Below are 56,657 nucleotides of genomic sequence, written 5' to 3' on the forward strand. Positions count from 1 at the left end.
CGGAGAGGTCACACCTGTTCCCATGCCGAACACAGCAGTTAAGCTCTCCAGCGCCGATGGTAGTCGGGTTTATCCCCGTGAGAGTAGGACGCCGCTAGGCAATCGAAAAACCCGGAAGTTTCCCAAAGCTTTCGGGTTTTTTGGTTGTCTAGGAAATTATAAAATTTTCTTTTTGTGGATAACTTTACGTGGTGGGCTCCATCCAGCTCCAGCGCCTACCCCCTCGAGGTCTTAAGTCAACCCTCTCTGTGACAAGGAACGTCACGCCGAGGCTTGTCTTAAGCTTGTCGGGGGTGAGCAAGGCGCTTGCGCTTTTGTTCTTTCTTTTTTAAAAAACAGGTATAGAGTGCTATACTGTTCATACTTATATATAATCAGCATATATGCAAGGTTGGAGGTGAGGGTGATGGAAGCTATCCCTTTTTTAGATGACGACTTTAATACTTATTTATTACGACTGCTTATCGCTCTTCTTTTATCAGGCTTGATAGGCTTTGAACGTGAATTAAAAAACCATTCTGCGGGTTTTCGAACCCATATACTAGTCGGGGTCGGAGCTTGTCTGATGATGCTTTTATCGTTGTATGGATTCGAAACATTTATGGAGTCATCAAATAATATCAGATTTGATCCGGCAAGGATCCCTTCATATGTAATCAGCGGGATTGGTTTCCTGGGAGCAGGCACGATTATTGTCAATGGTATGACTATCAAAGGGCTGACCACTGCTGCATCGATCTGGACGGTGGCAGCAATCGGTTTGGTGATCGGTGCCGGGATGTATGACGCTGCTATTCTAACTACTATTTTAGTACTGTTAAGCCTGGTAGTCTTGAATCAAATTGAAGAAAAAGTAATGGCAGGAAGAGGAAGGAATTTTGTTCGTTTGTTAGTAGAAAAAGAAGTCAACATGGGAGAAGTGGTGGAGACTTTTGATCAATTCGGTCTAAATGTAAAAAGATTATCGATTGAAAATGAACGAACAGGAGAACGGACGCTTTTTATTGAAATAGAGAGAGGACAAAAGTTTGACCAAACGGTTTTATTTGATTGTCTTTCTAAAATTGAACATGTCAAATTGGTATACGAACGAAAAGCATGAAACCACACCTAAGCTGTACTGCATCTATGTAGTACGGCTTTTTTCTACATAATCTCTTATAAATCATGGTTTTAAAAACATGCAAATTAGGGGAACATGAATGGTATGAAAAAATTATAAACTTTTTAGTTGCATCCAGAAAAAATTTAAGTATAATAAAATTAAAGTCAAAGATAGTCAAAGTCAAAAGAGGAGGGGGGAAGATGCGGAATATATCCGACATCATTGAAGCTTATTTAAAACAAATACTCGATTCTAACCGTCAAGATGCAATCGAAATAAAGCGAAGCGAAATAGCAGAGCGATTTCAATGTGTTCCCTCTCAAATTAATTATGTGATTAAGACCAGGTTCACTGTGGAAAAAGGCTATATAGTAGAAAGTAAACGGGGTGGCGGAGGTTATATCCGCATTATACGTGTCAAACACCAGGATGATACGAAACTATTAGATGAAATCTTAGAAAACATCCGGGATAAAGTGACACAGACAGCCGCCATTGATATTATTGAAAGACTATTAGAAGAAGAAATCATTACAGAGCGGGAAGCCAAATTGATGGTTAGTGTAATGACCCGCCAAGTACTGACCTTTCAATTACCATTACGAGATGAAGTTAGAGCAAGGATTTTAACAGCAATGTTAACGACCCTTAGATATAAGATGTCATAAGGAGAAAGGGGAGAAGTTGAGATGGAGTGCCAAGAATGTCATCAACGTCCGGCAACTGTGCATTTGACCAAGGTTATCAATGGGGACAAAACAGAAATTCATGTGTGTGAACAATGTGCCAAAGAAAAAGGTTACGGAGAAACTTCCTTTTCATTGAATGACTTGCTATCTGGCTTATTCAACTTTGATCATGCCACCTCGATTAGCAGCGGCACAGCACCAACTTCCACGCAGCCTGCTAAGCAGGTGCAATGCCCTAAATGTGGTCTTACGTATCAGGAATTTGCCAGAATTGGTAAATTCGGATGCGCAGAATGTTACAAGACGTTTGATGAGAAGCTCAATCCGATTTTTCGACGCGTGCATAGCGGGAATACCCAGCATAATGGGAAAATTCCAAAACGTGCAGGCGACAACCTTCACCTTAGAAAAGAAATAGAACAGAAAAAACATGAGTTACATCAATTGATTGATAGAGAAGAATTTGAAGAAGCAGCTAAAGTACGCGATCAAATTCGAAAGCTGGAGAAACAGCTGGATGATGAGCAAGGAGGAGATGTCTGATGTCTCTTCAGAATTTCATGAATGAAGCGATTAGTCCATGGATGAAAGAGGAAGGGCCTGACAGCGATATTGTGCTCAGCAGCCGTATTCGGCTGGCCAGGAACTTCGCGCAGGTAACTTTTCCTATCATTGCAAAAGAAGAAGAGCTCAAACCGATTCTTGATTTTTTTAATCAAGAATATGCTCATCAGTCATTTAAAGACTATAGAAATCTGGAATTAGTAGAAATGAGCAGGCTGAAATCGATAGAAAAAAGAGTGCTGGTTGAAAAGCATTTGATCAGCCCTCATCTTGCTGAACATTCAGATCATTCGGCCGCATTGATTTCTGAGAATGAGCAAATATCGGTTATGATCAATGAAGAGGATCACCTTCGTATCCAGTTATATTATCCTGGCTTTCAGTTAGAAAAGGCTTTACAACGTGCCTCGGAGCTGGATGATTGGCTGGAGGAGAAGATAAATTATGCCTTTGATGAAAAGCGAGGGTATTTAACAGCTTGTCCGACAAACGTCGGTACAGGGATGCGGGCTTCTGTCATGATGCATTTGCCGGCCCTTGCCATGACGCAGCAAGTGAACCGGATGATTCCAGCTATCAACCAGTTAGGGCTGGTAGTAAGGGGGATCTATGGAGAAGGAAGCGAAGCGTTAGGCAATATCTTTCAAATCTCCAACCAGATCACGCTTGGAAAGTCAGAAGAAGATATTGTAGAAGATTTGCAAAGCGTGGTCAGGCAGCTGGTTGACCAGGAAAGGAAAGCGCGTGAAACACTGATGCAGCGTTCCGGCATCCAATTAGAAGATCGGGTGTTCCGTTCTTACGGAGTGCTGAAAAATAGTCGGATCATCGAGTCTAAAGAAGCTGCCAAATGTTTATCGGATGTTCGACTGGGAATTGATTTAGGATTTATTAAAAATGTATCACAAAATATTTTGAACGAGCTGATGATTTTGACGCAGCCAGGATTTTTACAACAATACGCTCAGGAAACATTGACACCAGATCAGCGGGATGTAAGAAGAGCCTCGCTGATACGTGAGCGGCTACAATTAGAAAAAAAGTAACACTACTTTAAGGAGGTTATGTCCATGATGTTTGGGCGATTTACAGAAAGAGCACAAAAAGTGTTGGCACTGGCACAAGAAGAGGCAGTACGACTAGGGCATAATAATATTGGAACAGAGCATATTCTGCTTGGTTTAGTACGGGAAGGTGAAGGAATTGCAGCTAAAGCCCTCACCGCTTTAGGCCTGGAAGCGGAAAAGATCCAGGGAGAAGTGGAGCAGCTGATTGGAAGAGGAGAGAAAGTTTCTCAAACCATTCATTATACACCGCGAGCTAAAAAAGTGATTGAACTATCCATGGATGAAGCTCGAAAGCTTGGCCATTCTTACGTAGGCACAGAACACATCCTGCTAGGCTTGATCCGTGAAGGTGAGGGAGTCGCAGCACGTGTGTTGAACAACTTAGGAGTGAGCCTGAACAAAGCTCGTCAGCAAGTTTTACAGCTCTTGGGGAATAACGAATCATCAAACGGTCAGAATCGTCGTGGAGGTTCCAGCCAGGCAGCCAATGCCAACACCCCGACGTTAGATTCCCTGGCACGTGATCTGACTGCAATTGCCAAGGAAGGAAATATTGATCCGGTCATTGGCCGTGGTAAAGAGATCGAGCGGGTTATTCAAGTACTCAGTCGACGCACCAAAAATAACCCTGTTTTGATTGGTGAGCCTGGTGTAGGTAAAACGGCTATCGCAGAAGGTCTGGCACAGCAGATCATTAGTAATGAAGTGCCAGAAATTCTTCGGGATAAACGTGTTATGACCCTTGATATGGGTACGGTCGTCGCGGGGACGAAATACCGGGGTGAATTTGAAGATCGTTTGAAAAAAGTAATGGAAGAAATCCGTCAGGCTAATAATATTATCTTATTCATCGATGAATTGCATACCCTGATTGGAGCGGGTGGTGCTGAAGGTGCGATTGATGCCTCAAATATCCTGAAGCCATCACTAGCCCGTGGTGAACTGCAATGTATCGGTGCTACTACAATCGATGAATACCGTAAATATATAGAGAAGGATGCAGCGCTAGAACGCCGTTTCCAGCCGATCCAAGTCGATGAGCCGACAACAGATGAATCGGTTCAAATATTACAAGGACTGCGTGATCGTTACGAAGCTCACCACCGTGTAACCATTACGGACGAAGCGATTGAATCTGCAGTAAAACTATCTGACCGTTATATTACGGACCGGTTCCTGCCGGATAAAGCAATTGACTTGATTGATGAAGCAGCATCCAAAGTCCGCCTGCAGTCTTATACTGCTCCGCCAAACTTGAAAGAATTGGAACAGAAGCTGGAGGAAGTACGCAAGGAAAAAGATGCTGCTGTACAAGGCCAGGAATTCGAAAAAGCAGCTTCTCTACGCGATAGTGAACAACGTCTTCGTGATGAGCTGGAGCAGACTAAAAATGAGTGGAAGGAAAAGCAAGGGCAGGAAAGCTCCGAAGTATCTACCGAAGATATCGCAGCAGTCGTTTCTACATGGACGGGAGTCCCGGTATCTAAACTTGCTAAAGATGAAAGCGAACGTCTGCTGAATATGGAGGACACCCTTCATAAGCGTGTCATTGGCCAGGATGAAGCGGTCAAGTCCATTTCTAAAGCGATTCGTCGTGCTCGTGCCGGACTTAAAGATCCAAAACGTCCGATTGGTTCCTTTATCTTCTTAGGACCGACTGGTGTAGGTAAGACAGAGCTTGCCCGCGCGCTTGCTGAAACGATGTTTGGTGATGAGGATGCCATGATTCGCATCGATATGTCCGAATATATGGAAAAACACAGCACTTCTCGTCTGGTAGGTTCACCTCCAGGATATGTCGGCCACGAAGAAGGCGGTCAGCTTACTGAGAAAGTCCGTCGTAAGCCATATTCCGTTGTCCTGCTGGATGAGATTGAAAAAGCTCACCCGGAAGTATTCAACATCTTGCTACAGGTGCTGGAGGATGGACGGTTGACTGATTCAAAGGGGCGCGTCGTCGACTTTCGTAATACCGTTCTGATCATGACATCCAACGTAGGGGCTCAAGAATTGAAACGGAATAAATTCGTAGGTTTCAGCCTGGGTGATGACAATCAGGATCATTCCGATATGAGGTCAAAAGTATTGGGTGAATTGAAAAAAGCATTCCGTCCAGAGTTCCTGAACCGGATTGATGAAACAATCGTATTCCATTCTCTAGAAAGAAAACACATGACAGACATTGTCACGCTTATGGCTGAGGAACTGCGTAAGCGCCTGAAAGAACAGGAGATCGACTTCACCTTATCTCAGAAAGCCATTGAAAAAATCGCAAGCGAAGGTTTCGATCCAGAGTATGGGGCAAGACCGTTGCGTCGCTCTATCCAGAAAAACGTAGAGGATCTGCTTTCTGAAGAGCTCTTGAAAGAGAACATTGAAAAAGGGCAGAAAGTAGATATTGATATCAATGACCAACAGGAATTTGTTGTTTACGCCAAATAATGGAATATTAGAAATCGGAAGGTTTTTGCCTTCCGATTTTTTTCTGTTTTCGCTATGCTTTCAGTAGGGAGTCTTTCTGGTTTCCAAGTTTTAATATAGGAGAAAAATAAATAAATTTTGCAACTTTTTCATTACTCTTTTCGTATATAAAATTAACAGAAGTAAGGGGAGATCAGCTTGGCAAAAAAGAAAAGTAAATTTGTTTGCCAGGAATGCGGCTATGAATCGGCAAAGTGGATGGGCAAATGCCCGGCCTGCCATCAATGGAATACATTAGTAGAGGAAGTGATTTCTAAGGACCCTGCCCGCCATGTTTTCCAGGCAGACAGCAGTACTTCTAAGAAGCCCGAGAAAATAACTGCAATTCAGTCGGGAAAGGAGCCGCGTATAACGACGAAAATGCCGGAGCTTAATCGGGTACTCGGCGGAGGGATTGTGCCGGGTTCTTTGGTTTTAATCGGGGGGGATCCGGGAATTGGTAAGTCAACTTTGTTATTGCAAGTATCTTCACAGCTGGCAGACAAAGGGATGCCGGTTTTATATATATCCGGAGAGGAATCAGCCAGACAGACAAAATTACGGGCTGAGCGGCTATCGATAAACTCGGAGGAACTTTATGTCCTTCCGGAGACCAACTTAGCGGAAGTAGTCAACCAGATTGAATCCATTGACCCGAAATTTGTGGTCATCGACTCGATTCAGACCATTTACCGGGAAGAAGTGACCTCCGCGCCTGGCAGTGTTTCGCAAGTACGGGAATGTACGAGTGAACTGATGCGTGTCGCGAAAAGTAAAGGGATCCCGATTTTCATTGTCGGGCATGTGACCAAAGAAGGCTCAATTGCAGGTCCTCGGCTGTTGGAACACATGGTAGACGCCGTCTTGTATTTTGAAGGGGAACAACATCATACTTTCCGCATTCTGCGAGGGGTAAAGAACCGTTTTGGCAGCACCAATGAGATGGGGATTTTTGAAATGAAAGAAAAGGGACTGGAAGAAGTGGATAACCCTTCTGAAATCTTTTTAGAAGAACGTTCCCAGGGAGCAGCTGGCTCTACGATCGTAGCCTCCATGGAAGGGACACGCCCGGTACTGGTGGAGATCCAGGCGCTCATATCTCCCACTACATTCGGAAACCCTAGACGCATGGCAACCGGACTGGACCACAACCGTGTGCCATTATTAATGGCCGTACTGGAAAAACGTGTCGGTCTTCTTTTGCAGAATCAGGATGCTTATTTGAAAGTGGCCGGTGGAGTAAAATTGGACGAACCGGCTATCGATCTGGCTGTTGCCATCAGCATTGCTTCAAGTTTCAGGAACCAGGCATCCAAGGCAGATGATGTTGTGGTAGGAGAAGTAGGACTGACTGGTGAAATAAGACGTGTTGCCCGGATAGAACAACGTGTCCAGGAAGCAGCCAAGCTGGGTTTTAAGCGAGTCATCATCCCGCAGAAGAACCTTGACGGCTGGACACCCCCTGACAATATTAAGGTGGTCGGAGTCAATACAGTACAGGAAGCATTAAGCATAACGTTAGGAGAGAGATAAATGGAATGGCATGAAATGAAAGAGTCCGTCATCGGCGATATTTTACAATTTGTCGCTCCTGGGACTCCAGTCCGTGAAGGCATCGACAACGTGCTGCGTGCTAAAACCGGCGGACTGATTGTGGTAGGGTATGATGAAAAGATGCATCATATCGTAGATGGAGGCTTTCATATCCAGTCTGTTTTCACCCCTGCCCATTTGTATGAATTAGCCAAAATGGACGGAGCTATCATTTTAGATGATCAAGGTGAATATATTTTATACTCTAACGCCCAACTCATCCCGGATTCGACTATCACGTCGACAGAGACCGGGATGCGCCACCGGACGGCAGAGCGTGTAGCTAAACAAACCGGGCATTTAGTAATTGCCATTTCTCAGCGGCGGAATGTTATCACCCTTTATAAGGGAAGTCTCCGCTATTCGCTGAAAGATATTGGAGTCATTTTGACGAAAGCGAATCAGGCGATCCAAACGCTGGAAAAGTATAAAAAGGTGTTGGATCAAGGGATTACGAACCTTGGAGCGCTAGAATTTGAAGAAATGGTCACCTTTTCAGAAGTGATCCAGGTGATCCACAGGATTGAAATGGTCCTTCGCATCAAAACGGAAATTTTGAATTACGCAAACGAACTCGGCACCGAAGGCAGGCTGGTCCAAATGCAGTTGACCGAGCTGGTGTCGAATATTGAAGAAGAAGCTACCCTTCTACTGAAAGACTACAGTAAGAACGCTGACTATGAACCTTCTTACTTGTTGAAGAAGATGCAGGAAGCTACCGATTCTGAATTGATGTCTGGGGAGAAGGTTCTTAAATTACTTGGTTATTCCCCTAACCAAAAAATGCAGGATTCTATTGAACCGAGAGGGTATCGCATCCTGAGAAAAATTCCACGCCTTCCGCCTTTGATTATCGAACATCTGATTAAACGTTTTGGTACCCTTAATCATATTGTGATGGCTTCTTCGAAAGAGCTGGTTAAAGTCGATGGTATTGGCGATGTACGTGCAAATAAAATCAGAGATGGGCTGGATAGGGTCCAGGAACAGTTATTTGTAGATAGGCATATTTAAAAATTGACAACTTTATTTCAATATGGTAAAATTTTATGTTAAAAAATTGACTATATTTGTAAATTGTGCTACCTTAGAAAATATATAACTTACTGCTTTTATGGTTATAGCAACGCTATTTTGGTCATACTGTTGGCTAGGAGGTGAACATAGTGCTTAAAAGAATTGTGCAATTATTTATAATTATTGCGGGTGCTACATTAGGGTATTTGTATATTCCTGATTTGATGAAGCTTTTCACTGACCAGGGGTGGTTACAATCTTCTTATGTCGGCGCTATTTTGGGAGCACTTATCTTATTTTTATTAACATTTTGGCTGGTCGATTCGATTGTAAATTTACTGAGGTGGTTTGAGGATACGCTTGTAAAAGCCCCGTTAGCTGATTTACTGCTAGGAAGCTTCGGTCTGATTATCGGACTAGTGATTGCATTCTTAATTAATATGATCATCCAGGATATTCAGATTCAAGTCGTCAGCCAGGTTGTCCCTATTTTTCTGACCTTTTTCTTAGGATATTTCGGATTCCAGGTGGGTTTTAAACGTAAAGATGAAATATTAGCGTTATTTGGTAATAGTACGAAAAAAGATAAAAAACAACCGGAAGAAGAAAATACTGCTCAGGATACAGCAGAACTTCCTAAGCCGAAGATTTTGGATACGAGTGTCATCATCGATGGCCGGATAGCCGACATCTGTCAGACTAATTTTCTTGAGGGGACCATTGTAATACCGCAATTTGTGCTGGAAGAACTGCAGCATATTGCCGATTCCTCTGATGGGTTAAAGCGTAATCGCGGTCGACGCGGGCTGGATATACTGAATAGACTTCAGAAAGATCTTCCGGTCAACGTGGAAATCTATGAGGGGGATTTTGAAGAGATCCAGGAAGTGGACAGTAAATTGGTCAAGCTCGCTAAAGTAATGGATGGTGTAGTGGTCACGAATGATTTCAATTTGAATAAAGTTTGTGAGTTTCAGAATGTAGCTGTACTGAATATCAATGATCTTGCTAATGCTGTCAAGCCGGTTGTGCTGCCGGGTGAAGAAATGAAAATCCAGGTGATAAAAGATGGTAAAGAGCAGAACCAGGGGGTTGCCTACCTGGATGATGGTACCATGATTGTTGTGGAAGAAGGCAAGAATTACATTGGTGAAACCATCGATGTCATTGTCACGAGTGTGTTGCAGACATCCGCCGGCCGGATGATTTTCGCTAAACCGAAACCACTTGAAAAAGCCTTATAAAAAGGGTATAAACAAATAAGGAAAAGCAAAAGTGATAACAGATGATGTTATCGCTTTTGTTGTTTACAAACGGTTAGGATGGATGCATGATGATTGATTATACAGCAATAGTGCTCGCAGCTGGTCAGGGAAAGCGAATGAAAGCGGGGAAAAACAAACAGTTTCTGCTGCTTGATGATAAACCTTTAATTATACATACCTTATCCGTTTTTGAGAAAGACGAGTGGTGTCGGGAGATTGTGTTAGTTATTAATGAAAGAGAGAAAGAGAGTATGCAGTCTCTGCTTGATGCTCACTCCTTTAAAACGGTTATCCGGTTGACGGCTGGAGGGAAAGAGCGTCAGGATAGTGTGTATCAAGGGTTGAAGTCGGTCTCCAATAAAACGATTCCAGTGTTCATTCATGATGGAGCAAGGCCGTTTGTGGAACAGTCCCACTTGCATGAGTTGGCAAAAGAAACGATGGAACATGAGGCGGCATTGCTGGCAGTACCGGTTACAGATACAATCAAACAGCGGCATGGAAATAAGCTGACGACCCTGGACCGGACGACCTTATGGGCGGCCCAGACGCCACAAAGCTTTTCCTATCCATTGATTTTAGAAGCACATGAACAGGCGGAACAAGCCGGATATACGGGGACTGATGATGCTTCGCTTGTGGAACGGATGGGAAGAGATGTCAAGGTTGTACAAGGAAGCTATGATAATATGAAATTAACAACTCCAGAGGATAAGGCGAAAGCACTATCGCACCTTTCCCATAAAAACAACAAGGCGGGAGATGAAGGCATGTTTCGGATAGGACAAGGGTTTGATGTACATCAGCTTGCCGAAGGGAGGAAGTGCATCATCGGCGGTGTGGAGATCCCTTATGAAAAAGGATTGCTCGGCCACTCCGATGCAGATGTATTGCTTCATACAGTGGCAGATGCTTGTTTAGGCGCAATTGGGGAAGGAGATATTGGCAAACACTTCCCAGATACAGATGAAGCATATAAGGACGCAGATTCTTCCAAACTGCTCGAAGATGTCTGGCAGCTGGTTCAGGAAAAAGGGTACAGCCTGGGTAACCTGGATTGTACAGTGATTGCGCAAGCACCGAAAATGGCGCCTTATATTGAGGAAATTCGGAAAAATATTGCTGCGTTATTACAAGCGGATATTAGCCGGGTCAATGTCAAAGCGACAACCACGGAAAAGTTAGGTTTTCCTGGAAGAGGCGAAGGAATTGCCTCACAAGCTGTTGTCCTTTTGCAGAATGATAACTAAAAGACGGAAAAAATGATAAAATAGGACAAAGTGAAGAACGTCCTTCCATGGAGCGGAAACTAGAAAGGGGTAAACATACTATGAACAACGAAGTGAGGGTGCGCTATGCACCAAGTCCAACGGGCCACCTGCATATCGGGAATGCCCGCACGGCTTTATTCAATTATTTATATGCGCGTCATTTAAATGGAAAATTCATCATTCGGGTGGAAGATACCGATGAAAAGCGAAACGTCGAAGGTGGCGAGAAAAGCCAGCTGGATTACTTGAAATGGCTTGGCATCGAGTGGGATGAAGGTGCGGATATCGGAGGAGAGTACGGACCTTACCGCCAAATGGAGCGGCTTGATATTTACCAAAAGTATGTGGACGACTTATTAGAACGTGACTTGGCTTACAAGTGCTATATGACTGCAGAAGAGCTGGAACAGGAACGGGAAGAACAGCGGGCGAAGGGGCAAGTACCTAAGTATTCTGGTGCTCATGCCAACTTGACGCAGGAACAATGCGAGCAATTCGAAGCGGAAGGCCGTGAGCCGAGTATCCGATTGCGTGTACCGAAAGACCACACTTATACGTTCAATGATATTGTCCGTGGGGACATCAGTTTTGATTCCAGTGACTTTGGTGATTGGGTAATCGTAAAGAAGAACGGTACCCCGACATACAATTTCGCCGTTGCCATTGATGACCATCTGATGGGTATATCCCATGTATTACGAGGAGAAGAACATATCTCCAATACACCGAAGCAAATGATGGTATATGAGGCATTCGGATGGGAATCGCCTAAATTTGGCCACATGACATTGATTTTAAATGAAAACCGTAAAAAGCTGAGTAAGCGTGATGAACACATCCTGCAGTTCATCGAGCAATACAAAAACCTTGGTTACTTGCCGGAAGCTTTGTTCAACTTCATTACACTGCTCGGCTGGTCCCCGGTAGGTGAAGAAGAAATCTTTACTAAAGGTCAATTTATCGAGATGTTCGATCCTGACCGTCTGTCCACTTCACCAGCTGTATTCGACCCGGCTAAACTGAAATGGATGAACAACCAGTACATCAAGGCGGCTGATTTCGACCAAGTGGTCGATTTAACGTTGCCGCATTTAATCCAAGCTGGACGTCTTCCTGAAGATTTGGACGGGGAAGAACGAAAATGGGCACTTGAATTAATCAGCCTTTATCATGAACAATTAAGCTATGGTTCTGAAATTGTGGAATTGACAGAGTTATTCTTCAAACAGGAAATCGAGTATGACAGTGAGGCAATGGAAGTATTGGAAGGAGAGCAGGTTCCTGAAGTATTAAGCACCTTCAAGCAGAAGCTTGCCGAACTGGAAGAAGTGACACCGCAGAATATTAAAGCTCAAATCAAAGCGGTCCAGAAAGAAACGGGGCATAAAGGGAAGAAGCTGTTTATGCCGATCCGTGTAGCTACCACCGGTCAGACACATGGTCCCGAACTTCCTGATGCTATTCATCTGCTAGGTATCGATACGGTGACTGTCCGTTTGAATGATGTGCTGAATAAACTGGAAGCCTAAATAATTCACAAAGGGTCATGATTGTAATATAGTAATAATACATTTAAGAAACGTATCATTAGGAACGTCGATGAGGAAAAGTAGAAAGCATCCCCCTTACACAGAGAGAACCACCCTGGCTGAAAGTGGTTTTAAGGCCTGCTTTTGAATTGCCCCTCTGAGTCTTGCGTCGAACGAAGTAGGCGGAAGCGGGTTCTCCCGTTATAGAGAATTGAGTTGGAGAAAGGTACTTTCTCAAACAGAGTGGAACCGCGCGTGGAGCGTCTCTGTGCTGATCAGCAGCATAGAGGCGCTTTTTTATTTTTTAAGAAAGTTTTAGATTTACGAATGCTTTCGTCATAAGCCAAAGGCGATAAGTAGGTTTTCTAATATATTTAAGGAGGTCAAGTATGGGGCTATTCAAAATGTTCAAGGAAGATGTAGATGTCGTGTTTGACCAGGATCCGGCAGCTCGCACGTATTTTGAAGTTATTCTTACCTATTCCGGGCTGCATGCCATATGGGCGCACAGGGTGGCCCATGCTTGTTATAAACGGAAGTTTTTCTTTATCGCCCGTGTGATCTCACAAATCAGCCGCTTTTTCACAGGTATTGAGATTCATCCCGGTGCCACAATCGGACGTCGTTTTTTTATCGACCATGGTATGGGCGTGGTAATTGGGGAAACCTGTGAAATAGGAGATAATGTGACTATTTTCCAAGGAGTCACGCTAGGGGGCACAGGGAAGGAAAAAGGAAAAAGACACCCGACTTTGCTGGATAACTCCCTTGTCGCTACAGGGGCGAAAGTGCTTGGTTCGATAACCATCGGGGAAAATTCCAAAGTGGGAGCAGGGTCTGTGGTATTGAAAGATGTTCCTGATAATTCTACCGTAGTAGGGATTCCGGGAAGGGTAGTCATCCAGGACGGGAAGAAATTAAGGAAGAAGGACCTGGATCACCACAAGCTTCCTGATCCGGTTTATGATCGATTGAAAACGATGGAAGAAGAAATCATGCGGTTGAGACAACAGATTGACGATAGCGAAGGAGCGATTTACGATGGCCATAAAAATTTATAACACGCTTAAACGGACGAAAGAGGTATTCACACCTCTCGAAGAAGGTAAAGTGAAAATGTATGTATGCGGACCGACCGTATATAACTATATCCATATCGGAAATGCCCGTCCGGCTATCGTATTTGATACTGTTCGCCGGTATTTCGAATATAAGGGTTATAACGTCGATTATGTACTCAACTTTACAGATGTTGATGACAAGCTGATTAAAGCAGCTAATGAAATGGGGGAAGAAGTGCCCACGATTGCCGACAGGTTCATAGGCGCCTACAAAGAAGACGTCAAAGCACTTGGTGTAAAGGAAGCTGCCCATCATCCCCGTGTTACCGAAAATATGCCTGAAATCATTGAATTCATCAAGGGTTTGATTGAGAAAGGGCATGCCTACGAATCCGACGGAGATGTTTATTTTAAGACACGGTCTTTTGATGAGTACGGCAAACTGTCCCATCAGTCCATTGATGAACTTCGCACTGGGGCACGGATTCAAGTTGGTGAGAAGAAGGAAGATCCGCTTGACTTTACTTTATGGAAGCAGGCGAAACCGGGAGAGATTTCCTGGGAGAGCCCATGGGGCAAAGGGCGCCCGGGCTGGCATATCGAATGCTCGACAATGGCCAAAAAGTATTTAGGTGAAACCATCGATATTCATGCGGGAGGACAGGATTTAACATTCCCGCACCATGAAAATGAGATTGCCCAATCGGAAGCACATAACTGCCAGACGTTCGCAAATTATTGGATGCACAATGGTTATATCAATGTGGAAAATGAAAAAATGTCCAAGTCGCTTGGCAACTTTGTCCTTGCCCATGACTTAATCCAAAAGCATGATCCAAATATCATCCGCTTCTTTATGCTAAGTGTCCATTATCGTCACCCAATCAACTTCAGTGATGCACTTCTGGAAGGGGCGAAAAACAGCTTTGACCGTATCCGCAATGCCTATGAAAATCTTCAGCATCGTAAACAAGCGAGCATGGATCAAGACGGCCAGAAGGAGTGGCTGGAAAAAGTGGCACAGCATAAACAGCAGTTTGAAGAAGAGATGGACGATGATTTTAATACCGCCAATGCGATATCGGTATTATTTGATTTGACGAAAGATGCCAACCTGTATCTTCAATCCCCGCAAACTTCTACAAAAGTGATTGAAGCGTTCGAGGAAGCTCTGGTTTCGCTTACGGGAATTCTCGGAGTAGAATTGAAGCAGGAAGAGCTGATTGATGAAGAAATTGAAGCCTTAATCCAAAAACGGATTGAAGCAAGAAAGAACAGGAACTTTGAACTTGCCGACCAAATCCGTGATGATTTGAAAGCAAGGGATATCATTTTAGAAGATACACCACAAGGGACACGCTGGAAGCGGGGATGAACCATGGAGAAGATGGAAGTGAAACAAATGAAGAGCCTGGCCCTTGCTTATATGGGTGATGCTGTATATGAGATGCATGTGCGGCATCACTTATTAAACCAAGGTGCTGTAATGCCGAATCAACTGCACCGTTCTGCGGTCCGCTTTGTTGCAGCTACCTCCCAGGCGGCTGTCGTACAAGCCTGGATAGCCGATGACTTTTTGACTGAGGAAGAGCAAGGGGTCGTAAGAAGGGGAAGGAACGCTAAGTCTGGTTCCATTCCAAAAAATACCGATGTGCAAACGTATCGTTACAGTACAGGATTTGAAGCACTGCTTGGGTACCATTATCTCTCAGGGTCTTTGGGTCGTCTCGAGGAACTTGTAACAGACGCTATCCGACAAGTAGAAGAGAAAGGAGTTGATAGGAATGAGTGAAGAATGGATCATCGGGAAAAATCCTGTATTTGAAGCGTTGAAGTCAGGTCGTACCATCAACAAAGTATTTGTTTCTGATCAGTTGCAGCATCAGGCATTTCAGAAGATCCAAAACCTGGCGAAAGAAAATGGGGCGCTGGTTCAAAAGGTGCCTAGGAAAAAAATCGATCAACTGGTCGACGGTAACCACCAAGGGGTAGCGGCATCGGTCGCTGCCTATGATTACAGTTCGTTAGATGACTTATTCGCAAAAGCAGAGACCTTGGGTGAGGCTCCTTTTTTCATCATGCTGGATGAAATCTCAGATCCCCATAATCTTGGTTCTGTTCTGCGAACAGCAGACGCGGTCGGGGCTCATGGAGTAATTATTCCTAAGCGTCGTTCAGTCGGGTTGACTGCTACAGTAGCCAAAACATCAGCCGGTGCCATTGAATATATGCCGGTCGCCCGGGTGACGAACCTCTCTCGTACGATAGATGAATTGAAGGAGCGGCATGTGTGGGTGGCAGGAACCGACGCGGAAGGTACAGAAGATTATCGCCAATTGGATGGTGAGATGCCAATTGCCCTGGTGATCGGGAGTGAAGGGAAGGGAATCAGCCGGATTATCAAGGAAAAATGTGATTGGACAATCTCACTTCCGATGAAGGGTAAGGTAACATCTTTAAATGCTTCCGTCGCTGCGTCCCTCTTAATGTATGAAGTCTATCGTAAACGAAATCCAATAGGACAATAACGATGATTGTACTATTAGTAGATGGTTATAACATGATCGGCGCCTGGCCTGAGTTGAAGATTTTAAAAGATAAAGACCTCAGCCAGGCGCGTGACCTGTTGATCGACATGATGGCTGAGTATCAGTCGTATACCGGTGACCGTGTCATCATCGTGTTTGATGCTTATCATGTGAGGGGACTGGCAAACAAAGAAAAAAACCATCGCGTGGAAGTAATATTCACCAGGGAAAATGAAACAGCGGATGAGCGGATTGAGAAATTAGCGGGAGAGTTGAATGATGTACGGACCCAGGTGTATGTAGCTACCTCGGATTACGCGGAGCAGCGGACAATCTTTGGGCAAGGTGCTTTTCGAAAGTCTGCGAGGGAGCTGTACATCGAAGTGAAAAATATTGAAAGAACCATCGAGAAGGATGTAGAAGCTCATAAACAACTAAAATATCAGCCTAAAATACCGATAAAAAAAGAGGTGCTGGACGTTTTTGAGAAATGGCGCCGGGGTGATAAATGAGCCAAGAGCCTTGTTGACGTTTTGGAAGGGCTTACTGTATAATATTTCTATATTCAGGGCACTATGGGTCGGGGGGAATCCTGAGTGAGCATCGTTCAAAAAGAAGTGGACATCAATGATTACGAAAAGCTGGAAGATGAAGAAATCATCGAACGGATTAATGAGGGTCATAGCCAGGCGCTCGATTATCTGATCAATAAGTACAAAAATTTTGTCCGTGCCAAAGCCCGGACGTATTTTCTGATTGGTGCAGATCGTGAGGATATTGTGCAGGAGGGTATGATCGGTCTTTATAAAGCCATTCGGGACTATAAAGAAGATAAGCTCTCATCCTTTAAAGCCTTCGCTGAATTATGTGTCACCCGCCAGATTATTACCGCCATCAAAACCGCCACTCGTCAAAAACATATTCCGCTTAATTCTTATGTATCCTTGGACAAGCCGATTTATGATGAAGAATCCGACCGTACCCTGCTGGACGTGATAGCTGGATCAAAAGCCATTGATCCGCAAGAATTAATTGTTAATAAAGAAAAATTCGACGACATGGAAGATAAAATTTCAGAATTATTAAGCGACTTGGAGCGAAAAGTACTCACTCTCTACCTGGATGGAAGATCCTATCAGGAAATTTCTGCTGAGTTGGACAGGCATGTAAAGTCGATTGATAATGCCTTGCAGCGAGTGAAGCGGAAACTGGAAAAATACCTGGAAGTAGCTGAAATCATATTATAATCCTGCATTGACATGCCTTGACATGCGTGCTACATTTATGAGAGTGAAAATTCCTCTTATTTGAGGGGTGTATGATGAGGAAAAAAGTAGTCTTAGCCTGTACTGTTTGTATGAATAGAAATTACAGTTCTTATAAAAACCCGTCGAACCAAGCGGAACGGCTTGAGGTTCGTAAATTTTGTAAAAAATGCGGCAAACACACATTGCATCGAGAAACAAAATAGAGAAAGAAGCCGACAGGCGCAAGGTTGGGGGAGGTTTAGCATGTTTAAGTTCTTGAAGAACGTGTCTCGTGAAATGCAGAAGGTCAGCTGGCCTAAAGGTCAGGAACTTGTGCGCTACACGATAACTGTTTTAACTACAGTGGCATTTGTTTCTGTGTTCTTCGCAGTCATCGATTTAGGCATTTCTTGGGGTCTTGAATTATTCTTCCCTGAATAATGCTGTCGGATTTATGCTATAATGGTGAATAAGATTGACGTTTAAAAACCCGTTCCGCGGGTTTTTTCAATGCTCAAATTTTGAAAGATAAGGGAGGGAAGGGCAAGGAGCTTGTCCTGTATACATGGAAAAAAGATGGTATGTGGTTCACACCTATTCCGGTTACGAAAATAAAGTAAAAACGAATTTAGAAAAGCGTGTCGAGTCGATGGGAATGGAAGATAAAATCTTCCGTGTACTAGTGCCCGAAGACGAAGAAACAGAAATAAAAAATGGGAAACGGAAAGTAGCGAAGAAAAAAGTATTCCCTGGATATGTACTGGCTGAAATGGTGATGACCGATGATTCCTGGTATGTTGTCCGCAACACACCTGGTGTGACCGGGTTTGTCGGATCGACAGGCTCCGGTTCAAAGCCGACCCCTCTCCTGCCTGAAGAAGTAGAGACGGTGCTTAAGCGTATGGGAATGAAAGAGCCGGTCACCGACATCGATTTTGAATTGAAAGAAAGTGTCTCAGTGACCGATGGTCCTTTCGCCAATTTCACGGGTACAATCGAACATATCGACCTGGATAAACAAAAGGTGAAAGTCCACGTAAATATGTTCGGGAGAGAGACTCCGGTAGAACTGGACTTCTCTCAAATTGAAAAATTATAACTCTCCTCTTGCAAACAGGTCATAAAGATGCTAAAATTTTTATGTTCTTTATGTGCCTCGGACAAAGAGGAAGTCAACATATTGTAATCTGAGTGGGAGGGCATCGCCCCATTACCACATCACGGACTTAAGGAGGTGTGTCTCGTGGCTAAAAAAGTAATCAAAGTAGTAAAGCTTCAAATCCCTGCAGGTAAAGCTAACCCAGCACCGCCAGTAGGACCAGCGCTAGGTCAAGCGGGTATCAACATCATGGGTTTCTGTAAGGAGTTCAACGCTCGCACACAAGAACAAGCGGGAATGATCATTCCAGTTGAAATCACGGTATTTGAAGACCGTTCATTTACATTTATTACGAAGACTCCGCCAGCTGCAGTGCTTCTTAAAAAAGCAGCCGGTATTGATACTGCATCAGGCGAACCGAACCGTAACAAGGTTGCAACGCTTAAGCGTGACCAGGTAAAAGAGATTGCGGAAACAAAAATGCCTGACTTGAATGCTGCTGACGTTGAAGCTGCTATGCGTATGGTTGAAGGTACTGCGCGTAGTATGGGTATCGTTATCGAAGACTAATCCCACAGCGTCGCTCTTATTGGAGTTAAAGGTTGCGAGAATGGAGGTTGCTTTCATTCCGCAACCTTTATTCGTGGGAGGTATAACCGTTAAAACCACAACGAGGAGGAAATAATAATGGCTAAACAAAGCAAAAGGTATCAAGAAGCTCAAAAGCTTGTTGATCGTGAAAAAGCATATGAAGTAAAAGAAGCAGTCGAATTAGTGAAAGAAACTGCTAAAGCTAAGTTTGATGAGACAGTAGAAGCTGCTTTCCGTTTGGGCGTAGACCCTAAGAAAGCTGACCAGCAAATCCGTGGGGCAATGGTTTTGCCGCATGGTACAGGTAAAACACAACGTGTTCTTGTATTCGCTAAAGGTGAGAAAGCGAAAGAAGCAGAAGCTGCTGGCGCTGACTACGTAGGCGACCAGGACATGATCAACAAAATCAACCAAGGCTGGTTCGAATTTGACGTAGTTGTAGCTACTCCGGACATGATGGCTGAAGTAGGTAAGCTGGGTCGTGTGCTTGGACCTAAAGGTCTAATGCCTAACCCTAAGACTGGCACTGTCACTTTCGAAGTGGAAAAAGCTGTCCAGGAAATCAAAGCTGGTAAAGTGGAGTACCGTGTAGACAAGTCTGCTAACATCCACGTGCCAATCGGTAAGGTTTCTTTCGATACAGATAAGCTGGTTGAAAACTTTGAAGCCATCACAGAAACTCTTGTAAAAGCAAAGCCACAGGCTGCTAAAGGAACTTACATGAAGAATTCCGCTATTGCTTCTACAATGGGTCCTGGAATTAAAGTAGATATCTCCAGCTATATCCGTAAATAATTCGCTGTTGACTTTTAATTGCATTAAGCATATAATGAATGATGTTGTTTAAATAAATACGTTATACCGTAGACAGCAGGTGCGTTTTCGCGCTTAATTTCCTGCCGAGGTGTGTGAATAAACGAAACGGTTGCCCGTTTATAATCGTTTCTCACCATAAAGCCTCCATGTCTACATGGGGGCTTTTTTCATCTTGAACACTTGCCGTTTGAAAATGAAACAGGCACCTGACGGTATGATGAAAAGTCAATAGGAGGTGGAATGATGAGCAAAATTATCGAGCACAAAAAACAGATTGTATCTGAAATTGCAGACAAGCTTCGCAACAGTAAGTCTACTATCCTTGTAGATTACCGCGGACTTGATGTTGCTGAAGTGACTGAGCTTCGTAAACAGTTGCGTGAAGCCGGCGTTGATTTCAAAGTGTATAAAAACACAATGACTCGCCGTGCGACAGAAGAAGCTGAGCTTACTGAGCTTAACGAGACCTTGGTTGGTCCGACTGCGATTGCTTTCAGTGATGAAGATGTCGTAGCACCTGCCAAAATCCTTAACAACTTCGCTAAGGATCATGATGCCCTTGAAATCAAAGGAGGCGTCATCGAAGGCAATGTAGCCAGCCTTGAACAAATCAAGGAACTTGCAGATCTTCCAAACTACGAAGGTCTTGTATCTATGCTACTCAGCGTGCTTCAAGCACCTGTCCGCAACTTCGCTTACGTTACAAAAGCAGTTGCAGAGCAAAAAGAAGAACAAGGCGCGTAATAGCGTTTTATGCTTACGGTTAAATTATAAAACTAACATTTTTTAAGGAGGAACTTAATCATGAGTCATGAACAAATTATTGAAGCGATTAAAGAAATGTCTGTTCTTGAGCTTAACGATCTAGTTAAAGCTATTGAAGAAGAATTCGGAGTAACTGCTGCAGCACCAGTTGCAGTTGGAGGCGGCGGTGCAGCTGAAGCTGCTGAAGAGCAAACAGAATTCGACGTAGTACTTGAGAGCGCTGGAAGCTCCAAGATCAAAGTCGTTAAAGCTGTCCGCGAAATCACTGGTCTTGGACTGAAAGACGCTAAGGACCTAGTTGATAACGCTCCTGGCGCTATCAAAGAAGGCGTATCTAAAGAAGACGCTGAAGAAATCAAAGGCAAGCTAGAAGAAGCAGGCGCTTCTGTAGAAGTTAAGTAATTTCATGCTTGAGAGGTAAAGCTCGCTGTTCATCGGCGAGCTTTCTTTTTCTTATACTTTAAGTAACGGCCAAAGACAAAGGATTTCTTCATTAGAACTTGTCGATAATCCGAGTTATGTTCGAAAGTGATGATCGATCCCAAGGAAAAGCAGGTGCATGATATTGACCGAGCACTATTACTCCAATAAAACGGAAACTCAAAGCGAAGAACGGACATGGCAGTTCACCCTTAAAGGTGAAACATTTCGTTTCACCACAGATAATGCAGTTTTCTCGAAGAAGGAAGTAGATTTTGGCTCCCGTGTATTGATTGATGCTTTTCAGCCTCCGGAAGTAGAGGGGAATTTGCTGGATTTAGGTTGTGGCTATGGACCGATTGGGTTGTCTATTGCTAAAGCAAATCCGGAGAGGATAGTTTATATGGTTGATATAAACGAACGTGCGGTAGAGTTGTCACGAAAAAACGCCGCACAAAATGGCATACCAAATGTAGAGGTGAGAGCCAGTGATCGCTTAAGCGAGGTAAAAGATACCTGTTTTGCTGCCGTGTTGACCAATCCTCCTATTCGTGCCGGGAAGAAAGTGGTCCATTCTATGTTTGAAGAAGCTCACCGATCCCTGATTGCCAAAGGTGAACTTTGGGTAGTCATTCAAAAGAAACAAGGGGCACCGTCTGCCCGCAAGAAACTCGAAGAATTGTTCGGTGAGGTAGAGGTAGTAGATAAGCAGAAAAGATATTATATCTTTCGAGCTAAAAAGGTTTGACTGCCATATACGTTTGTGCTATTATTGGAAAATGCCTATATATGCACTCCTGTGTCAAGGTTTTTTTCGTGTTTTATGTATAAATTTAGTGAACGTGGTTCACAATGGTAAAATCGAAGAAATAACAGGGTGGCATACGGTTTGTTTCTATAATAGAAGAACGTTTCTTTTTTGTCTAACGTTAGAGAGAAATGAAGTTTCTTTTTTAGATCCCATCCGCATTTGCGGATGACAATATATATCAGCTTGTGGTCGACATTATCTTCCATAAGCTTGTTCGGCATGTTTGCCGGACCCTTTTTACGTAAGATTGAAAGTGGGAAGTGGAATACTCGCTATCAGCTTGATATGCTTCCGCTTTTATTATTAAAATGCTTGATTTGAGGGGTGAAGCAGTTGACAGGTCAACTAGTTCAGTATGGACGACACCGCCAACGCAGAAGTTATGCGCGCATCAGTGAAGTACTAGATTTACCTAACTTGATTGAAATTCAGACAGCTTCCTATGAGTGGTTTTTAGAGGAAGGTCTGAAAGAAATGTTCCAGGATATTTCTCCAATTGAGGATTTCACCGGTAATCTATCGCTTGAGTTTGTAGATTATAGTTTAGGTGAACCTAAATATCCTGTGGACGAATCGAAAGATAGAGACGTTACCTATAATGCTCCTTTACGTGTGAAGGTCCGCTTGTTGAATAACGAAACAGGTGAAGTGAAAGAGCAGGAAGTATTTATGGGTGACTTCCCGTTGATGACAGATACAGGTACTTTCGTCATCAATGGTGCCGAGCGTGTCATCGTATCACAGCTTGTCCGCTCACCAAGCGTGTATTTCAATAATAAAATTGATAAAAACGGTAAGAAAGGCTATACAGCCACCGTCATTCCAAACCGTGGTGCATGGTTAGAGTTTGAAACGGACGCAAAGGATGTCGTCCACGTTCGTATCGATCGTACTCGAAAGCTGCCAATTACGGTTCTTTTGCGTGCGCTGGGCTTTGGTACCGATCAAGAAATCATTGACCTTATCGGGGACAATGAATATTTGAAAAACACATTAGAAAAAGACAACACCGAGAACAGTGAAAAAGCGCTTCTTGAAATCTATGAACGTCTACGTCCGGGAGAACCACCGACTGTGGAAAATGCCAAGAGTTTACTGGTTTCCCGCTTTTTCGATCCGAAGCGTTATGACTTGGCTCGTGTTGGCCGTTATAAAATGAACAAAAAACTTCATATTAAAAACCGTTTGTTCAATCAAACGTTAGCTGAAACACTAGTAGACGAAGAAACTGGGGAAGTTTTAGCAGATAAAGGTGATAAAATTGACCGTCGTTTGTTGAACAAACTGCTTCCATACTTGGAAGGGCAGGATGAAAACACTGGCGAGGAACTCCTTGAACCGCATGATGGAGTGCTGGAAGACCAAATCAAAATCCAGTCCATCAAGATTGTTGATCCTACTGATCCAGAAGGCGAAAGAACAATCAACGTAATCGGCAACTCTAATATTGAAAAAACAGTCAAAAATATCACACCTGCTGATATCCTTGCATCAATCAGCTATTTCTTCAACTTGCTTCACCAAGTTGGGGACACCGATGATATTGACCATTTAGGTAACCGTCGTTTGCGTTCTGTCGGTGAATTGCTGCAAAACCAATTCCGTATCGGGTTGTCCCGTATGGAACGTGTGGTGCGTGAGCGTATGTCTATCCAGGACACCTCTTCCATTACACCGCAGCAATTGATCAACATCCGTCCAGTAATTGCATCAATTAAAGAGTTCTTCGGAAGCTCTCAATTGTCGCAGTTCATGGATCAGACGAACCCGCTTGCAGAATTGACACACAAGCGCCGTCTGTCTGCCTTGGGACCTGGTGGTTTGACTCGTGAACGCGCCGGATTTGAAGTTCGTGACGTACACTATTCCCACTATGGGCGTATGTGTCCGATTGAAACGCCGGAAGGACCGAATATCGGTCTGATCAACTCGCTTTCCTCTTATGCAAAAGTGAATGAGTTCGGTTTCATCGAAACTCCATACCGTCGCGTGGATCCGGATACCAACAAAGTTACGGATCAAATCGACTACTTGACTGCCGACGAAGAAGATAACTACGTGGTAGCTCAGGCGAACGCGAAACTCGAAGAGGACGGTTCATTTACAGATCCAGAAGTAATCGCCCGTTTCCGTGGTGAAAACACGGTTGTCAGCCGTGATCGTCTTGATTACATGGACGTATCACCAAAGCAGGTAGTATCTGCTGCGACGGCATGTATCCCATTCTTAGAGAATGATGACTCCAACCGTTCCCTGATGGGTGCGAACATGCAACGTCAGGCGGTACCATTGTTAAACCCGGATTCGCCTATTGTTGGTACTGGCATGGAATATGTCAACGGTAAGGACTCCGGTGCGGCTGTCATTAATCGTCATGAAGGGATTGTCGAGCGCGTGGAAGCGAAAGAAATTCACGTACGTCGCATCTCTGAAGTTGACGGCAAAGAAGTAGAAGGCGATTTGGATCGTTATCGTCTGCAAAAATTCATTCGTTCCAACCAGGGAACTTGCTATAACCAGCGTCCGATTGTTTCCAAAGGAGACCGTGTTGCCAAAGGTGAAATCCTTGCTGACGGTCCGTCGATGGATAAAGGTGAGCTGGCGCTTGGACAGAACCCTCTAGTAGCATTCATGACATGGGATGGTTACAACTATGAGGATGCCGTCATCATGAGTGAACGTCTGGTGAAAGATGATGTATACACATCTGTTCATATTGAAGAGTATGAATCAGAAGCCCGTGATACAAAGCTTGGACCAGAGGAAATCACACGCGATATCCCGAACGTCGGGGAAGAAGCGTTAAAAGACTTAGATTCCCGCGGTATCATCCGTGTCGGTGCTGAAGTCAGCGACGGCGACCTGCTGGTAGGTAAAGTTACACCTAAGGGTGTGACAGAGCTATCTGCAGAAGAACGCCTATTGCATGCAATCTTCGGTGAAAAAGCTCGAGAAGTACGTGATACTTCCTTGCGTGTACCTCACGGAGCAGGTGGAATTGTGCTGGACGTGAAGATTTTCAACCGTGAAGATGGCGATGAGCTCCCTCCTGGTGTTAACCAGCTGGTACGCGTCTATATTGTTCAGAAGCGTAAGATTTCTGAAGGGGACAAGATGGCTGGTCGACATGGTAACAAAGGTGTTATCTCTAAAATCTTGCCGGAAGAGGATATGCCATTCCTTCCAGATGGTACACCGGTAGATGTCATGTTGAACCCGCTTGGTGTACCGTCCCGTATGAACATCGGGCAGGTACTGGAATTACACTTAGGTATGGCAGCGCGTCAGCTGGGCATCAAAGTAGCTACACCGGTGTTTGACGGTGCACGAGAAGAAGATGTCTGGGAAACATTAGAAGAGGCGGGAATGCCGCGTGATGCGAAGACCATCCTTTATGATGGGCGTACCGGTGAACCGTTTGACAACCGTATCTCTGTCGGCGTGATGTATATGATCAAGCTGGCACACATGGTTGATGATAAACTCCATGCACGTTCAACTGGCCCTTACTCCCTCGTTACACAACAACCGTTGGGTGGTAAAGCGCAGTTCGGTGGACAACGTTTCGGTGAAATGGAGGTATGGGCACTGGAAGCATATGGTGCAGCATATACCCTTCAGGAAATTCTAACTGTCAAATCCGATGACGTTGTTGGCCGTGTGAAAACGTATGAAGCGATCGTCAAAGGGGAAAACGTACCTGAACCTGGTGTACCAGAATCATTTAAGGTCTTGATCAAAGAGCTGCAAAGCTTGGGTATGGATGTGAAGATTTTGGCAGGAGACGAATCAGAAATTGAAATGAGAGATATCGAAGAAGAAGAAACGAAAGCTTCTGAGAACCTGAATCTCGACCCGGAAGAATAAAAACTCTTAGCAATAGTCCTGATGTTCTAAGCTTAGGGAAACCTGGATACTAAAAGGGAGGTAGGCCCCTTGCTAGATGTAAATAATTTTGAGTATATGAAAATAGGTTTGGCATCACCGGATAAGATTCGTTCTTGGTCATTTGGTGAGGTCAAGAAACCTGAAACAATCAACTACCGTACGTTGAAGCCGGAAAAAGACGGACTGTTCTGCGAGCGCATTTTCGGACCTACAAAGGACTGGGAATGTCATTGCGGAAAGTATAAACGTGTACGCTACAAAGGTGTCGTTTGTGACCGTTGTGGTGTGGAAGTTACGAAAGCCAAAGTCCGCCGTGAGCGTATGGGGCATCTTGAACTAGCTGCCCCTGTCTCTCACATCTGGTATTTCAAAGGTATTCCAAGCCGTATGGGGCTTGTACTGGATATGTCACCGCGTGCATTAGAGGAAGTCATTTACTTTGCTGCATACATTGTGACAGACCCAGGTGAAACAGCTTTAGAGAAGAAACAGCTGTTATCTGAAAAAGAATACCGTGCTTATCGAGAAAAATATGGAAAAAACTTCGGTGCTCAAATGGGCGCGGAAGCAATCCGTAAGCTTCTTTCCGATATCAATCTTGATAAAGAAGTAGATATGCTGAAAGAAGAATTAAAAACAGCACAAGGCCAGCGACGTACACGTGCGATTAAGCGATTGGAAGTGCTGGAGGCATTCCGCCACTCAGGAAATGATCCTTCCTGGATGATTCTTGATGTGCTGCCGGTAATTCCGCCGGAACTTCGCCCGATGGTCCAATTGGATGGTGGCCGTTTCGCCACTTCTGACCTGAATGACCTTTACCGTCGTGTCATCAATCGTAACAATCGTTTGAAACGCTTGTTGGACCTTGGTGCACCAAGCATCATCGTGCAAAACGAAAAACGTATGCTTCAGGAAGCTGTCGATGCCTTGATTGATAACGGTCGTCGCGGCCGTCCTGTAACCGGACCTGGTAACCGTCCTTTGAAATCTCTTTCTCATATGCTGAAAGGGAAGCAAGGTCGTTTCCGTCAGAACCTTCTCGGTAAACGTGTCGACTATTCCGGACGTTCCGTTATCGTAGTAGGACCAAACCTGAAGATGTACCAATGCGGTCTTCCGAAAGAAATGGCACTTGAATTGTTCAAGCCATTTGTCATGAAGGAATTGGTCGAACGTGGCTTAGCTCATAATATCAAGTCAGCCAAACGTAAAATCGAACGTATCCATCCAGAAGTATGGGATGTGCTGGAAGATGTCATTAAGGAGCATCCGGTTCTGTTGAACCGTGCCCCTACATTACACCGTCTTGGTATTCAGGCGTTCGAGCCGGTATTGGTTGAGGGACGAGCGATTCGTCTGCATCCGTTAGTATGTACAGCCTATAACGCTGACTTTGACGGTGACCAGATGGCTGTTCACGTACCATTATCTGCTGAAGCCCAGGCAGAAGCGCGCATCCTGATGCTGGCAGCACAAAACATCCTTAACCCTAAGGATGGAAAACCGGTTGTTACTCCTTCACAGGATATGGTTTTGGGTAACTACTATCTGACAATGGAACGCCCGGGGGCTGTTGGCGAAGGAATGGTATTCAAAGATCTGAACGAAGCATTGATTGCTTATCAGAATGGATACGTTCATCTGCATACCAGGGTCGCTGTGTATGCTGGCTCATTAAATAATGAAACACTTACAGAAAAGCAAAACCAACAACTGCTATTGACTACTGTAGGTAAGTTGATTTTCAACGAAATGCTGCCGGCTTCATTCCCTTATATGAATGAACCGACACAAGAGAACCTGGAAATCAAGACTCCAGAGCATTACTTTGTAGAAAAAGGAACTAACATCAAGGAAGAAATCGCCGGACGTGACGAAATACTTCCGTTCAAGAAAGGTATCCTTGGTGATATCATCGCCCAAGTATTTAAACTGTTCTCCATCAGTGAGACATCTAAAATGCTTGACCGCATGAAAGACCTTGGTTTCTCTTACTCTACAAAAGCTGGTATGACAGTCGGTGTTTCCGATGTAGTCGTATTACCAGAAAAGCAGGAGATCTTAGATGAAGCTCAAGGTAAAGTAGATAAAGTATTGAAACAGTTCCGTCGTGGTTTGATTACAGAAGAAGAACGCTATGATCGCGTCATTGAAGTTTGGTCGAAAGCCAAGGATGACATTCAGGACCGCTTGATGAAATCCTTGAACCCACGTAACCCGATCTTCATGATGAGTGACTCTGGTGCGCGTGGTAACGCTTCAAACTTCACACAGCTCGCAGGTATGCGTGGTCTGATGGCCAACCCGGCTGGACGTATCATCGAGTTGCCGATCAAATCCAGTTTCCGTGAAGGTTTGACGGTACTAGAGTACTTTATTTCCACTCACGGTGCTCGTAAAGGTCTTGCCGATACAGCACTGAAGACTGCCGACTCTGGTTACTTGACGCGTCGTCTTGTAGACGTTGCTCAGGATGTCATCATCCGTGAAGATGATTGTGGAACAGATAGAGGCTTGACCGTCAGCTCGTTGACCGAAGGTACAGAGTTGATCGAACCGTTGATCGACCGTCTGATTGGACGTACAGCCTATCAGACCGTACGTCATCCGGAAACGAATGAAGTGTTGGCTTCCCGCAATGAAGTCATCTCCGAAGATGGAGCGAAAGCTATTGTGGAAGCTGGCATTGAAGAAGTGGTCATCCGCACAGCCTTCACTTGTAATACGAAACATGGTGTATGTAAGAAATGTTACGGTCGTAACCTTGCTACCGGGGACGAAGTGGAAGTTGGAGAAGCAGTGGGAATCATTGCTGCCCAGTCCATCGGTGAACCAGGCACACAGCTTACGATGCGTACATTCCACACGGGCGGGGTTGCCGGAGACGACATCACACAAGGTCTTCCGCGTATCCAGGAATTGTTTGAAGCCCGTAACCCTAAAGGGCGTGCTGTCGTTTCTGAAATCTACGGTACAGTCCAAGAGGTTAATGAAGTCAAAGAGAAACAGGAGATTGTTGTACAAGGTGATGTAGAAACTCGTACGTATACAGCTCCTTATGGCGCTCGCATGAAAGTTGCTGTTGGAGATCAAGTTGGCGCTGGTCAGGAACTTACAGAAGGTTCCGTTGACCCGAAAGAACTCTTGACTATCAGTGGCTTGGACGGCGTCCAGGAATATCTGTTGAAAGAAGTTCAGAAAGTTTACCGGATGCAAGGTGTTGAAATCGGAGATAAACACGTCGAAGTCATGGTCCGTCAAATGCTTCGCAAAATCCGTGTGCTCGACTCAGGGGATACGGAAGTATTACCTGGTTCCTTGCTGGAAATCCATCAATTCCGCGATGCAAACAAAAAGGCATTGCTGGAAGGCGGACAACCGGCAGTCGGACGCCCTGTGCTCCTTGGTATTACGAAGGCATCACTTGAAACAGATTCCTTCTTATCTGCCGCTTCCTTCCAGGAAACAACTCGTGTCCTTACAGATGCGGCAATCAAAGGTAAACGCGATGAGCTTCTCGGCTTGAAAGAGAATGTTATCATCGGTAAACTCGTCCCAGCGGGTACCGGCATGACGCGTTACCGCAAGATCCAGGCTGATAAAGAAGGGCAGAATCCCGATCAGGCTGAATTGGATCAACTGACTCAATAAATTCAAAGTTAGCAAATAACTTGGGTAAATAATCGGGAAGCGCCTTGAGAAAAAATCACCACGAATATTGTTGACATGAAAAACCGTGAGTGATAATATAATCAAGGTGCTTCCATTTATCCTTGTTACTTTGGAGGATATGCTTAAATGTCTTATGAAAAAGTAGCACAGGCTAATTCTAATATCGTTATTGGAACGAAACAGACACTGAAAGCCATGAAAAGTGGCGAAGTGGAAGAAGTCTTCGTGGCTGATGATGCTGATCAGCACGTTACAGACAAAGTAATGCGCCTGGCGAAAGAATTAAACATTCCATGCCAGCGGGTTGATTCGATGAAGAAACTCGGAGAGGCCTGTGACATTGAAGTCGGTGCAGCAACAGTGGCGATAAAGCAATAAAGTTTTGGCGGTGTTATCCGCGAAAGCTTTGTTTTTTGCCTTATTATGAACCACCTGGATGTGTGGTATTGAAAAAGTGAGGAAGGGAGGACAAAAAACATGCCTACTATTAACCAATTAGTACGTAAAGGACGTGTGAGCAAAGGACGTAAGTCTGACTCTCCTGCGTTGAACAAAGGTTACAACAGCTTCAAGAAGTCATTGACAGACCAGTCTTCTCCGCAAAAACGTGGAGTATGTACTCGTGTTGGTACTATGACACCGAAAAAGCCAAACTCTGCATTGCGTAAATATGCGCGTGTACGTTTGACTAACGGGATTGAAGTTACTGCATATATCCCTGGTATCGGCCACAACCTGCAAGAGCACAGTGTTGTTCTTATCCGTGGCGGACGTGTAAAAGACTTGCCAGGTGTGCGTTATCACATCGTTCGTGGTGCGCTTGACACTGCAGGTGTTGAAGGCCGTATGCAAGGCCGTTCCAAGTATGGAACAAAACGCCCTAAGAAATAATAGCCAGAGGGGCTTCATTATAAAAATACAACATGGAAGGAGGGGGACATATGCCACGTAAAGGACCAGTAGCTAAGCGTGATGTACTACCAGATCCGCTTTACAACTCTAAACTTGTTACTCGTTTGATCAACCAGATCATGGTTGACGGACAACGCGGTAAGGCCCAAAAAATTCTTTATAAAGCTTTCGATCTTATCCAGGAACGCAGCGGTAACGATCCGATGGAAGTTTTTGAACAAGCAATGAAAAATGTAATGCCAGTACTTGAGGTGCGTGCTCGCCGTGTAGGTGGGTCAAACTACCAGGTACCAGTTGAGGTGCGCCCAGAGCGTCGCCAGGCACTAGGATTGCGTTTCATCGTGAACTATTCCCGCTTGCGCGGTGAAAAGACGATGGAAGAACGCCTTGCTAACGAAGTATTAGATGCAGCTAACAATACAGGTGCTTCTGTCAAGAAACGCGAAGATATGCATAAGATGGCCGAAGCGAATAAAGCATTCGCTCACTATCGCTGGTAAAATCCTACCAATCACAAAACTTATATTCAGGAAGGAGAAAGATTCATGCCTAGAGAATTCTCCTTGGAGAAAACACGTAATATCGGTGTCATGGCTCACATCGACGCCGGTAAAACAACTGCTACTGAACGTATCCTTTTCTATACAGGACGTATCCACAAAATTGGGGAAACTCACGAAGGTGCATCCCAAATGGACTGGATGGAGCAGGAGCAAGAACGCGGTATCACAATCACATCCGCAGCGACAACTGCTCAATGGAAAGGTCATCGTATCAACATCATCGATACACCAGGCCACGTGGACTTCACTGTAGAAGTTGAGCGTTCCCTGCGTGTCCTAGATGGTTCTGTAGCTGTTCTTGACGCTCAATCAGGCGTTGAGCCACAAACAGAAACAGTTTGGCGCCAGGCTACCACATACGGTGTTCCTCGTATTGTCTTTGTAAACAAAATGGATAAAATCGGTGCAGACTTCATTTACTCCCTGGGCACACTTAGTGACCGTCTTGGAGCAAATGCAGCAGCAGTACAACTTCCAATCGGAGCGGAAGATGAGTTCGAAGGAATCATCGATTTAGTAACGATGGAAGCATATTATTACATGGATGACTTGGGCACACGTGCGGAAGCGCGTGAAATCCCTGACAGCCATAAAGAACAAGCGGAAGAATACCGCAGCAAGTTGATTGAAGCTGTAGCAGATTTTGATGAAGACTTAATGATGAAATTCCTCGAAGGGGAAGAAATCACTAATGATGAGTTGAAAACAGCTATCCGCCAAGCAACATTAAGCGTAGAATTCTATCCGGTCTTCTGTGGTTCTGCCTTCAAAAACAAAGGTGTTCAGTTATTGATTGATGGGGTTATCGACTATCTTCCATCTCCACTGGATGTACCTCCAATCGAAGGTCATGTACCGCAAACAGAAGAAGAGGTTGTTCGTAAAGCGGACGACAAAGAACCTTTCTCCGCTTTGGCGTTTAAGGTTGCAACAGACCCATATGTAGGTAAACTTACTTTCTTCCGTGTTTATTCCGGAACCTTGAAAGCCGGTTCTTACGTAAAGAACTCCACGAAAGATAAGCGTGAGCGTGTTGGTCGTATCCTGCAGATGCACGCAAACTCTCGTGAAGAGATCTCTGAAGTATATGCCGGAGACATCGCGGGTGCTGTAGGTCTTAAGGATACAGGTACTGGTGACACATTGTGTGACGAGAAAAGCCTTGTAATCCTTGAGTCTATGGAATTCCCTGAGCCAGTTATCTCCGTTGCGATCGAGCCTAAGTCGAAAGCAGACCAAGATAAAATGGCTGTTGCCCTTGGTAAGCTGGCAGAAGAAGATCCGACCTTTGTAACTGAGACAGATACCGAAACTGGTCAAACGATCATTAAAGGTATGGGTGAGCTTCACCTCGACATCATTGTCGACCGTCTCCGTCGCGAATTCAAGGTAGATGCCAACATCGGTGCTCCACAGGTTGCCTACCGCGAAACATTCCGCGGAAGCGCTGAAGTCGAAGGTAAATTCGTACGTCAGTCTGGTGGTCGTGGACAATACGGTCATGTTTGGGTCAAATTCGAGCCAAACGAAGAAGGCGCAGGCTTTGAATTTGAAAACAAAATCGTCGGTGGTGTCGTTCCGCGTGAATACATTCCTTCCGTAGAACAAGGTATTAAAGAATCCTTGGAAAACGGTGTACTAGCCGGATATCCGATGGTAGACATCAAAGCAACACTTTATGATGGTTCTTACCATGATGTCGACTCCAACGAAATGGCGTTTAAAGTTGCCGCTTCCATGGCACTTAAGGAAGCCAAGAATAAATGTAAACCAGTACTTCTTGAGCCATTGATGAAAGTGGAAGTTGTAATCCCTGAAGAATACATGGGAGATATCATGGGTGACGTAACATCCCGTCGTGGACGTGTAGAAGGTATGGAAGCCCGTGGTTCTGCACAAGTGGTTAAAGCATTTGTACCACTTTCTGAAATGTTCGGTTACGCAACAGCGTTGCGTTCCAACACACAAGGCCGTGGAACTTACTCCATGCACTTCGACCATTATGAAGAAGTACCAAAGAGCATTGCTGATGAAATCATCAAGAAAAATGCCGGTCAGTAATTGATTTTATTGACTAGATAAAGTATAAATTATATTGTAGGCTTAGAGGTAATTCCGTATTGCTTCTGAGCTTCCTATAAAAAAGTTAAACTATAACAATATGTTATTTATTTAAAGGAGGAACTATAAATGGGTAAAGAAAAGTTTGATCGTTCCAAGTCCCACGTCAACATTGGTACAATTGGCCACGTTGACCATGGTAAAACAACACTAACTGCTGCAATCACTACAGTACTTCACAAGAAATCTGGTTCTGGTACTGCAATGGCATATGACATGATCGACGGTGCTCCAGAAGAGCGTGAGCGTGGAATCACAATCGCAACTGCACACGTTGAGTACGAAACTGACAACCGTCACTATGCACACGTTGACTGCCCAGGCCACGCTGACTATGTTAAAAACATGATCACTGGTGCTGCACAAATGGACGGTGCTATCCTGGTTGTATCTGCAGCTGATGGCCCAATGCCACAAACTCGTGAGCACATCCTTCTTTCTCGTCAAGTAGGTGTACCTGCGATCGTAGTATTCCTAAACAAAACTGACATGGTAGACGACGAAGAGCTACTTGAACTAGTTGAGATGGAAGTTCGTGACCTATTGACTGAATACGAATTCCCTGGTGATGATGTGCCAGTAATCAAAGGTTCTGCTCTTAAAGCCCTAGAAGGCGACGATGAGTACGAAGCTAAAATCTTTGAACTAATGGATGCGGTTGATGAGTACATCCCAACTCCAGAGCGTGACACTGACAAGCCATTCATGATGCCAGTTGAGGACGTATTCTCAATCACTGGCCGTGGTACAGTTGCAACTGGCCGTGTAGAGCGTGGTCAAGTTAAAGTCGGTGACGAAATCGAAATCATCGGACTAATGCCAGAAGCTAAGAAAACAACTGTAACTGGTGTTGAAATGTTCCGTAAGCTTCTTGACTATGCAGAAGCTGGTGACAACATCGGTGCCCTTCTTCGTGGTGTATCCCGTGAAGATATCAACCGTGGACAAGTACTTGCTAAGCCAGGTTCTATCACTCCACACACGAAGTTCCGTGCTGAAGTTTATGTACTATCTAAAGAAGAAGGTGGACGTCATACTCCATTCTTCACTAACTACCGTCCACAGTTCTACTTCCGTACAACTGACGTAACTGGTGTTTGCCAGCTGCCAGAAGGAGTAGAAATGGTAATGCCTGGTGACAACGTTGAAATGACAGTTGAACTTATTTCTCCAATCGCTATCGAAGATGGAACTAAGTTCTCTATCCGTGAAGGTGGCCGTACAGTAGGCGCCGGCGTTGTTGCTGAAATCACTGAGTAATAACGACATTAACTATAGAAAGACAGCGATCTCGCATCGCTGTCTTTTTTGCATTTAGTGATGTTCGAGAAAACTCTTAAGTACTTAGGCTTTGTTAAACATCATTTCGAATGTTCCATTTAAGCTCCCTTTTCTTGAAGACTCAGTTTCGAGATAGTTTGTTTCCGTTACGGTAGTAACGGTTAGAAGGGCCGGGAAATTACTCGCTTTCCATGGGTGTACGGTGAGCTTCCTCGGGCTAAAGCCCTGCGGGATCTCACCATGTACTATCCTCACCCCTGATATCTCGAAATCAAGTCTTCGACTTTTCGGCCCTATAATTGAATAAGCATAGCGTGTCGATGACGGACTAGCCACGAATAATTGCTTTATATTTATATAGAAGAAACTCGTCACATTCTCGTTTCCAGCTTTTACTTCTATATAATTGAAACTTACTGGCGCAGGGGGTTGAAATGAGCACGAGAAGTTTGTATAATGTTTTGAGTGTTGCTTCATAGATTCATTGAATTTATGCTTGCATTCACCAACTTTCTTCTATATAATGAATAATGTTGGTCATAAAAGGCGATGAAGCGAAAGGTTGTTGGCACACCCGGCCCCTTTGCCATGGCGGATGAGTCAAGGAATTTTCGCGGAGAAAGTCTATTTAACAAAATGGGCGTAAAGGAGGGAAAATAATGGCAAAAGAGAAGATTCGTATTCGTTTAAAGGCGTATGATCATCGTATTCTAGATCAATCCGCTGAAAAAATCGTGGAAACTGCGAAGCGTTCAGGTGCTAATGTATCTGGTCCAATCCCGCTTCCGACAGAAAAAAGCATTTACACAGTTTTGCGTGCGGTGCACAAATACAAAGATGCTCGTGAGCAATTCGAAATGCGTACTCACAAACGTCTAATCGATATTGTAAATCCAACACCACAAACTGTAGATTCACTTATGCGTTTAGATCTACCATCTGGTGTGGATATCGAAATCAAACTATAATAGTATTTTTTAATTAATAGGAGGTGTAACGGATGGCGAAAGGAATCTTAGGACGCAAAGTCGGCATGACTCAAATTTTCTCTGAAAATGGCGAGTTGACCCCAGTAACAGTGGTTCAAGCCGAACCGAACGTTGTTCTTCAAAAGAAAACAAACGAAAACGACGGTTATGAATCCCTACAATTGGGCTTTGCTGATGAAAAGAAGAATCGCGTGAACAAAGCTGGGCAAGGACATGCTGATAAAGCAAACACCACCCCTAAGCGCTACGTTCGTGAAATCCGTAATGTAAATCTTGACGATTATGAAGTAGGTCAAGAGGTTAAGGTTGATATTTTCGAAGCTGGAGACATCATTGATGTCACTGGAACATCCAAGGGTAAAGGTTTCCAAGGTGCTATCAAGCGTCATAACCAATCCCGCGGACCAATGACTCACGGTTCTCGCTATCACCGTCGTCCAGGTGCTATGGGTGTAATTGACCCAATGCGTGTATTTAAAGGTAAAAACCTTCCTGGTCAAATGGGTAACGAGCAAGTGACATTGCAAAACCTTGAAGTAGTGCAAGTGGATGTAGAACGTAACTTGCTGCTTATTAAAGGTAATGTTCCTGGCCCGAAAAAATCTTACGTTAAAATTACAAGTGCAATCAAGGCTAGCAAATAATTAAAGGAAGGGAGGATTAGTCATGCCTAAAGTAGCACTATTAAACCAAAGTGGCTCTCAGGTAGGCGATGTGGAATTGAATGATGCCGTATTCGGTATTGAACCAAATACACATGTACTACATGAAGCAGTTGTTATGCAGCGCGCATCTTTGCGTCAAGGCACACACAAAGTAAAGAATCGTTCAGAAGTGAGTGGCGGTGGTCGTAAACCATGGCGTCAAAAGGGTACAGGTCGTGCACGTCAAGGATCTATCCGTTCCCCACAATGGGTTGGCGGTGGAACTGTGTTCGGTCCTACACCACGCAGCTACAGCTACAAACTTCCAAAGAAAGTACGCCGTCTGGCTCTTCGTTCTGCGCTTTCTACTAAAGCGAACGAGGAAAACGTCGTTGTGCTAGAAGCTCTATCTTTTGACGCTCCAAAAACAAAAGAAGCTGTCAACGTCCTTAAAGCTCTAGATGTTAACACGAAAGCGTTGATCGTAACAGCGGACGAGGATGAAAATGTAACTCGCTCAACAAACAACATTCCAAATGCGAAGACTATCACAGTCGATCAACTGAATGTCCTGGATTTGTTGGCGCATGACAAGCTGATCCTGACGAAGGAAGCAGCTGAAAAAGCAGGGGAGGTGCTTGCATAATGAAAGACGCTCGTGATATCATTAAGCGCCCTGTCATTACGGAACACTCTGCTGACCTTATGGGAGAAAAGAAATATACGTTTGAAGTTGATACAAAAGCGAACAAAACACAAATCAAGCATGCTGTTGAGGAAATCTTCGGTGTGAAAGTTGAACGTGTAAACACGCTTAACCTGAAAGGTAAATTCAAGCGTATGGGTCGTTATGGTGGATACCGTTCTGACCGTAAGAAAGCAGTTGTCACTTTGACTGAAGATAGTAAAGAACTAGAATTCTTTGAAGGTGTATAAATAAAAATTCAAATGTGAAGGAGGGAAAAACGATGGCGATTAAGAAATACAGACCTACTACAAATGGTCGTAGAGGTATGACCGGTTCCGATTTCGCTGAAATCACAACCGACAAGCCAGAAAAATCCTTGCTGTCTCCGTTGCACAAACGTGGTGGCCGTAACAACCAAGGTAAATTAACAGTTCGTCATCAAGGCGGCGGTCATAAGCGTCAATACCGTATCATCGACTTTAAGCGTGACAAAGATGGAATACCAGGACGCGTTGCTACAATCGAATACGATCCTAACCGTTCCGCTAACATTGCTTTAATCCATTACGTAGATGGTGAAAAGCGTTATATCCTAGCCCCTAAAGGGTTGGAAGTAGGAAATGAAATCATGTCAGGTGAAGGTGCTGATATCAAAGCTGGTAACTCTCTTCAATTGAAAGATATCCCAGTTGGTACGATCATTCACAACATCGAACTTAAGCCTGGCCGTGGCGGCCAAATGGCTCGCTCTGCTGGTGCACAAGCACAAGTACTTGGACGCGAAGATAAGTACACACTTGTACGTTTGACTTCCGGAGAAGTACGCCTGGTATTGAGCACTTGCCGTGCGACTATCGGTCAAGTAGGTAACCTTCAGCATGAACTGATCAATATTGGTAAAGCTGGACGTTCCCGTCACCTAGGCAAGCGCCCTACAGTTCGTGGTTCTGTTATGAACCCTAGTGATCACCCACACGGTGGTGGTGAAGGACGTGCGCCTATCGGCCGTAAATCACCAATGTCTCCATGGGGTAAACCTACGCTTGGTCTTAAGACTCGTAAGCGTAACAAGCCTACAGATAAGTATATTGTACGTAAACGTAAAAAATAAACGGGGTTGATCGACGGGGGATGAAACCCGTCTCTCAATCACGAAGGGAGGTTTATGTATGGGTCGCAGCCTGAAAAAGGGACCTTTCGTAGATGACCATTTGATGAAGAAAGTTGAGAAATTGAATGAAGACGACAAGAAACAAGTGGTGAAAACCTGGTCTCGTCGTTCTACTATTTTCCCTAATTTTGTCGGACACACAATCGCAGTTTATGACGGACGTAAGCATGTACCAGTCTATGTTACTGAAGACATGGTAGGTCATAAGCTTGGCGAATTCGCGCCATCCCGTACGTTCAAGGGTCACTCCGGCGACGATAAGAAAACAAAACGCTAATTGAGAGGAGGCACTCTACATGCAAGCTAAAGCCGTTGCAAAAACCGTTCGTATTGCTCCTCGTAAAGTTCGTATTGTTATCGATTTGATTCGAGGAAAAAACGTAGGCGAAGCGATCGGTATTTTAAATAATACTCGACGTGGCGCTTCTCCGGTTGTAGAAAAAGTATTGAAATCTGCTATTGCAAACGCAGAGCATAACTATGAACTAGATCCAGAAAACTTATATATTTCTGAAGCATATGTAAACGAAGGTGTGACAATGAAACGTTTCCGTCCACGCGCAATGGGACGTGCGAGCCAGATCAACAAACGTACCAGTCACATTACAGTTGTCGTATCAGAAAAGAAGGAGGGATAATCAGTGGGTCAAAAAGTTAATCCGGTAGGTCTTCGTGTCGGCGTTATCCGCGACTGGGAATCCAAGTGGTACGCAGGTAAAGATTACGCAGACTTGCTACATGAAGACATTAAGATTCGTGAATATATTGAACAACGTCTTAAGGATGCTGCTGTTTCAACCATCGAAATTGAACGCGCAGCTAACCGCGTGAACATTACTATCCACACAGCTAAGCCTGGTATGGTTATCGGTAAGGGCGGTTCTGAAGTTGAAGCACTTCGTAAGTCATTGAACAGCCTTACTGGCAAACGTGTTCACATCAATATCGTTGAAGTTAAAAAAGCAGACTTGAACGCAACATTGGTTGCTGAAAATATTGCACGTCAATTGGAAAACCGTATTTCTTTCCGCCGTGCTCAAAAACAAACAATTCAACGTGCTATGCGCGCAGGTGCTAAAGGTATCCGTACACAAGTATCCGGACGTCTTGGCGGCGCAGACATCGCTCGTGCAGAACATTATAGTGAAGGAACAGTACCACTACACACACTTCGCGCAGACATCGACTACGGAACTGCAGAAGCTGACACCACATACGGTAAACTTGGTGTTAAAGTGTGGATCTATCGTGGAGAAGTCCTTCCAACTAAAAACAACAACTAAGGAAGGGGGAAAAGCATTATGTTAATGCCTAAACGTGTCAAGTATCGTCGTCAACACCGTACTAGTCTGAAAGGCCGCGCGAAAGGTGGAACTTCAGTAGCATTTGGTGAATATGGTTTGCAAGCTGTAGAGCCTGCATGGATTACTAGCCGTCAAATCGAGGCAGCGCGTATCGCGATGACTCGTTACATGAAGCGTGGCGGTAAGGTTTGGATTAAAATCTTCCCTGACAAGCCTTATACTGCTAAACCCCTAGAGGTCCGCATGGGTTCCGGTAAAGGTGCTCCAGAAGGATGGGTTGCAGTAGTTAAACCCGGGAAAATCATGTTTGAAATCGCAGGTGTATCTGAAGAAGTAGCACGCGAAGCGTTGCGCCTTGCTTCACACAAACTGCCGATTAAAACTAAATTCGTAAAACGTGAAGAAATTGGTGGTGAAATCAATGAAGGCTAATGAAATCAGAGAATTAACCACTGCCGAAATTGAACAAAAAGTTAAATCTTTAAAAGAAGAACTTTTCAACCTACGCTTCCAGCTGGCAACAGGTCAACTTGAGAACACAGCACGTATCCGTCAGGTTCGCAAGTCTATCGCAAAAATGAAGACCGTTGTTCGTGAAAGAGAGCTAGGCGTAAATAACTAATAGTTGAGAGGAGGTTACCCTCACATGAGTGAACGTAACAATCGTAAGGTTTACACTGGTCGTGTAGTATCTGACAAGATGGATAAAACCATTACGGTAATGGTTGAGACGTATAAATTCCACAAGCTATATGGCAAGCGTGTCAAATACTCTAAGAAGTTCAAAACCCATGACGAAAACAACCAAGCTAAAAACGGCGACATCGTACGTATCATGGAAACTCGTCCGCTATCAGCAACAAAGCGTTTCCGTTTGGTTGAAATCGTTGAAGAGTCAGTTATTATCTAATTAAAGTTCGCTCGGAAGGATTCCGAAGGGAGGTTACAACGATATGATCCAACAAGAGAGTCGTTTAAAAGTTGCAGACAACTCTGGTGCTCGTGAAATTCAAACTATTAAGGTGTTAGGTGGTTCTGGACGTAAGACTGCTAACATCGGTGACGTCATCGTTGCTTCGGTAAAACAAGCAACACCAGGAGGCGTTGTCAAAAAAGGTGAGATTGTAAAAGCAGTAATTGTACGTTCCAAGAGCGGAGCTCGCCGTAAAGATGGTTCTTACATTCGATTTGATGAGAATGCTGCCGTAATCATCCGTGACGATAAAGGACCACGTGGTACTCGTATCTTCGGTCCAGTTGCTCGTGAATTGCGTGATGAGAAATTCATGAAAATCGTATCTCTAGCTCCAGAAGTACTATAAAGAATGAATCGCGTTGTTAAGGAGGTGCGTCAAGCATGCATGTAAAAAAAGGCGATAAGGTAATGGTCATTTCCGGTAAGGACAAAGGCAAGCAAGGCTCTGTACTTGAAGCTTACCCGAAAAATGAACGTGTACTAGTTGAAGGTATCAACGTCGTGAAAAAACACGCAAAACCTTCTCAAGATAACCCACAAGGTGGAATTCTAAACCAGGAAGCACCTATCCATGTATCTAATGTAATGCCGATTGACCCGAAATCAGGCGAACCAACACGCGTTGGATACAAAGTGGAAAACGGAAAGAAAGTTCGTATCGCTAAAAAATCTGGTGAAACGTTAGGTAATTAATTAGCGACGAAAGGAGGGCCATACGATGAACGAACTACAGAATAAATATAATGAAGAAGTTGTGCCATCTTTGATGGAAAAATTCAATTATGACTCTATCATGGAAGCACCTAAAGTTGAGAAAATCGTAGTCAACATGGGTGTTGGTGATGCAGTTCAAAATGCGAAAGCTTTAGACACTGCTGTTGAAGAACTATCACTTATCACTGGTCAAAAACCAATGGTAACACGTGCGAAGAAATCAATCGCTGGCTTCCGCCTTCGTGAAGGAATGCCAATCGGTGCGAAAGTTACTCTTCGCGGTGAGCGTATGTACGAATTCTTGCAAAAGTTGATTTCTGTATCTTTGCCGCGTGTACGTGACTTCCGTGGTATTTCCAAGAAAGCATTTGACGGCCGTGGAAACTACACGCTTGGTGTAAAAGAACAATTGATTTTCCCAGAGATTAACTATGATAAAGTCAACAAAGTGCGTGGAATGGACATCGTTGTAGTAACTACAGCGAACACTGATGAAGAAGCGCGTGAACTCTTAGCTCAGTTTGGCATGCCGTTTCAAAAATAATGAGCTAACAAAGGAGGGAAAATTGTGGCTAAAAAATCAATGATCGCGAAACAAAAGCGACCGCAAAAGTATAAAGTTCAGGAATATACACGTTGTGAGCGTTGTGGACGTCCTCATTCCGTACTACGCAAATTTAAACTTTGCCGTATTTGCTTCCGCGAACTTGCATATAAAGGACAAATTCCTGGCGTCAAAAAAGCTAGCTGGTAAAGACCCCGATAGGGAAGGAGGTAACAAGTTATGACAATGACAGATCCGATTGCAGATATGCTGACACGTATTCGTAATGCCAACATGGTCCGCCATGAGAAGCTAGAACTTCCAGCTTCAAACTTGAAGAAGGAGATCGCTGATATCCTTAAGCGTGAAGGTTTTGTACGTGATTTCGAGTATGTAGAAGACAATCATCAAGGTGTTCTACGTATTTTCTTGAAATACGGACAAAACGACGAGCGTGTAATTACTGGACTGAAACGTATCAGTAAACCAGGATTGCGTGTTTACGCGAAAGCAGAAGAGCTACCAAAAGTCTTGAATGGCTTAGGTGTCGCTATCGTATCCACATCAAAAGGTGTATTAACTGATAAAGAAGCACGTGAGCAGGCTATTGGCGGCGAAGTGCTTGCCTATATCTGGTAATCTTAAAGAGAAGACAGGAGGTGCAAAGATATGTCTCGCGTAGGTTTTAAATCATTAGAACTTCCAGAAGGTGTTGAAGTTAAAAATGACAACAACACTGTTACAGTTAAAGGTCCAAAAGGGGAACTTACTCAAACATTCCATGAGGACATGACAATTAAAATTGAAGACAATGTTCTTACTGTAGAGCGTCCAAGCGAAAGTAAAGAACATCGTGCCCTTCATGGAACAACTCGCAGCCTGATCGGAAACATGGTTGAAGGAGTATCCAAAGGTTACGAAAAAAGTCTTGAAATCATCGGTGTAGGTTACCGTGCGACAAAGCAAGGTAACAAAGTGACCATCAACGCTGGTTATTCCCATCCTGTAGATGTAGAACAGCGTGACGGTATTGAAATCGATGTTCCTTCCAACACAAAACTTGTTGTAAAAGGTATCGATAAAGAATTGGTTGGCGCTGTAGCTGCCAACATCCGTGCCATTCGCCCGCCAGAGCCTTACAAAGGTAAAGGTATCCGCTACGAAGGCGAATATGTACGTCGTAAAGAAGGTAAAACTGCTAAGTAAGGGCAAGTAAGCAACAGAAAGGAGTGACCTTGATGATCACTAAGCCTGATAAAAATGTGACACGTAAGAAAAGACATGCTCGTGTACGTCGCAGCATTTCTGGAACTGCTGCACGCCCACGTTTGAACGTATATCGCTCTAACAAGCACATCTATGCACAATTGATCGATGATGTGAATCAAGTGACAGTAGCTAGCGCTTCCACTAACGACAATGGTTTCGACATTGAAAGCACTGGTAACGTTGAAGCAGCTAAAAAAGTCGGAGAACTGATTGCACAACGTGCACAGGACAATGGTTACAAAAACGTCGTGTTCGACCGTGGCGGATACTTGTACCATGGACGTGTAAAAGCATTAGCAGAAGCCGCTCGTGAAGCCGGCCTTGAATTTTAATCGTTAAAGGAGGGACATATATGCGTACAAACATCGACCCTAGTAAACTAGATCTAGAAGAACGCGTGGTAACAGTCAACCGTGTAGCAAAAGTAGTTAAAGGTGGACGTCGTTTCCGTTTTGCAGCATTGGTTGTTGTAGGAGATAAAAATGGTCATGTCGGATTCGGTACTGGTAAAGCCCAAGAGGTACCAGAAGCGATCAAAAAGGCGATCGACGATGCGAAGAAAAACTTGATCAGTGTACCAGTCGTTGGTACGACTATTCCACATGAAATCCATGGACAATTCGGTGCTGGTAACATTCTATTGAAACCAGCTGCAGAAGGTACCGGAGTAATCGCTGGTGGCCCTGTCCGTGCCGTACTTGAGCTTGCTGGTGTAGGTGACATCCTATCTAAATCCCTGGGATCCAACACACCAATCAACATGGTCCGTGCAACAATCAGCGGCCTTAATGAGCTTAAGCGCGCTGAAGATGTAGCTAAACTACGTGGAAAGTCTGTAGAAGAACTGTTAGGATAAGGAGGGAAATAACATGGCTAAAAAGTTGGAAGTTACCCTCACGCGCAGTGTGATCGGCAGACCTGAAGACCAACGTCTAACTGTCAAAACACTTGGCCTGAATAAAATTCGTCAATCTGTGGTACTTGAAGACACTCCATCCAACCGTGGAATGGTTAACAAAGTATCTCACTTGGTTGCAATTAAAGAAGTAGAATAAACATTAAGCGCAAAGAGGAGGTGCTCGCATGAAACTACATGAATTGAAGCCATCAAAAGGTGCTCGTAAAGAACGTAACCGTGTCGGACGCGGAATGGCGACTGGAAATGGTAAAACTTCCGGTCGTGGTCATAAAGGGCAGAAAGCTCGTTCCGGCGGTGGCACTCGTCCAGGATTCGAAGGTGGACAAATGCCATTGTTCCAACGTCTTCCTAAACGTGGATTCACTAACATCCACCGTAAGGAATTCGCTATCGTAAACCTTGATGCACTTAATCGCTTTGATGAAGGCACAGAGGTTACTCCTGAGCTTTTACTTGAAACTGGCGTAGTAAGCAAAGAAAAAGCTGGTATCAAGATCCTTGGTAACGGATCACTTGATAAAAAACTTACAGTAAAAGCTCACAAGTTCTCTGCTTCAGCTAAAGAAGCAATTGAAGCAGCGGGCGGTCAAACTGAGGTGATTTAATGTTCCGGACAATCTCCAATTTTATGCGCGTGGGTGATATTCGGCGAAAAATCATATTTACACTTCTGATGTTGATCGTTTTCCGCTTTGGCACGTTCATTCCCGTACCATTTACGGATAAGAATGCCATCAACTTCATGGATGAACAGAATGCGTTCGGTTTCTTGAATACTTTCGGGGGCGGCGCGCTGCAAAACTTTTCCATTTTCGCGATGGGGATCATGCCCTACATTACTGCTTCCATCATCATGCAGCTATTGCAAATGGACGTAGTACCTAAATTCGCAGAGTGGAAGAAACAAGGGGAAGTGGGCCGGAGGAAATTAGCTCAGTTCACCCGTTATGGCACCATCGTTCTTGCTTTTATTCAAGCAATTGGAATGTCCATCGGTTTCAACGCGATGACACAAGGACAGCTTATCCAGAACCCTGGAGTCGGCAAGTTTTTTGTTATTGCGTTAGTATTGACTGGTGGTACGGCGTTCTTAATGTGGCTTGGTGAACAGATCACCGCTAACGGGGTGGGAAATGGAATTTCCATCTTGATTTTTGCCGGTATCGTAGCTGCCATTCCACAAGGTGTAAACCAACTATATGATCAGTACCTTGCTGATCCTGGTGAACAATTGTTTCTCAACCTCGTAATATTGGCAATCATTCTACTAGTTATCGTAGCTGTGGTGGTTGGGGTCATCTTTATCCAACAGGCACTACGCAAAATTCCAGTTCAATATGCCAAACGTCTAGTAAATCGTTCACCAGTAGGCGGGCACTCCACGCATTTACCGATAAAGGTCAATGCTGCCGGAGTAATCCCGGTCATCTTTGCCATTTCCTTCATCATTGCTCCGCGGACAATCGCTGGATTCTTTGAAGGAAGTGAAATAGCCAGTACGATCGAATATATTTTCGATTATCAAAACTGGCCAGGGATGATCATTTATGTCGCTTTGATTATTGCCTTCACGTATTTCTACACATTTGTTCAAGTTAACCCTGAACAAATGGCAGAAAACCTGAAGAAGCAAGGTGGATATATTCCTGGTATCCGTCCAGGTCAAAACACGGAGACCTATTTGACACGAGTCATGTATCGTCTAACTTTCGTCGGCTCGATCTTCTTAGCCGCCGTTTCAATTTTACCGATCATACTTGGGTCAGTGGCTAATCTGCCGCCTACCATTCAAATTGGGGGCACCAGCTTGCTCATCGTAGTAGGTGTTGCACTTGAAATGATGAAACAGCTGGAAAGCCAATTAGTGAAGCGTCACTATAAAGGGTTTATTAAATAAACACCCTTGGAAATGTTTCGAAGGGTGATCAACATGAGAGCGAGGGGAACAAGTTGAATTTAATTCTGATGGGTCTTCCTGGTGCCGGTAAAGGTACTCAGGCTGAAAAGATAGTCGAAAAATATAACATCCCTCATATCTCAACTGGAGATATGTTCCGTTTAGCTATCAAAGAAGGAACAGCATTAGGTAAAGAAGCAAAATCATTCATGGACAAAGGCGAATTGGTTCCTGATGAAGTAACCATCGGAATCGTGCGTGAACGTCTCAGCAAAGATGATTGTCAAAAAGGTTTCTTGCTGGATGGTTTTCCAAGAACAATCGCTCAAGCCGAAGCCCTGGAAAATCTTTTGAAGGATATGAAAGAATCCTTGGATTATGTCCTTCATATTGATGTTCCAACCGATCAACTGGTAGAACGTTTGACAGGCAGACGTGTCTGCCCGACATGTGGTGCTACGTATCACGTCATCTATAACCCTCCTAAAGTGGAAGGGAAATGTGATAAAGATGGTTCCGAGTTGATTCAACGTGAAGATGATCAACCAGAAACTGTCCGGAAACGTTTGGATGTAAACATCGAACAGACACAACCAATGTTGGACTTCTACAAGGACAAAGGCTATTTAGTAACAATTGAAGGTGACCAGGATATCAACCAAGTATTCAAGGACATCGACGAAAAGCTCGGGGGCTTATCTAAATGATCATCACGAAAACACCACGGGAAATTGAAATCATGCGTGAAGCGGGCAGAATTGTTGCCCTGACGCACCGAGAGTTGAAAAAGCATATTCAACCAGGTATCACTACAGGAGAATTGGATAACATTGCTGAGCAGTTTATCAGCAGTATGGATGCAATTCCTTCCTTTAAGGGTTATAATGGTTTCCGTGGTAGTATTTGCGCCTCAGTCAACGAGGAACTTGTTCATGGAATTCCGGGTGACCGGAAGTTAAATGAAGGAGATATCATCAGTATCGATATCGGCGCAAAATACAAAGGATATCATGGCGATTCAGCCTGGACCTATCCGGTCGGTGAAATTGATGAAAAGACAGAGGATTTGCTGAAAGTTACTGAAACATCCTTGTTCAAAGGACTTGATGAAGCAAAACCAGGTGTACGCCTTTCAAATATATCGCATGCCATTCAAAGTTACGTTGAACCGTTAGGATACTCGATTGTTCGGGAATATGTAGGACATGGCGTCGGGCAGGAACTGCATGAGGACCCACAAATTCCTCATTATGGACCTCCCAACAAGGGGCCGCGTCTTAAGCCTGGCATGGTATTGGCGGTTGAACCGATGGTGAATGCAGGTAAAAGGTATGTCAAAACGCTTGCTGATAATTGGACTGTCGTCACTCAAGACGGTAAAGTGTGTGCTCACTTTGAACACACTATCGTCATTACTGAAGAAGGTTATGAGATTTTAACCAAAGCCTAAGTGAAGGTGATCGTTATTGAACGAAACTGAGTCGAGTCCACGAATAGGTCAAGTTGTTCGTATTGTACAGGGACGTGAAGCAGAGCAGTATATGGTTGTCATTGATTTGCTTGACGATCGTTTTGTGCTGCTTGCTGATGGGGAGAAACGAAAGTTTGATCGACCAAAGAAAAAGAATCTGCAGCACGTGGAGCTGATGGATTTCGTTTCTCCAGAAGTCCAAAACAGCCTTCTAGAAACTGGTCGCGTCACAAATGGTAAGCTGCGTTTTGCCGTAACGAAATTTATCAATGAAGTAGTGACTGATTTGAAGAAGGGAGATCAACTCGATGGCGAAAGACGATGTAATTGAAGTGGAAGGTACAGTCGTTGAAACTCTGCCGAATGCAATGTTCAAGGTAGAGCTTGAGAACGAACATACCGTTCTGGCACATGTATCTGGTAAAATTCGCATGCATTTCATTCGAATCTTGCCTGGTGACAAAGTGACGGTTGAACTTTCCCCTTATGATTTGACAAGAGGACGAATTACGTACCGTTATAAATAGCATGAAATGCTCCGATCTAAAAGGAGGTATGGATCATGAAGGTAAGGCCTTCTGTAAAACCAATTTGCGAAAAGTGCAAAGTTATCCGTCGTAAAGGTAAAGTAATGGTAATTTGCGAAAACCCTAAGCATAAACAAAAACAAGGCTAATTCTGAAGGAGGTGCACGTAACCTATGGCACGTATTGCAGGTATAGATATTCCTCGTGACAAGCGCGTCGTTGTTTCTTTGACTTATATCTACGGCATTGGTAAATCCGCTGCTAAAGAAGTACTGGCTAAAGCTGGTGTTTCTGAAGACACACGCGTCCGCGACTTGACTGAGGACGAACTAGCTAAAATCCGTAAAGCAATCGAGGACTTCAATGTAGAAGGTGACCTTCGCCGTGAAGTTTCTCTTAACATCAAACGTTTGATTGAGATCGGTTCTTACCGTGGAATCCGCCACCGTCGCGGCCTTCCAGTACGCGGACAGAAGACGAAGAACAACTCCCGTACTCGTAAGGGACCACGTCGTACCGTTGCGAATAAGCGTAAATAATCGTTAAATAAAGGAGGTAAATAAAACAATATGGCACGTAAAACTAACACTCGTAAACGTCGTGTGAAAAAGAATATTGAGAGTGGAGTGGCTCATATCCGTTCTACTTTCAACAATACGATCGTTACTATCACCGATGTCCAAGGTAACGCAGTAAGCTGGAGCAGTGCTGGATCCCTAGGTTTCAAAGGTTCCCGTAAGTCTACTCCATTCGCTGCACAAATGGCTTCTGAAGCTGCAGCTAAAGCAGCTCAGGAACACGGTATGAAAACTTTGGAAGTAACCGTTAAAGGCCCAGGTGCTGGTCGTGAAGCTGCTATCCGTGCACTTCAAGCTGCAGGCTTGGAAGTAACAGCTATTCGTGATGTTACACCTGTACCTCACAATGGTTGCCGTCCGCCAAAACGTCGTCGTGTATAATTTTACTGTATAGAATTTGTAACCCTGTCTATAATGGGTTATGATAGCTATTTAACAGCACCGCATGAATAACAGACAATACGAACGTTATTTGTTCTAAATCGGGGACTGCCTACCTGAGGAATTTCGGTTAGACAGGAGGTCTAACCGAGGTTTCGACGTTTTGAAGGAGGGTTTTGTTTAATGATCGAAATTGAAAAGCCGAAAATTGAAACGGTTGAGATCAGCGATGACGCCACATTTGGGAAATTCGTTGTCGAACCGCTCGAACGCGGGTATGGTACAACACTAGGTAACTCCTTACGTCGTATCCTACTATCCTCGCTTCCTGGCGCTGCTGTGACATCTGTTCAGATGGATGGGGCACTTCATGAATTCTCCACGATCGATGGGGTAGTTGAAGATGTAACGACCATCATCCTGAACCTGAAGAAACTGGCTCTGAAGATTTATTCAGATGAGGAAAAGACTTTAGAGATTGATGTACAAGGCGAAGGAAACGTTACTGCTGCTGACATTACGCATGACAGTGATATCGAGGTCTTGAATCCGGAGATCCACATTGCAACACTTGGCCCGAATGCCAGTCTGCAAATGCGTATCACAGCTGAGCGTGGCAGAGGATATCGCCCGGCAGAGGGGAACAATCACGAAGATCTGCCAATTGGAGTCATTCCGGTTGATTCCATCTTCACACCAGTATCACGTGTAACATACCAGGTGGAAAACACACGTGTGGGTCAATCAGCTAATTTTGATAAACTTACGTTAGATGTTTGGACAGATGGAAGCATTCGTCCAGAAGAGGCTGTGTCTCTTGGTGCTAAAGTCTATATGGAACACCTCAATATCTTTGTCGGCCTTACTGATGAAGCACAAAAAGCGGAAATCATGGTTGAAAAAGAAGAGGACCAAAAAGAAAAAGTACTAGAGATGACTATCGAAGAGCTTGACTTGTCTGTACGTTCCTACAATTGCTTAAAGCGTGCAGGAATCAATACTGTACAGGAACTTGCTCATAAGTCTGAAGAAGATATGATGAAAGTCCGCAACCTTGGACGTAAGTCACTGGAAGAAGTTAAATATAAATTAGATGAACTCGGCCTTGGTCTAAGAAAAGACGATTGATCGATAGATTGCATCAAAGAGAGTCAAAACAAGGGAGGGATAATCAATGGCTAGAAAATTGGGTCGTACTACAGATCAACGCTTGGCGTTGTTGCGCAACCTGGCGACAGATCTAATTATCCATGAACGTATTGAGACGACTGAAGCCAAAGCGAAAGAGCTTCGTTCTGTCGTGGACAAAATGATCACACTCGGCAAGCGTGGGGACCTACACGCTCGTCGTCAAGCAGAAGCGTATCTATATAGTGCTTCAGCTGATGAAGAAGGAGATCAGACAGCACTACAAAAACTATTCTCTGACATCGCTCCACGCTATGAGGATCGTCAAGGTGGTTATACTCGTGTACTGAAACTTGGCGAACGTCAAGGTGATGGCGCGAAGATGGCGATCATTGAATTAGTTTAATGAATAACAAGGGTGCAAAAGGGCAGGACGGAATCTCAGCTAGAGGTTGGTTCCAGCCCTTTTTTGTTTTGCATCTAACCAGCTATTTCCCTATAATTCTATAAAAACGAACATTATTTCCGGGGAAATATTAGGTAAGTCGAGCAGAGGGGGAGCTAAGTTTGTCATATTTTATCGAGTTTAGAGACGTATCATTCCGCTATAGGGAAGACCAGCCCTGGGTATTAAAGGATGTAAGCTTTAATGTGCAATCCGATGAGTGGCTGGCCATTATCGGCCACAATGGCTCCGGGAAATCTACCATCGCTAAATTGATGAATGGACTTCTTCTTCCTCAAAAGGGGGAGATCCTTGTTGACGGGGTGCAAGTAACTGAAGATACGATTTGGGAAATCCGCAAGAAAGTAGGTATGGTTTTTCAGAATCCTGATAACCAGTTTGTCGGTACGACGGTAAAGGATGATGTGGCTTTTGGCATGGAGAATCATGGCCTGCCACGGAAGCTTATGGTGGAAAGAATCCAGACAAGCTTAGCTGCAGTCGGCATGAACGATTATGAAGCCCACGAACCCCACCGTCTCTCTGGAGGTCAAAAACAGCGTGTTGCTATAGCCAGTGTGCTGGCTGTGGCACCTCAACTGATCATATTGGATGAAGCTACCGCTATGCTTGACCCTAAAGGCAGACTGGAAATTATGGAAACCATACGTAACGTGCAGGAAGACCAGGATCTATCACTCCTTACCATTACCCATGACCTCCAGGAAGTTGTAAAGGCAGACAGGGTAATTGTGATGAACCAGGGTAGCAAATGGTTAGAAGGCACCCCGCGAGATGTATTTTCTGAAAAAGATAAATTACGGAATATTGGCTTAGATACTCCCTTTGTAACGAAGCTGGCTGCTGAATTATCTGCTGCTGGATTACCTATACAGCGTGAGCCATTAAATCACCAGGAGTTGTTGGAGGACTTATGGACATTACATTCAAAGATGTAAGTTACATCTACCAGGCTAATACACCATTTGAACATCGTGCTTTGAGTGGGGTGTCATTTCATATCCCTTCCGGGTCCTTTGTTGCTGTTATTGGCCATACAGGCTCTGGTAAGTCCACATTGCTTCAACACTTGAATGGTCTTTTACGACCCACAGAGGGGAAAGTGATGATTGGAGACTACCAAATCAGTGCAGCGGAAAAAACGAAAGATATCAAAAGCTTACGAGAAAAAGTTGGGGTAGTCTTTCAATATCCTGAACATCAACTATTTGAAGAAACAGTTGCAAAGGATATCGGATTTGGCCCATTGAACTTTAACGTGGAACCTAAAGAAATCGAAAGAAGAACAGGTCAAGCCATTAAGGCGGTAGGTTTGCCGGAAGATCTTCTCCAGCGATCACCATTTGACCTCAGCGGAGGCCAAATGAGAAGAGTAGCTATAGCGGGTGTTCTTGCCATGAACCCTGAAGTGCTTGTATTAGACGAGCCGACGGCTGGATTGGATCCCAGTGGTCAAAGAGAAATCATGGATATGTTTTCCCGTCAGCATAAAAACAACAACCTTACCACCGTTCTGGTTACCCACAGTATGGAGGACGCACTTCGCTATGCGGACCATATTATCATCATGAAAGATGGCGAAAAGTATATGGAAGGCGCTCCTTTGGAAGTGCTTGTCAATAAAGAGGAACTGCAACGGGTACAGCTGGATCTTCCAGAGGTAATCCAATTTTTGCATCAGGCAGAAAAGCAGTTCGGAAAAGCGATCCCCTATCGGAAACAAGGCATAGCACAATTAGCAAAGGAATTGACTGCTGTTGTAAAAGGGGGAGAGAGCCATGGGTAGCAGCATGATCATTGGACAGTATGTACCTGGCAACTCGTTTATCCACCGTATTGACCCCCGGACAAAAATAACCATCATTTTTTTCTTTGTCTTGATCGTATTCTTTGCTAATTCTGTTATGAGTTACGGGTTATTGACGTTATTTGCAGTAGGAAGCGCTGCTTCAACAAGAATCCCTGCTCGTTACTTAATTAAAGGGTTGCTTCCCGTTTGGTTTTTGATTGTTTTCACCTTTATTCTGCACTTATTTGTTACGAAAGAAGGAGAAGTACTGTTCTCTATTTTTTCCTTTGATTTTTATACAGGAGGAATTATTCAAGGTTTAGCTATTTCTTTACGTTTCTTTTTATTAATCCTGGTGACATCACTCCTGACTCTGACGACTACCCCGATAGAAATCACAGATGCGATTGAGGGGATGTTAGGCCCATTGAAAAAGATTCGTTTCCCGGTGCATGAGCTTGCGTTAATGATGTCGATCTCACTACGCTTCATTCCAACATTGATGCAGGAAACAGAGAAAATCTCAAAAGCTCAGGCATCGAGAGGAGTCGATTTTCGTACAGGCTCCTTCAAAGACCGTATCAAGGCAGTGGTACCTTTGTTAGTTCCGTTGTTTGTCAGTGCTTTTAAACGTGCTGAAGAACTGGCAATGGCGATGGAGGCAAGGGGATATCAGGGTGGCGAGGGAAGAACGAAGCTGAGGGAACTTAGTATCGGTAAGCTGGATATCTACACGTATATCCTTTTTATACTTGTAATTATAGGTTTAATTTTGACCAGATCATAGGATGGAGGAAGCATTGTGCAAAAGTTAAAGGGCATCATCCAATATGATGGAACAGCATTTGCAGGTTATCAAGTACAGCCGAACGGCCGTACCATCCAGGCCGAGATTGAAACTGCCCTGCAGAAGATGCATAAAGGTCAAACGGTGAAGGTGACAGCCTCAGGGCGGACCGATGCTGGTGTGCATGCGGTGGGGCAAATGATCCATTTTACTTCAGACCTTGATATCCCGCCCGAAGGCTGGGAACGGGCTTTGAATGCTATGCTTCCTGATGATATTCGTATCGATGACATCCAATATGCCGATGCAGGCTTTCATGCCCGTTATGACACCAAAGGAAAAGAATATCGCTATAAAATATTGAATCAGAAGGACCCTGACCTGTTCAGACGCTATTATAGTTATCATGTTCCTCAGAAATTGGATATAGCAGCGATTAAGGAAGCATGCAGGTACCTGGAAGGGGAACATGATTTTACTTCTTTTTGTTCTGCCCGCTCTACAGTAAAAGGCGATAAAGTCCGGACGATAACTAAGGCTGATATTCAGCCGGAAGGAAATGAACTGGTATTTATTTTCCGGGGTACAGGATTTCTTTACAATATGGTCCGCATTTTGGTTGGTACTTTACTTGAAGTTGGGAAAGGAGAACGAAAACCGGAAGAGGTCATTGCTATGATTGAGGCTAAAGATCGAAGCGCAGCAGGGAAGACTGCGCCGCCCCATGGTTTGTTTCTCTGGGAAGTTTTTTACTAAGCATTTGAGGATCATAATTGCCAGCGGAAAGGTTAACATTTCTTATAATTTATCTTTTTTTAATAATTTATAAAAAACAACTCTCCCTGGTGTAACATTTCCTTGACATTGAGGGTACAAGTATTATAATATATTCTATGGCATTTTATTTCTATACCACGATTAGCCCCGGAAACTAATCGTATCGAGATAAATGAAGCTCTGTGAAACATTTAAACAATTCAGGAGGGAAACCGACATGCGCACAACTTTCATGGCTAATGAAGGTAACGTTGAACGTAAATGGTATGTTGTGGATGCAGCGGGTAAGACACTTGGTCGTCTTTCCAGCGAAGTTGCTGCTATCCTACGCGGTAAGCACAAACCAACTTATACACCGCACTTTGACACTGGTGATCACGTAATTATCGTCAATGCAGAAAAAATCGAACTTTCAGGTAAGAAACTTAACGATAAAATTTATTACCGTCACACAAATTATGTAGGCGGTTTGAAATCTCGTACAGCTAACGAAATGCGTACGAAATACCCTGAGCAAATGCTTGAAATTGCAATCAAGGGTATGCTGCCTAAAGGAAGCCTGGGACGTAAAATGGGTAAGAAGCTTCACGTGTATGCTGGCCCAGAGCACAAGCACGAAGCACAACAACCAGAAGTTTACGAACTTCGCGGATAATTTAAGGAGGTAATGAAGAGTGGCACAAGTACAATACAACGGTACTGGACGTCGTAAAAAGTCAACTGCACGTGTACGCCTTGTTCCTGGAAACGGCCGTGTAGTAGTCAACAACCGTGACGCGGAAGACTACTTCCCGTATGAAACCCTTCGTACAATTCTAAAGCAGCCTTTAGCTGTTACAGAAACAGAAGGTAACTATGATGTATATGTAAACGTTGATGGTGGTGGATTCACTGGCCAGGCTGGTGCTGTCCGTCATGGTATCGCTCGCGCCCTGTTGCAAGCTGATCCTGACTACCGCACACCATTGAAGCGTGAAGGTCTACTGACACGTGACAGCCGCATGAAAGAGCGTAAGAAATACGGTCTTAAAGGCGCTCGTCGTGCACCACAGTTCTCCAAGCGTTAATTTTATATTGTTACCAAAGTCTCTGGTCTATTACAGATCAGAGGCTTTTTTATATAATTTTTTTAAGTAACAGGTAAGGGTTAGACGAGCATATTTTACTGCCTTGTCCCATATAGTTGAAAGAGAATGTTATGGGAGAGGGTGGGAAAGACGTGTACCATCGTCTGAAAGTATTTACGTGGTTATGTGGGCTGGCATTATTGATTTTTTTAATTGCATATCCTGTTCAAGAAGCAAAAGATACATGGCAGACATGGTCGCTTCCGTTAGCCGGAAAGGTGATTGTACTGGATCCGGGACATGGGGGAGTTGACGGAGGAGCCGAAGGACCGGAGGAAGATAATGTACAGGAAAAAGATATCGCGCTAAATATCACCAAATACTTGCAGGACTATCTCCAGCAGGGAGGAGCGCTAGTATATTTGACGCGCAGTGATGATCGTGACTTAGCCGCGGAGGATACGGACGGGTATTCCAGGAGAAAAACTGAGGATCTACGGAACCGATTGGCATTCATTCATGAGAAAGAACCGGATATCTTTTTAAGTATACATTTGAATGCCCTTCCTGCTTCGGAATGGCGTGGTGCTCAGACTTTCTATTACCCTGACTTGGAGCGAAGTGAGCATTTGGCTAAGTTTATCCAGGCGGAAATCGTCCGTAACTTGGAAAATACAGAGAGGTCTGTACTCGCTATTAATGGCATGTATCTCCTCAAGCATGCTAATGTTCCAGGAGCGCTAGTGGAGGCAGGCTTTTTATCGAATCCCCATGAGCGGAACTTATTGAAAAAAGACAGCTATCAGCGAAAGATGGCAGCTTCTATTTATGAAGGTATTTTGCGGTATTCGAGTGAAGAAGAATATGCCGGTTCCAATTGACAGATTTCACCATCCTTGATGCAAATCACTTATAACGTATATGAAATATGTTATACTTGCAGTGATTGAAACAATAAAAAGGATGGTGAATCATACGTGTTGACTAAAGAAGAAGTACAAAAATTGCTTGATCCAATCGAGGATCCGTTTTTACATAAAACGTTAGAAGAAACCAGTGGTGTAGAAGAGATTAAGATCAAAGAAGAAAAGAACCATGTCAGTGTCAAAATCGGTATTGCTAAAACTAATACGGCAGAACAAATGCAGCTGCAACAGGAAATTGTAAACATTTTGAAGGGTGCTGGAGCGGCTACTGTCGGTTTACGTTTCAGCCAGCTTCCAGATGAAGTCATTGAAAAGTATCAAGGCAGCGCTCAACAAGCCGAAGAGGCATCGTTGATGAATGGTCAGACAGGGACTACATTTATCTCGATTGCAAGTGGTAAAGGTGGCGTAGGGAAATCTACCGTAACTGTAAACCTTGCCATTGCTCTTGCACGTCTTGGCAAAAAGGTCGGTATTATCGATGCTGATATTTATGGTTTCAGTGTCCCGGACATGATGGGAGTGGAGGAACGTCCTGTCGTACGAGGAGAAAAAATCCTCCCAGTAGAACGGTTTGGTGTGAAAGTCATTTCTATGGGATTTTTTGTTGAAGACAACTCACCTGTGATCTGGCGTGGTCCAATGCTCGGTAAAATGCTGACAAGCTTCTTTAAAGAAGTGGAGTGGGGTGAACTGGATTACCTTCTTCTTGATTTACCGCCGGGTACTGGTGATGTAGCATTAGATGTCCACTCTATGCTTCCATCCTCTAAAGAAATCATCGTTACGACACCGCACCCGACAGCAGCTTTTGTTGCAGCGCGTGCCGGCCAGATGGCTATCCAGACGGAACATGAAATTCTTGGGGTAGTGGAAAATATGGCTTACTTTGAAAGCCAGGTGACAGGCGATAAAGAATATGTATTCGGCCGTGGCGGGGGCGAAAAGCTTGCAGAACAGCTGAAAACAAATGTGCTCGGTCAAATTCCTTTGCGCCAGCCGTTTGAAGAAGAAGATATCTTTGCTCCATCGGTTTATCAGGAAGACCATCCAACCGGACAGATTTACCGGAATGTAGCAGCGAAAGTAATTGATCGCACATCCTGATATGATATAAGAAAGGTCACGTTATCCCACGGTAGGGAAACGTGACCTTTTTATATAAGGTAGAAGCGGGTTTGATACGGATATGGATATTACTCCGTCGTACCGCCGCCACCTCCAGAACCGCCTTCCTGGGATTGCCCGCCTTGGCTTTCGCCTCCGCCTTGCCCACCTTCTTGCATTTTTTCAGCGGCTTTTAGCAA

72 protein-coding genes, 1 rRNA gene and 2 other annotated features (1 of these 75 running past the window's edge) are annotated in these 56,657 nt (G+C 44.3%); of the genes, 71 read left to right on the forward strand and 2 right to left on the reverse strand.

Annotated features, from left to right (window positions below; translation table 11 throughout):
• From rrf to rplA, 22 genes are all read left to right on the forward strand, one after another.
• A 5S ribosomal RNA gene (gene rrf, locus FHS45_RS18980) occupies positions 1–100 on the forward strand; the annotation flags it as partial.
• A 306-nt stretch (positions 101–406) separates the two neighbouring features.
• A complete protein-coding gene (locus tag FHS45_RS18985; protein WP_062438186.1) occupies positions 407–1,102 on the forward strand; it encodes an MgtC/SapB family protein in 696 nt (231 codons plus the stop codon).
• Between the two features lie 203 nt (positions 1,103–1,305).
• Complete coding sequence (locus FHS45_RS18990) at positions 1,306–1,773, forward strand: CtsR family transcriptional regulator (protein ID WP_062438189.1); 468 nt, start codon at positions 1,306–1,308, stop codon at positions 1,771–1,773.
• 21 nt (positions 1,774–1,794) lie between these two features.
• Entirely contained in the window at positions 1,795–2,337 is a 543-nt protein-coding gene (mcsA, locus tag FHS45_RS18995) for a protein-arginine kinase activator protein McsA (RefSeq protein ID WP_062438193.1), read from the forward strand.
• Positions 2,337–3,404, forward strand: a complete 1,068-nt coding sequence (mcsB, locus tag FHS45_RS19000; RefSeq protein WP_062438196.1) for a protein-arginine kinase McsB — start codon at positions 2,337–2,339, stop codon at positions 3,402–3,404. Before mcsA ends, mcsB begins: the two co-directional genes overlap by 1 nt.
• A 24-nt stretch (positions 3,405–3,428) precedes the next feature.
• A complete protein-coding gene (gene clpC / locus FHS45_RS19005) occupies positions 3,429–5,867 on the forward strand; it encodes an ATP-dependent protease ATP-binding subunit ClpC (protein ID WP_062438199.1) in 2,439 nt (812 codons plus the stop codon).
• Between the two features lie 177 nt (positions 5,868–6,044).
• Positions 6,045–7,418, forward strand: coding sequence for a DNA repair protein RadA (gene radA / locus FHS45_RS19010; protein ID WP_062438202.1), 1,374 nt, complete (start codon positions 6,045–6,047; stop codon positions 7,416–7,418).
• The gene (gene disA, locus FHS45_RS19015; RefSeq protein WP_062438204.1) at positions 7,419–8,492 is read left to right on the forward strand and encodes a DNA integrity scanning diadenylate cyclase DisA; all 1,074 of its coding nucleotides are present in this window, start codon (positions 7,419–7,421) and stop codon (positions 8,490–8,492) included. It abuts the gene before it with no gap.
• Between the two features lie 152 nt (positions 8,493–8,644).
• Positions 8,645–9,739: a PIN/TRAM domain-containing protein gene (locus FHS45_RS19020; protein WP_062438207.1), complete on the forward strand. Its 1,095-nt coding sequence runs from the start codon at positions 8,645–8,647 to the stop codon at positions 9,737–9,739.
• 89 nt (positions 9,740–9,828) lie between these two features.
• On the forward strand, positions 9,829–11,010 hold the full coding sequence (locus tag FHS45_RS19025; RefSeq protein WP_062438210.1) for a bifunctional 2-C-methyl-D-erythritol 4-phosphate cytidylyltransferase/2-C-methyl-D-erythritol 2,4-cyclodiphosphate synthase: 1,182 nt from the start codon (positions 9,829–9,831) through the stop codon (positions 11,008–11,010).
• An 80-nt stretch (positions 11,011–11,090) separates the two neighbouring features.
• On the forward strand, positions 11,091–12,560 hold the full coding sequence (gltX, locus tag FHS45_RS19030; RefSeq protein WP_062438214.1) for a glutamate--tRNA ligase: 1,470 nt from the start codon (positions 11,091–11,093) through the stop codon (positions 12,558–12,560).
• 58 nt (positions 12,561–12,618) lie between these two features.
• Positions 12,619–12,831 (forward strand) — a binding site (T-box leader).
• Between the two features lie 118 nt (positions 12,832–12,949).
• On the forward strand, positions 12,950–13,621 hold the full coding sequence (gene cysE, locus FHS45_RS19035; protein WP_062438217.1) for a serine O-acetyltransferase: 672 nt from the start codon (positions 12,950–12,952) through the stop codon (positions 13,619–13,621).
• Entirely contained in the window at positions 13,602–14,996 is a 1,395-nt protein-coding gene (gene cysS / locus FHS45_RS19040) for a cysteine--tRNA ligase (RefSeq protein ID WP_062438221.1), read from the forward strand. Before cysE ends, cysS begins: the two co-directional genes overlap by 20 nt.
• Before the next feature lie 3 nt (positions 14,997–14,999).
• Positions 15,000–15,413, forward strand: a complete 414-nt coding sequence (locus FHS45_RS19045) for a Mini-ribonuclease 3 (RefSeq protein ID WP_062438224.1) — start codon at positions 15,000–15,002, stop codon at positions 15,411–15,413.
• Positions 15,406–16,149, forward strand: a complete 744-nt coding sequence (rlmB, locus tag FHS45_RS19050) for a 23S rRNA (guanosine(2251)-2'-O)-methyltransferase RlmB (RefSeq protein WP_062438227.1) — start codon at positions 15,406–15,408, stop codon at positions 16,147–16,149. The genes FHS45_RS19045 and rlmB overlap by 8 nt, the downstream gene beginning before the upstream one ends.
• A 2-nt stretch (positions 16,150–16,151) precedes the next feature.
• On the forward strand, positions 16,152–16,661 hold the full coding sequence (locus FHS45_RS19055) for an NYN domain-containing protein (protein ID WP_062438229.1): 510 nt from the start codon (positions 16,152–16,154) through the stop codon (positions 16,659–16,661).
• 84 nt (positions 16,662–16,745) lie between these two features.
• Positions 16,746–17,396 carry an RNA polymerase sporulation sigma factor SigH gene (sigH, locus tag FHS45_RS19060; protein WP_062438232.1) on the forward strand — a complete coding sequence of 217 codons (651 nt, stop codon included), beginning with the start codon at positions 16,746–16,748 and terminating at the stop codon, positions 17,394–17,396.
• A gap of 74 nt (positions 17,397–17,470) precedes the next feature.
• Positions 17,471–17,620, forward strand: coding sequence for a 50S ribosomal protein L33 (rpmG, locus tag FHS45_RS19065; RefSeq protein ID WP_082411861.1), 150 nt, complete (start codon positions 17,471–17,473; stop codon positions 17,618–17,620).
• 40 nt (positions 17,621–17,660) lie between these two features.
• Positions 17,661–17,837, forward strand: coding sequence for a preprotein translocase subunit SecE (gene secE / locus FHS45_RS19070; RefSeq protein WP_062438234.1), 177 nt, complete (start codon positions 17,661–17,663; stop codon positions 17,835–17,837).
• Positions 17,838–17,961: 124 nt separating this feature from the next.
• Positions 17,962–18,495, forward strand: coding sequence for a transcription termination/antitermination protein NusG (gene nusG, locus FHS45_RS19075; RefSeq protein WP_062438238.1), 534 nt, complete (start codon positions 17,962–17,964; stop codon positions 18,493–18,495).
• 144 nt (positions 18,496–18,639) lie between these two features.
• Entirely contained in the window at positions 18,640–19,065 is a 426-nt protein-coding gene (gene rplK / locus FHS45_RS19080; protein ID WP_062438240.1) for a 50S ribosomal protein L11, read from the forward strand.
• Positions 19,066–19,182: 117 nt separating this feature from the next.
• On the forward strand, positions 19,183–19,881 hold the full coding sequence (rplA, locus tag FHS45_RS19085) for a 50S ribosomal protein L1 (protein WP_062438243.1): 699 nt from the start codon (positions 19,183–19,185) through the stop codon (positions 19,879–19,881).
• 23 nt (positions 19,882–19,904) lie between these two features.
• Here the strand turns inward: rplA and FHS45_RS20400 are convergent, their stop codons facing one another.
• Entirely contained in the window at positions 19,905–20,036 is a 132-nt protein-coding gene (locus FHS45_RS20400; RefSeq protein WP_268233637.1) for a hypothetical protein, read from the reverse strand.
• Positions 19,930–20,079, forward strand: a sequence feature (ribosomal protein L10 leader region). It overlaps the preceding gene by 107 nt.
• Positions 20,080–20,145: 66 nt before the next feature.
• Here FHS45_RS20400 and rplJ point away from each other — a divergent pair.
• The 49 genes from rplJ (at position 20,146) to FHS45_RS19330 (ending at position 56,457) form a co-directional block, all read left to right on the forward strand.
• The gene (gene rplJ, locus FHS45_RS19090) at positions 20,146–20,646 is read left to right on the forward strand and encodes a 50S ribosomal protein L10 (protein WP_062438246.1); all 501 of its coding nucleotides are present in this window, start codon (positions 20,146–20,148) and stop codon (positions 20,644–20,646) included.
• Positions 20,647–20,706: 60 nt separating this feature from the next.
• Positions 20,707–21,069 (forward strand): 50S ribosomal protein L7/L12, encoded by a 363-nt coding sequence (gene rplL, locus FHS45_RS19095; RefSeq protein ID WP_062438250.1) that lies wholly within the window; start codon positions 20,707–20,709, stop codon positions 21,067–21,069.
• Positions 21,070–21,232: 163 nt separating this feature from the next.
• The gene (locus tag FHS45_RS19100; protein WP_062438385.1) at positions 21,233–21,835 is read left to right on the forward strand and encodes a class I SAM-dependent methyltransferase; all 603 of its coding nucleotides are present in this window, start codon (positions 21,233–21,235) and stop codon (positions 21,833–21,835) included.
• Between the two features lie 396 nt (positions 21,836–22,231).
• Positions 22,232–25,765, forward strand: coding sequence for a DNA-directed RNA polymerase subunit beta (rpoB, locus tag FHS45_RS19105; protein WP_062438256.1), 3,534 nt, complete (start codon positions 22,232–22,234; stop codon positions 25,763–25,765).
• Between the two features lie 69 nt (positions 25,766–25,834).
• Positions 25,835–29,440 (forward strand): DNA-directed RNA polymerase subunit beta', encoded by a 3,606-nt coding sequence (gene rpoC / locus FHS45_RS19110; RefSeq protein WP_062438260.1) that lies wholly within the window; start codon positions 25,835–25,837, stop codon positions 29,438–29,440.
• Between the two features lie 147 nt (positions 29,441–29,587).
• Positions 29,588–29,839, forward strand: coding sequence for a 50S ribosomal protein L7ae-like protein (locus FHS45_RS19115; protein WP_062438263.1), 252 nt, complete (start codon positions 29,588–29,590; stop codon positions 29,837–29,839).
• A gap of 99 nt (positions 29,840–29,938) precedes the next feature.
• Entirely contained in the window at positions 29,939–30,352 is a 414-nt protein-coding gene (gene rpsL / locus FHS45_RS19120; RefSeq protein WP_062438267.1) for a 30S ribosomal protein S12, read from the forward strand.
• 50 nt (positions 30,353–30,402) lie between these two features.
• Positions 30,403–30,873: a 30S ribosomal protein S7 gene (rpsG, locus tag FHS45_RS19125; RefSeq protein ID WP_062438269.1), complete on the forward strand. Its 471-nt coding sequence runs from the start codon at positions 30,403–30,405 to the stop codon at positions 30,871–30,873.
• A gap of 45 nt (positions 30,874–30,918) precedes the next feature.
• Entirely contained in the window at positions 30,919–32,997 is a 2,079-nt protein-coding gene (gene fusA / locus FHS45_RS19130; RefSeq protein ID WP_062438271.1) for an elongation factor G, read from the forward strand.
• Positions 32,998–33,126: 129 nt separating this feature from the next.
• Positions 33,127–34,317, forward strand: coding sequence for an elongation factor Tu (gene tuf / locus FHS45_RS19135; RefSeq protein WP_062438274.1), 1,191 nt, complete (start codon positions 33,127–33,129; stop codon positions 34,315–34,317).
• Positions 34,318–34,997: 680 nt separating this feature from the next.
• Positions 34,998–35,306 carry a 30S ribosomal protein S10 gene (gene rpsJ / locus FHS45_RS19140; protein ID WP_062438276.1) on the forward strand — a complete coding sequence of 103 codons (309 nt, stop codon included), beginning with the start codon at positions 34,998–35,000 and terminating at the stop codon, positions 35,304–35,306.
• A gap of 32 nt (positions 35,307–35,338) precedes the next feature.
• A complete protein-coding gene (gene rplC / locus FHS45_RS19145) occupies positions 35,339–35,971 on the forward strand; it encodes a 50S ribosomal protein L3 (protein WP_062438280.1) in 633 nt (210 codons plus the stop codon).
• 22 nt (positions 35,972–35,993) lie between these two features.
• Positions 35,994–36,617, forward strand: coding sequence for a 50S ribosomal protein L4 (gene rplD, locus FHS45_RS19150; RefSeq protein ID WP_062438282.1), 624 nt, complete (start codon positions 35,994–35,996; stop codon positions 36,615–36,617).
• Positions 36,617–36,907: a 50S ribosomal protein L23 gene (rplW, locus tag FHS45_RS19155; protein WP_062438285.1), complete on the forward strand. Its 291-nt coding sequence runs from the start codon at positions 36,617–36,619 to the stop codon at positions 36,905–36,907. Before rplD ends, rplW begins: the two co-directional genes overlap by 1 nt.
• A gap of 32 nt (positions 36,908–36,939) precedes the next feature.
• Positions 36,940–37,770, forward strand: a complete 831-nt coding sequence (rplB, locus tag FHS45_RS19160; protein WP_062438288.1) for a 50S ribosomal protein L2 — start codon at positions 36,940–36,942, stop codon at positions 37,768–37,770.
• A gap of 58 nt (positions 37,771–37,828) precedes the next feature.
• On the forward strand, positions 37,829–38,107 hold the full coding sequence (rpsS, locus tag FHS45_RS19165) for a 30S ribosomal protein S19 (RefSeq protein WP_028781717.1): 279 nt from the start codon (positions 37,829–37,831) through the stop codon (positions 38,105–38,107).
• 19 nt (positions 38,108–38,126) lie between these two features.
• The gene (gene rplV, locus FHS45_RS19170) at positions 38,127–38,468 is read left to right on the forward strand and encodes a 50S ribosomal protein L22 (RefSeq protein ID WP_062438291.1); all 342 of its coding nucleotides are present in this window, start codon (positions 38,127–38,129) and stop codon (positions 38,466–38,468) included.
• Positions 38,469–38,471: 3 nt separating this feature from the next.
• On the forward strand, positions 38,472–39,113 hold the full coding sequence (gene rpsC / locus FHS45_RS19175) for a 30S ribosomal protein S3 (RefSeq protein ID WP_062438294.1): 642 nt from the start codon (positions 38,472–38,474) through the stop codon (positions 39,111–39,113).
• A gap of 18 nt (positions 39,114–39,131) precedes the next feature.
• Complete coding sequence (rplP, locus tag FHS45_RS19180; RefSeq protein ID WP_028781720.1) at positions 39,132–39,566, forward strand: 50S ribosomal protein L16; 435 nt, start codon at positions 39,132–39,134, stop codon at positions 39,564–39,566.
• Positions 39,556–39,756: a 50S ribosomal protein L29 gene (gene rpmC, locus FHS45_RS19185; protein ID WP_028781721.1), complete on the forward strand. Its 201-nt coding sequence runs from the start codon at positions 39,556–39,558 to the stop codon at positions 39,754–39,756. Before rplP ends, rpmC begins: the two co-directional genes overlap by 11 nt.
• 24 nt (positions 39,757–39,780) lie before the next feature.
• Positions 39,781–40,044 carry a 30S ribosomal protein S17 gene (rpsQ, locus tag FHS45_RS19190; RefSeq protein ID WP_062438298.1) on the forward strand — a complete coding sequence of 88 codons (264 nt, stop codon included), beginning with the start codon at positions 39,781–39,783 and terminating at the stop codon, positions 40,042–40,044.
• A gap of 43 nt (positions 40,045–40,087) precedes the next feature.
• A complete protein-coding gene (gene rplN / locus FHS45_RS19195; protein WP_062438301.1) occupies positions 40,088–40,456 on the forward strand; it encodes a 50S ribosomal protein L14 in 369 nt (122 codons plus the stop codon).
• A 35-nt stretch (positions 40,457–40,491) separates the two neighbouring features.
• Positions 40,492–40,803, forward strand: a complete 312-nt coding sequence (gene rplX, locus FHS45_RS19200) for a 50S ribosomal protein L24 (RefSeq protein ID WP_062438304.1) — start codon at positions 40,492–40,494, stop codon at positions 40,801–40,803.
• A 25-nt stretch (positions 40,804–40,828) separates the two neighbouring features.
• Positions 40,829–41,368 (forward strand): 50S ribosomal protein L5, encoded by a 540-nt coding sequence (rplE, locus tag FHS45_RS19205; RefSeq protein ID WP_062438308.1) that lies wholly within the window; start codon positions 40,829–40,831, stop codon positions 41,366–41,368.
• A gap of 24 nt (positions 41,369–41,392) precedes the next feature.
• Positions 41,393–41,578: a type Z 30S ribosomal protein S14 gene (locus FHS45_RS19210; RefSeq protein WP_082411863.1), complete on the forward strand. Its 186-nt coding sequence runs from the start codon at positions 41,393–41,395 to the stop codon at positions 41,576–41,578.
• Between the two features lie 30 nt (positions 41,579–41,608).
• Entirely contained in the window at positions 41,609–42,007 is a 399-nt protein-coding gene (gene rpsH / locus FHS45_RS19215; protein WP_062438311.1) for a 30S ribosomal protein S8, read from the forward strand.
• 30 nt (positions 42,008–42,037) lie between these two features.
• A complete protein-coding gene (rplF, locus tag FHS45_RS19220) occupies positions 42,038–42,574 on the forward strand; it encodes a 50S ribosomal protein L6 (RefSeq protein WP_062438314.1) in 537 nt (178 codons plus the stop codon).
• A gap of 32 nt (positions 42,575–42,606) precedes the next feature.
• Positions 42,607–42,969 (forward strand): 50S ribosomal protein L18, encoded by a 363-nt coding sequence (rplR, locus tag FHS45_RS19225; protein ID WP_062438318.1) that lies wholly within the window; start codon positions 42,607–42,609, stop codon positions 42,967–42,969.
• Positions 42,970–42,989: 20 nt separating this feature from the next.
• Complete coding sequence (rpsE, locus tag FHS45_RS19230) at positions 42,990–43,493, forward strand: 30S ribosomal protein S5 (RefSeq protein WP_028781729.1); 504 nt, start codon at positions 42,990–42,992, stop codon at positions 43,491–43,493.
• 13 nt (positions 43,494–43,506) lie between these two features.
• Positions 43,507–43,692, forward strand: a complete 186-nt coding sequence (gene rpmD / locus FHS45_RS19235) for a 50S ribosomal protein L30 (protein WP_062438321.1) — start codon at positions 43,507–43,509, stop codon at positions 43,690–43,692.
• 28 nt (positions 43,693–43,720) lie between these two features.
• Positions 43,721–44,161 (forward strand): 50S ribosomal protein L15, encoded by a 441-nt coding sequence (gene rplO, locus FHS45_RS19240; RefSeq protein ID WP_062438325.1) that lies wholly within the window; start codon positions 43,721–43,723, stop codon positions 44,159–44,161.
• Positions 44,161–45,453: a preprotein translocase subunit SecY gene (gene secY, locus FHS45_RS19245; RefSeq protein ID WP_062438328.1), complete on the forward strand. Its 1,293-nt coding sequence runs from the start codon at positions 44,161–44,163 to the stop codon at positions 45,451–45,453. Before rplO ends, secY begins: the two co-directional genes overlap by 1 nt.
• A gap of 53 nt (positions 45,454–45,506) precedes the next feature.
• Positions 45,507–46,160: an adenylate kinase gene (locus tag FHS45_RS19250; protein WP_062438330.1), complete on the forward strand. Its 654-nt coding sequence runs from the start codon at positions 45,507–45,509 to the stop codon at positions 46,158–46,160.
• A complete protein-coding gene (map, locus tag FHS45_RS19255; protein ID WP_062438333.1) occupies positions 46,157–46,903 on the forward strand; it encodes a type I methionyl aminopeptidase in 747 nt (248 codons plus the stop codon). The genes FHS45_RS19250 and map overlap by 4 nt, the downstream gene beginning before the upstream one ends.
• Positions 46,904–46,919: 16 nt before the next feature.
• Positions 46,920–47,255: a KOW domain-containing RNA-binding protein gene (locus tag FHS45_RS19260; protein WP_062438336.1), complete on the forward strand. Its 336-nt coding sequence runs from the start codon at positions 46,920–46,922 to the stop codon at positions 47,253–47,255.
• Entirely contained in the window at positions 47,233–47,451 is a 219-nt protein-coding gene (infA, locus tag FHS45_RS19265; RefSeq protein WP_028781736.1) for a translation initiation factor IF-1, read from the forward strand. Before FHS45_RS19260 ends, infA begins: the two co-directional genes overlap by 23 nt.
• A 35-nt stretch (positions 47,452–47,486) precedes the next feature.
• The gene (rpmJ, locus tag FHS45_RS19270) at positions 47,487–47,600 is read left to right on the forward strand and encodes a 50S ribosomal protein L36 (RefSeq protein ID WP_003156543.1); all 114 of its coding nucleotides are present in this window, start codon (positions 47,487–47,489) and stop codon (positions 47,598–47,600) included.
• A gap of 24 nt (positions 47,601–47,624) precedes the next feature.
• Positions 47,625–47,990 (forward strand): 30S ribosomal protein S13, encoded by a 366-nt coding sequence (gene rpsM, locus FHS45_RS19275; RefSeq protein WP_062438339.1) that lies wholly within the window; start codon positions 47,625–47,627, stop codon positions 47,988–47,990.
• Positions 47,991–48,020: 30 nt separating this feature from the next.
• Entirely contained in the window at positions 48,021–48,410 is a 390-nt protein-coding gene (gene rpsK, locus FHS45_RS19280) for a 30S ribosomal protein S11 (protein ID WP_062438342.1), read from the forward strand.
• Between the two features lie 183 nt (positions 48,411–48,593).
• Entirely contained in the window at positions 48,594–49,538 is a 945-nt protein-coding gene (locus FHS45_RS19285) for a DNA-directed RNA polymerase subunit alpha (RefSeq protein WP_062438345.1), read from the forward strand.
• Between the two features lie 46 nt (positions 49,539–49,584).
• Complete coding sequence (gene rplQ / locus FHS45_RS19290) at positions 49,585–49,944, forward strand: 50S ribosomal protein L17 (RefSeq protein WP_062438347.1); 360 nt, start codon at positions 49,585–49,587, stop codon at positions 49,942–49,944.
• A 161-nt stretch (positions 49,945–50,105) separates the two neighbouring features.
• Positions 50,106–50,942, forward strand: a complete 837-nt coding sequence (locus FHS45_RS19295) for an energy-coupling factor ABC transporter ATP-binding protein (protein ID WP_062438350.1) — start codon at positions 50,106–50,108, stop codon at positions 50,940–50,942.
• The gene (locus FHS45_RS19300; RefSeq protein WP_062438353.1) at positions 50,918–51,790 is read left to right on the forward strand and encodes an energy-coupling factor ABC transporter ATP-binding protein; all 873 of its coding nucleotides are present in this window, start codon (positions 50,918–50,920) and stop codon (positions 51,788–51,790) included. The genes FHS45_RS19295 and FHS45_RS19300 overlap by 25 nt, the downstream gene beginning before the upstream one ends.
• The gene (locus tag FHS45_RS19305; protein WP_062438357.1) at positions 51,783–52,580 is read left to right on the forward strand and encodes an energy-coupling factor transporter transmembrane component T family protein; all 798 of its coding nucleotides are present in this window, start codon (positions 51,783–51,785) and stop codon (positions 52,578–52,580) included. The genes FHS45_RS19300 and FHS45_RS19305 overlap by 8 nt, the downstream gene beginning before the upstream one ends.
• A gap of 15 nt (positions 52,581–52,595) precedes the next feature.
• A complete protein-coding gene (gene truA, locus FHS45_RS19310; protein ID WP_062438362.1) occupies positions 52,596–53,336 on the forward strand; it encodes a tRNA pseudouridine(38-40) synthase TruA in 741 nt (246 codons plus the stop codon).
• A 238-nt stretch (positions 53,337–53,574) separates the two neighbouring features.
• A complete protein-coding gene (rplM, locus tag FHS45_RS19315) occupies positions 53,575–54,012 on the forward strand; it encodes a 50S ribosomal protein L13 (RefSeq protein ID WP_062438365.1) in 438 nt (145 codons plus the stop codon).
• Positions 54,013–54,031: 19 nt separating this feature from the next.
• The gene (rpsI, locus tag FHS45_RS19320; protein ID WP_028781746.1) at positions 54,032–54,424 is read left to right on the forward strand and encodes a 30S ribosomal protein S9; all 393 of its coding nucleotides are present in this window, start codon (positions 54,032–54,034) and stop codon (positions 54,422–54,424) included.
• Positions 54,425–54,576: 152 nt separating this feature from the next.
• A complete protein-coding gene (gene cwlD, locus FHS45_RS19325) occupies positions 54,577–55,305 on the forward strand; it encodes an N-acetylmuramoyl-L-alanine amidase CwlD (RefSeq protein ID WP_148349929.1) in 729 nt (242 codons plus the stop codon).
• A gap of 96 nt (positions 55,306–55,401) precedes the next feature.
• Positions 55,402–56,457 carry an Mrp/NBP35 family ATP-binding protein gene (locus FHS45_RS19330; protein WP_062438371.1) on the forward strand — a complete coding sequence of 352 codons (1,056 nt, stop codon included), beginning with the start codon at positions 55,402–55,404 and terminating at the stop codon, positions 56,455–56,457.
• An 89-nt stretch (positions 56,458–56,546) separates the two neighbouring features.
• Here the strand turns inward: FHS45_RS19330 and gerD are convergent, their stop codons facing one another.
• A protein-coding gene (gene gerD, locus FHS45_RS19335) for a spore germination lipoprotein GerD (protein ID WP_308789097.1) crosses the window boundary here: on the reverse strand, positions 56,547–56,657 show its end. Its footprint extends 519 nt past the window's final position; only the last 111 of its 630 coding nucleotides appear in the window; its start codon lies off the right edge, out of view; its stop codon occupies positions 56,547–56,549.

Source organism: Thalassobacillus devorans, from assembly GCF_011761345.1.
Taxonomy (GTDB): domain Bacteria; phylum Bacillota; class Bacilli; order Bacillales; family Halobacillaceae; genus Thalassobacillus; species Thalassobacillus devorans.

Coding starts and splice junctions, on each gene's coding strand:
- secY (WP_062438328.1), top strand. CDS start 44,161: ATGTTCCGGACAATCTCCAATTTTATGCGCGTGGGTGATATTCGGCGA.
- rpsM (WP_062438339.1), top strand. CDS start 47,625: ATGGCACGTATTGCAGGTATAGATATTCCTCGTGACAAGCGCGTCGTT.
- rplD (WP_062438282.1), top strand. CDS start 35,994: ATGCCTAAAGTAGCACTATTAAACCAAAGTGGCTCTCAGGTAGGCGAT.
- FHS45_RS19055 (WP_062438229.1), top strand. CDS start 16,152: ATGATTGTACTATTAGTAGATGGTTATAACATGATCGGCGCCTGGCCT.
- rpsL (WP_062438267.1), top strand. CDS start 29,939: ATGCCTACTATTAACCAATTAGTACGTAAAGGACGTGTGAGCAAAGGA.
- secE (WP_062438234.1), top strand. CDS start 17,661: ATGTTTAAGTTCTTGAAGAACGTGTCTCGTGAAATGCAGAAGGTCAGC.
- rplQ (WP_062438347.1), top strand. CDS start 49,585: ATGGCTAGAAAATTGGGTCGTACTACAGATCAACGCTTGGCGTTGTTG.
- cysS (WP_062438221.1), top strand. CDS start 13,602: ATGGCCATAAAAATTTATAACACGCTTAAACGGACGAAAGAGGTATTC.
- rplL (WP_062438250.1), top strand. CDS start 20,707: ATGAGTCATGAACAAATTATTGAAGCGATTAAAGAAATGTCTGTTCTT.
- rpsE (WP_028781729.1), top strand. CDS start 42,990: ATGCGTACAAACATCGACCCTAGTAAACTAGATCTAGAAGAACGCGTG.
- map (WP_062438333.1), top strand. CDS start 46,157: ATGATCATCACGAAAACACCACGGGAAATTGAAATCATGCGTGAAGCG.
- rpmD (WP_062438321.1), top strand. CDS start 43,507: ATGGCTAAAAAGTTGGAAGTTACCCTCACGCGCAGTGTGATCGGCAGA.
- gltX (WP_062438214.1), top strand. CDS start 11,091: ATGAACAACGAAGTGAGGGTGCGCTATGCACCAAGTCCAACGGGCCAC.
- nusG (WP_062438238.1), top strand. CDS start 17,962: ATGGAAAAAAGATGGTATGTGGTTCACACCTATTCCGGTTACGAAAAT.
- rpmC (WP_028781721.1), top strand. CDS start 39,556: ATGAAGGCTAATGAAATCAGAGAATTAACCACTGCCGAAATTGAACAA.
- mcsA (WP_062438193.1), top strand. CDS start 1,795: ATGGAGTGCCAAGAATGTCATCAACGTCCGGCAACTGTGCATTTGACC.
- rplE (WP_062438308.1), top strand. CDS start 40,829: ATGAACGAACTACAGAATAAATATAATGAAGAAGTTGTGCCATCTTTG.
- rplJ (WP_062438246.1), top strand. CDS start 20,146: ATGAGCAAAATTATCGAGCACAAAAAACAGATTGTATCTGAAATTGCA.
- rpsJ (WP_062438276.1), top strand. CDS start 34,998: ATGGCAAAAGAGAAGATTCGTATTCGTTTAAAGGCGTATGATCATCGT.
- FHS45_RS19300 (WP_062438353.1), top strand. CDS start 50,918: ATGGACATTACATTCAAAGATGTAAGTTACATCTACCAGGCTAATACA.
- FHS45_RS19025 (WP_062438210.1), top strand. CDS start 9,829: ATGATTGATTATACAGCAATAGTGCTCGCAGCTGGTCAGGGAAAGCGA.
- rpmJ (WP_003156543.1), top strand. CDS start 47,487: ATGAAGGTAAGGCCTTCTGTAAAACCAATTTGCGAAAAGTGCAAAGTT.
- rplM (WP_062438365.1), top strand. CDS start 53,575: ATGCGCACAACTTTCATGGCTAATGAAGGTAACGTTGAACGTAAATGG.
- rpmG (WP_082411861.1), top strand. CDS start 17,471: ATGAGGAAAAAAGTAGTCTTAGCCTGTACTGTTTGTATGAATAGAAAT.
- rplO (WP_062438325.1), top strand. CDS start 43,721: ATGAAACTACATGAATTGAAGCCATCAAAAGGTGCTCGTAAAGAACGT.
- rplV (WP_062438291.1), top strand. CDS start 38,127: ATGCAAGCTAAAGCCGTTGCAAAAACCGTTCGTATTGCTCCTCGTAAA.
- rpsH (WP_062438311.1), top strand. CDS start 41,609: ATGACAATGACAGATCCGATTGCAGATATGCTGACACGTATTCGTAAT.
- rplN (WP_062438301.1), top strand. CDS start 40,088: ATGATCCAACAAGAGAGTCGTTTAAAAGTTGCAGACAACTCTGGTGCT.
- rpsG (WP_062438269.1), top strand. CDS start 30,403: ATGCCACGTAAAGGACCAGTAGCTAAGCGTGATGTACTACCAGATCCG.
- rpsS (WP_028781717.1), top strand. CDS start 37,829: ATGGGTCGCAGCCTGAAAAAGGGACCTTTCGTAGATGACCATTTGATG.
- rpsQ (WP_062438298.1), top strand. CDS start 39,781: ATGAGTGAACGTAACAATCGTAAGGTTTACACTGGTCGTGTAGTATCT.
- FHS45_RS19285 (WP_062438345.1), top strand. CDS start 48,594: ATGATCGAAATTGAAAAGCCGAAAATTGAAACGGTTGAGATCAGCGAT.
- FHS45_RS19045 (WP_062438224.1), top strand. CDS start 15,000: ATGGAGAAGATGGAAGTGAAACAAATGAAGAGCCTGGCCCTTGCTTAT.
- FHS45_RS19115 (WP_062438263.1), top strand. CDS start 29,588: ATGTCTTATGAAAAAGTAGCACAGGCTAATTCTAATATCGTTATTGGA.
- FHS45_RS19305 (WP_062438357.1), top strand. CDS start 51,783: ATGGGTAGCAGCATGATCATTGGACAGTATGTACCTGGCAACTCGTTT.
- disA (WP_062438204.1), top strand. CDS start 7,419: ATGGAATGGCATGAAATGAAAGAGTCCGTCATCGGCGATATTTTACAA.
- tuf (WP_062438274.1), top strand. CDS start 33,127: ATGGGTAAAGAAAAGTTTGATCGTTCCAAGTCCCACGTCAACATTGGT.
- cysE (WP_062438217.1), top strand. CDS start 12,950: ATGGGGCTATTCAAAATGTTCAAGGAAGATGTAGATGTCGTGTTTGAC.
- fusA (WP_062438271.1), top strand. CDS start 30,919: ATGCCTAGAGAATTCTCCTTGGAGAAAACACGTAATATCGGTGTCATG.
- FHS45_RS18985 (WP_062438186.1), top strand. CDS start 407: ATGGAAGCTATCCCTTTTTTAGATGACGACTTTAATACTTATTTATTA.
- rpsK (WP_062438342.1), top strand. CDS start 48,021: ATGGCACGTAAAACTAACACTCGTAAACGTCGTGTGAAAAAGAATATT.
- rplA (WP_062438243.1), top strand. CDS start 19,183: ATGGCTAAACAAAGCAAAAGGTATCAAGAAGCTCAAAAGCTTGTTGAT.
- rlmB (WP_062438227.1), top strand. CDS start 15,406: ATGAGTGAAGAATGGATCATCGGGAAAAATCCTGTATTTGAAGCGTTG.
- clpC (WP_062438199.1), top strand. CDS start 3,429: ATGATGTTTGGGCGATTTACAGAAAGAGCACAAAAAGTGTTGGCACTG.
- rplB (WP_062438288.1), top strand. CDS start 36,940: ATGGCGATTAAGAAATACAGACCTACTACAAATGGTCGTAGAGGTATG.
- infA (WP_028781736.1), top strand. CDS start 47,233: ATGGCGAAAGACGATGTAATTGAAGTGGAAGGTACAGTCGTTGAAACT.
- rplX (WP_062438304.1), top strand. CDS start 40,492: ATGCATGTAAAAAAAGGCGATAAGGTAATGGTCATTTCCGGTAAGGAC.
- rplR (WP_062438318.1), top strand. CDS start 42,607: ATGATCACTAAGCCTGATAAAAATGTGACACGTAAGAAAAGACATGCT.
- rplC (WP_062438280.1), top strand. CDS start 35,339: ATGGCGAAAGGAATCTTAGGACGCAAAGTCGGCATGACTCAAATTTTC.
- FHS45_RS18990 (WP_062438189.1), top strand. CDS start 1,306: ATGCGGAATATATCCGACATCATTGAAGCTTATTTAAAACAAATACTC.
- rplF (WP_062438314.1), top strand. CDS start 42,038: ATGTCTCGCGTAGGTTTTAAATCATTAGAACTTCCAGAAGGTGTTGAA.
- mcsB (WP_062438196.1), top strand. CDS start 2,337: ATGTCTCTTCAGAATTTCATGAATGAAGCGATTAGTCCATGGATGAAA.
- rplW (WP_062438285.1), top strand. CDS start 36,617: ATGAAAGACGCTCGTGATATCATTAAGCGCCCTGTCATTACGGAACAC.
- rplP (WP_028781720.1), top strand. CDS start 39,132: ATGTTAATGCCTAAACGTGTCAAGTATCGTCGTCAACACCGTACTAGT.